50 protein-coding genes (1 of these 50 running past the window's edge) are annotated in these 57,671 nt (G+C 40.9%); 23 read left to right on the forward strand and 27 right to left on the reverse strand.

Going from position 1 to position 57,671, the window contains the following annotated elements; translation table 11 throughout:
* Positions 1–513: 513 nt before the first annotated feature.
* From CSV74_RS11280 to CSV74_RS11305, 6 genes are all read left to right on the forward strand, one after another.
* The gene (locus CSV74_RS11280; protein ID WP_099691721.1) at positions 514–1,221 is read left to right on the forward strand and encodes a phosphoadenylyl-sulfate reductase; all 708 of its coding nucleotides are present in this window, start codon (positions 514–516) and stop codon (positions 1,219–1,221) included.
* Between the two features lie 69 nt (positions 1,222–1,290).
* A complete protein-coding gene (sat, locus tag CSV74_RS11285) occupies positions 1,291–2,433 on the forward strand; it encodes a sulfate adenylyltransferase (RefSeq protein ID WP_099691722.1) in 1,143 nt (380 codons plus the stop codon).
* 11 nt (positions 2,434–2,444) lie between these two features.
* Positions 2,445–3,041 carry an adenylyl-sulfate kinase gene (cysC, locus tag CSV74_RS11290; protein ID WP_029055108.1) on the forward strand — a complete coding sequence of 199 codons (597 nt, stop codon included), beginning with the start codon at positions 2,445–2,447 and terminating at the stop codon, positions 3,039–3,041.
* Between the two features lie 12 nt (positions 3,042–3,053).
* On the forward strand, positions 3,054–3,830 hold the full coding sequence (gene cobA / locus CSV74_RS11295) for a uroporphyrinogen-III C-methyltransferase (protein WP_099691723.1): 777 nt from the start codon (positions 3,054–3,056) through the stop codon (positions 3,828–3,830).
* On the forward strand, positions 3,779–4,588 hold the full coding sequence (locus CSV74_RS11300; protein ID WP_233190895.1) for a sirohydrochlorin chelatase: 810 nt from the start codon (positions 3,779–3,781) through the stop codon (positions 4,586–4,588). Before cobA ends, CSV74_RS11300 begins: the two co-directional genes overlap by 52 nt.
* The gene (locus CSV74_RS11305) at positions 4,569–5,204 is read left to right on the forward strand and encodes a precorrin-2 dehydrogenase/sirohydrochlorin ferrochelatase family protein (protein WP_099691725.1); all 636 of its coding nucleotides are present in this window, start codon (positions 4,569–4,571) and stop codon (positions 5,202–5,204) included. Before CSV74_RS11300 ends, CSV74_RS11305 begins: the two co-directional genes overlap by 20 nt.
* A gap of 68 nt (positions 5,205–5,272) precedes the next feature.
* On the opposite strand, the gene CSV74_RS11310 is transcribed toward CSV74_RS11305, so the two are convergent.
* From CSV74_RS11310 to CSV74_RS11335, 6 genes are all read right to left on the reverse strand, one after another.
* Complete coding sequence (locus CSV74_RS11310; protein ID WP_099691726.1) at positions 5,273–5,617, reverse strand: DUF6568 family protein; 345 nt, start codon at positions 5,615–5,617, stop codon at positions 5,273–5,275.
* Positions 5,618–5,843: 226 nt separating this feature from the next.
* On the reverse strand, positions 5,844–6,545 hold the full coding sequence (locus CSV74_RS11315) for an ABC transporter ATP-binding protein (protein WP_099691727.1): 702 nt from the start codon (positions 6,543–6,545) through the stop codon (positions 5,844–5,846).
* Positions 6,538–7,311, reverse strand: coding sequence for an ABC transporter ATP-binding protein (locus CSV74_RS11320; protein WP_099691728.1), 774 nt, complete (start codon positions 7,309–7,311; stop codon positions 6,538–6,540). The genes CSV74_RS11315 and CSV74_RS11320 overlap by 8 nt, the downstream gene beginning before the upstream one ends.
* Positions 7,283–8,266: a branched-chain amino acid ABC transporter permease gene (locus tag CSV74_RS11325; RefSeq protein ID WP_099691729.1), complete on the reverse strand. Its 984-nt coding sequence runs from the start codon at positions 8,264–8,266 to the stop codon at positions 7,283–7,285. The genes CSV74_RS11320 and CSV74_RS11325 overlap by 29 nt, the downstream gene beginning before the upstream one ends.
* Positions 8,267–8,270: 4 nt before the next feature.
* Entirely contained in the window at positions 8,271–9,155 is an 885-nt protein-coding gene (locus CSV74_RS11330; protein WP_099691730.1) for a branched-chain amino acid ABC transporter permease, read from the reverse strand.
* A 107-nt stretch (positions 9,156–9,262) separates the two neighbouring features.
* The gene (locus CSV74_RS11335; protein WP_099691731.1) at positions 9,263–10,414 is read right to left on the reverse strand and encodes an ABC transporter substrate-binding protein; all 1,152 of its coding nucleotides are present in this window, start codon (positions 10,412–10,414) and stop codon (positions 9,263–9,265) included.
* A 659-nt stretch (positions 10,415–11,073) separates the two neighbouring features.
* Between CSV74_RS11335 and CSV74_RS11340 the strand changes: the two genes are divergently transcribed.
* Positions 11,074–11,310 carry a hypothetical protein gene (locus tag CSV74_RS11340; protein WP_099691732.1) on the forward strand — a complete coding sequence of 79 codons (237 nt, stop codon included), beginning with the start codon at positions 11,074–11,076 and terminating at the stop codon, positions 11,308–11,310.
* A gap of 319 nt (positions 11,311–11,629) precedes the next feature.
* Here CSV74_RS11340 and wrbA read toward each other — a convergent pair whose 3' ends face one another.
* From wrbA to efeO, 6 genes are all read right to left on the reverse strand, one after another.
* Complete coding sequence (wrbA, locus tag CSV74_RS11350; protein WP_099691733.1) at positions 11,630–12,241, reverse strand: NAD(P)H:quinone oxidoreductase; 612 nt, start codon at positions 12,239–12,241, stop codon at positions 11,630–11,632.
* Between the two features lie 264 nt (positions 12,242–12,505).
* A complete protein-coding gene (cysI, locus tag CSV74_RS11355) occupies positions 12,506–14,230 on the reverse strand; it encodes an assimilatory sulfite reductase (NADPH) hemoprotein subunit (protein WP_099691734.1) in 1,725 nt (574 codons plus the stop codon).
* A 24-nt stretch (positions 14,231–14,254) separates the two neighbouring features.
* A complete protein-coding gene (locus tag CSV74_RS11360) occupies positions 14,255–16,069 on the reverse strand; it encodes an assimilatory sulfite reductase (NADPH) flavoprotein subunit (protein WP_199170349.1) in 1,815 nt (604 codons plus the stop codon).
* Between the two features lie 353 nt (positions 16,070–16,422).
* Entirely contained in the window at positions 16,423–18,171 is a 1,749-nt protein-coding gene (locus CSV74_RS11365; protein WP_233190897.1) for an FTR1 family protein, read from the reverse strand.
* On the reverse strand, positions 18,146–19,423 hold the full coding sequence (gene efeB, locus CSV74_RS11370; protein ID WP_099691736.1) for an iron uptake transporter deferrochelatase/peroxidase subunit: 1,278 nt from the start codon (positions 19,421–19,423) through the stop codon (positions 18,146–18,148). The genes CSV74_RS11365 and efeB overlap by 26 nt, the downstream gene beginning before the upstream one ends.
* 4 nt (positions 19,424–19,427) lie before the next feature.
* Positions 19,428–20,276 carry an iron uptake system protein EfeO gene (efeO, locus tag CSV74_RS11375; RefSeq protein WP_099691737.1) on the reverse strand — a complete coding sequence of 283 codons (849 nt, stop codon included), beginning with the start codon at positions 20,274–20,276 and terminating at the stop codon, positions 19,428–19,430.
* A gap of 244 nt (positions 20,277–20,520) precedes the next feature.
* Between efeO and CSV74_RS11380 the strand changes: the two genes are divergently transcribed.
* The 3 genes from CSV74_RS11380 to CSV74_RS11390 all read left to right on the forward strand — a co-directional run bounded on the left by CSV74_RS11380 (position 20,521) and on the right by CSV74_RS11390 (position 25,973).
* Positions 20,521–21,603 carry a DUF2157 domain-containing protein gene (locus CSV74_RS11380; protein ID WP_099691738.1) on the forward strand — a complete coding sequence of 361 codons (1,083 nt, stop codon included), beginning with the start codon at positions 20,521–20,523 and terminating at the stop codon, positions 21,601–21,603.
* Positions 21,593–22,132: a GDYXXLXY domain-containing protein gene (locus CSV74_RS11385; protein ID WP_099691739.1), complete on the forward strand. Its 540-nt coding sequence runs from the start codon at positions 21,593–21,595 to the stop codon at positions 22,130–22,132. Before CSV74_RS11380 ends, CSV74_RS11385 begins: the two co-directional genes overlap by 11 nt.
* Positions 22,133–24,239: 2,107 nt before the next feature.
* Positions 24,240–25,973, forward strand: coding sequence for an AAA family ATPase (locus CSV74_RS11390; protein WP_099691740.1), 1,734 nt, complete (start codon positions 24,240–24,242; stop codon positions 25,971–25,973).
* Positions 25,974–26,047: 74 nt separating this feature from the next.
* On the opposite strand, the gene CSV74_RS11395 is transcribed toward CSV74_RS11390, so the two are convergent.
* Positions 26,048–27,364: a cytochrome P450 gene (locus tag CSV74_RS11395; protein WP_158231791.1), complete on the reverse strand. Its 1,317-nt coding sequence runs from the start codon at positions 27,362–27,364 to the stop codon at positions 26,048–26,050.
* Between the two features lie 96 nt (positions 27,365–27,460).
* Between CSV74_RS11395 and CSV74_RS11400 the strand changes: the two genes are divergently transcribed.
* Positions 27,461–27,616, forward strand: a complete 156-nt coding sequence (locus CSV74_RS11400; RefSeq protein WP_081657962.1) for a DUF1540 domain-containing protein — start codon at positions 27,461–27,463, stop codon at positions 27,614–27,616.
* Positions 27,617–27,702: 86 nt separating this feature from the next.
* On the opposite strand, the gene CSV74_RS11405 is transcribed toward CSV74_RS11400, so the two are convergent.
* A complete protein-coding gene (locus tag CSV74_RS11405) occupies positions 27,703–28,110 on the reverse strand; it encodes a PaaI family thioesterase (RefSeq protein ID WP_029054911.1) in 408 nt (135 codons plus the stop codon).
* 382 nt (positions 28,111–28,492) lie between these two features.
* Between CSV74_RS11405 and speD the strand changes: the two genes are divergently transcribed.
* The 6 genes from speD to nspC are packed head-to-tail and all read left to right on the forward strand — an operon-like array spanning position 28,493 to position 34,846.
* Positions 28,493–29,317, forward strand: coding sequence for an adenosylmethionine decarboxylase (gene speD / locus CSV74_RS11410; protein WP_029054912.1), 825 nt, complete (start codon positions 28,493–28,495; stop codon positions 29,315–29,317).
* Entirely contained in the window at positions 29,298–30,782 is a 1,485-nt protein-coding gene (locus CSV74_RS11415) for an aminotransferase class I/II-fold pyridoxal phosphate-dependent enzyme (RefSeq protein ID WP_369823712.1), read from the forward strand. Before speD ends, CSV74_RS11415 begins: the two co-directional genes overlap by 20 nt.
* Positions 30,782–31,633, forward strand: a complete 852-nt coding sequence (speE, locus tag CSV74_RS11420) for a polyamine aminopropyltransferase (protein ID WP_029054914.1) — start codon at positions 30,782–30,784, stop codon at positions 31,631–31,633. Before CSV74_RS11415 ends, speE begins: the two co-directional genes overlap by 1 nt.
* A complete protein-coding gene (gene speB, locus CSV74_RS11425; protein WP_099691743.1) occupies positions 31,623–32,507 on the forward strand; it encodes an agmatinase in 885 nt (294 codons plus the stop codon). Before speE ends, speB begins: the two co-directional genes overlap by 11 nt.
* Positions 32,500–33,699 (forward strand): saccharopine dehydrogenase family protein, encoded by a 1,200-nt coding sequence (locus CSV74_RS11430; RefSeq protein WP_099691744.1) that lies wholly within the window; start codon positions 32,500–32,502, stop codon positions 33,697–33,699. Before speB ends, CSV74_RS11430 begins: the two co-directional genes overlap by 8 nt.
* A gap of 10 nt (positions 33,700–33,709) precedes the next feature.
* Complete coding sequence (gene nspC, locus CSV74_RS11435) at positions 33,710–34,846, forward strand: carboxynorspermidine decarboxylase (protein ID WP_099691745.1); 1,137 nt, start codon at positions 33,710–33,712, stop codon at positions 34,844–34,846.
* 44 nt (positions 34,847–34,890) lie between these two features.
* On the opposite strand, the gene cax is transcribed toward nspC, so the two are convergent.
* The 7 genes from cax to CSV74_RS11470 all read right to left on the reverse strand — a co-directional run bounded on the left by cax (position 34,891) and on the right by CSV74_RS11470 (position 43,979).
* On the reverse strand, positions 34,891–35,937 hold the full coding sequence (gene cax, locus CSV74_RS11440) for a calcium/proton exchanger (RefSeq protein WP_099691802.1): 1,047 nt from the start codon (positions 35,935–35,937) through the stop codon (positions 34,891–34,893).
* Between the two features lie 233 nt (positions 35,938–36,170).
* Positions 36,171–37,067 (reverse strand): nickel transporter permease, encoded by an 897-nt coding sequence (gene nikC, locus CSV74_RS11445; protein ID WP_029054919.1) that lies wholly within the window; start codon positions 37,065–37,067, stop codon positions 36,171–36,173.
* A gap of 17 nt (positions 37,068–37,084) precedes the next feature.
* Entirely contained in the window at positions 37,085–38,116 is a 1,032-nt protein-coding gene (locus CSV74_RS11450; RefSeq protein ID WP_369823713.1) for an ABC transporter permease, read from the reverse strand.
* Between the two features lie 67 nt (positions 38,117–38,183).
* The gene (locus tag CSV74_RS11455; RefSeq protein WP_099691746.1) at positions 38,184–39,812 is read right to left on the reverse strand and encodes an ABC transporter substrate-binding protein; all 1,629 of its coding nucleotides are present in this window, start codon (positions 39,810–39,812) and stop codon (positions 38,184–38,186) included.
* Positions 39,809–40,828, reverse strand: coding sequence for an ABC transporter ATP-binding protein (locus CSV74_RS11460; protein ID WP_099691747.1), 1,020 nt, complete (start codon positions 40,826–40,828; stop codon positions 39,809–39,811). Before CSV74_RS11460 ends, CSV74_RS11455 begins: the two co-directional genes overlap by 4 nt.
* Positions 40,803–41,828 (reverse strand): ABC transporter ATP-binding protein, encoded by a 1,026-nt coding sequence (locus tag CSV74_RS11465; RefSeq protein ID WP_029054923.1) that lies wholly within the window; start codon positions 41,826–41,828, stop codon positions 40,803–40,805. The genes CSV74_RS11460 and CSV74_RS11465 overlap by 26 nt, the downstream gene beginning before the upstream one ends.
* Positions 41,829–42,035: 207 nt before the next feature.
* Positions 42,036–43,979, reverse strand: coding sequence for an alkaline phosphatase family protein (locus tag CSV74_RS11470; RefSeq protein ID WP_099691748.1), 1,944 nt, complete (start codon positions 43,977–43,979; stop codon positions 42,036–42,038).
* 256 nt (positions 43,980–44,235) lie between these two features.
* On the opposite strand from CSV74_RS11470, the gene CSV74_RS11475 reads away from it, so the two are divergent.
* Complete coding sequence (locus tag CSV74_RS11475) at positions 44,236–44,862, forward strand: superoxide dismutase (RefSeq protein WP_099691749.1); 627 nt, start codon at positions 44,236–44,238, stop codon at positions 44,860–44,862.
* A gap of 146 nt (positions 44,863–45,008) precedes the next feature.
* Here the strand turns inward: CSV74_RS11475 and CSV74_RS11480 are convergent, their stop codons facing one another.
* The 3 genes from CSV74_RS11480 to CSV74_RS11490 all read right to left on the reverse strand — a co-directional run bounded on the left by CSV74_RS11480 (position 45,009) and on the right by CSV74_RS11490 (position 48,054).
* Positions 45,009–45,812: an alpha/beta hydrolase family protein gene (locus CSV74_RS11480; protein ID WP_099691750.1), complete on the reverse strand. Its 804-nt coding sequence runs from the start codon at positions 45,810–45,812 to the stop codon at positions 45,009–45,011.
* Positions 45,813–46,244: 432 nt separating this feature from the next.
* Positions 46,245–47,591, reverse strand: a complete 1,347-nt coding sequence (locus tag CSV74_RS11485) for a sodium-dependent transporter (protein ID WP_099691803.1) — start codon at positions 47,589–47,591, stop codon at positions 46,245–46,247.
* Between the two features lie 178 nt (positions 47,592–47,769).
* Positions 47,770–48,054: a KGG domain-containing protein gene (locus tag CSV74_RS11490; RefSeq protein ID WP_233190899.1), complete on the reverse strand. Its 285-nt coding sequence runs from the start codon at positions 48,052–48,054 to the stop codon at positions 47,770–47,772.
* Between the two features lie 233 nt (positions 48,055–48,287).
* Here CSV74_RS11490 and CSV74_RS16775 point away from each other — a divergent pair, with 233 nt between their 5' ends.
* Positions 48,288–48,446, forward strand: coding sequence for a hypothetical protein (locus CSV74_RS16775; RefSeq protein WP_169535196.1), 159 nt, complete (start codon positions 48,288–48,290; stop codon positions 48,444–48,446).
* A 40-nt stretch (positions 48,447–48,486) separates the two neighbouring features.
* On the opposite strand, the gene CSV74_RS11495 is transcribed toward CSV74_RS16775, so the two are convergent.
* Together CSV74_RS11495 and CSV74_RS11500 are read right to left on the reverse strand one after the other, a co-directional pair.
* The gene (locus CSV74_RS11495) at positions 48,487–49,221 is read right to left on the reverse strand and encodes a hypothetical protein (protein WP_099691751.1); all 735 of its coding nucleotides are present in this window, start codon (positions 49,219–49,221) and stop codon (positions 48,487–48,489) included.
* Positions 49,222–49,225: 4 nt separating this feature from the next.
* Positions 49,226–53,074: an AAA domain-containing protein gene (locus CSV74_RS11500; RefSeq protein WP_099691752.1), complete on the reverse strand. Its 3,849-nt coding sequence runs from the start codon at positions 53,072–53,074 to the stop codon at positions 49,226–49,228.
* 644 nt (positions 53,075–53,718) lie between these two features.
* On the opposite strand from CSV74_RS11500, the gene CSV74_RS11510 reads away from it, so the two are divergent.
* Together CSV74_RS11510 and CSV74_RS11515 are read left to right on the forward strand one after the other, a co-directional pair.
* Positions 53,719–53,907, forward strand: coding sequence for a hypothetical protein (locus CSV74_RS11510; protein WP_099691754.1), 189 nt, complete (start codon positions 53,719–53,721; stop codon positions 53,905–53,907).
* 29 nt (positions 53,908–53,936) lie between these two features.
* Complete coding sequence (locus tag CSV74_RS11515; protein WP_029054929.1) at positions 53,937–54,173, forward strand: hypothetical protein; 237 nt, start codon at positions 53,937–53,939, stop codon at positions 54,171–54,173.
* A 72-nt stretch (positions 54,174–54,245) separates the two neighbouring features.
* Here CSV74_RS11515 and CSV74_RS11520 read toward each other — a convergent pair whose 3' ends face one another.
* Entirely contained in the window at positions 54,246–54,587 is a 342-nt protein-coding gene (locus CSV74_RS11520) for a YunC family protein (RefSeq protein ID WP_099691755.1), read from the reverse strand.
* A 368-nt stretch (positions 54,588–54,955) separates the two neighbouring features.
* Here CSV74_RS11520 and glnA point away from each other — a divergent pair, with 368 nt between their 5' ends.
* Complete coding sequence (glnA, locus tag CSV74_RS11525) at positions 54,956–56,290, forward strand: type I glutamate--ammonia ligase (protein WP_099691756.1); 1,335 nt, start codon at positions 54,956–54,958, stop codon at positions 56,288–56,290.
* A 144-nt stretch (positions 56,291–56,434) separates the two neighbouring features.
* Positions 56,435–57,671 carry the 5' portion of an amidohydrolase gene (locus tag CSV74_RS11530; protein ID WP_099691757.1) on the forward strand. Its footprint extends 338 nt past the window's final position, so 1,237 of the gene's 1,575 nt are visible here — the first part of the coding sequence; the start codon lies at positions 56,435–56,437; its stop codon lies beyond the right edge, outside the window.

Raw genomic sequence — 57,671 nt, forward strand, 5'->3', positions numbered from 1 at the left:
CAGGCACGTGGGGGATTGCCTACAGCCAGGAGCCAGCTGGCGGTGGTGCTGCCAGTTGTCTCATGGCCACGGCCTACCCCGCAGTTGTGCCTGCGCTACTAAGTGGTAGTTATTTTAGTTGTGGTTCTAATAGGAAGATCTGCAACTTTGTGATACTGATTTTCTGCATTTAAAAAAGAAGTATATGAACTGCCATACACACAATTCAATGAAGGCGACTGCTGTGGCTCCTTAGCGAAAGCCATCCACCAGCGCCGTAGTGGGGACAATGAGTATTACACTTACATAGGCAGTCAAACGAGTCACCCTGTACAAAACAGAAAAATAAATGATCTTGCCAAATCACTACCCACTACCGCTTATTACCCACCATGCACCAGACTCTAATCCAGATAAACAAATTACCATGACTTGAACAAATAAAAACTTTAATCCCTACTATTCTAATTTGCATTGACTATTTTTAATTGTCTGTTAAACTGTTAATAATATAACAGTTAGCGGGGGGATGGAATGATCACATTTGAATCGTGGAAAGATTCACCGGTCTTACCAGAGTTTCCAGCAGACTCCGAGACAAAAGGAGCTTCTGAAGTATTGCAATGGGCTTATGACTACTACGGGGAGAAGTTAGTTTACGCTTGTAGCTTTGGTATCGAAGGAATTGTATTGATTGAACTGATTTCACGCGTGAAACCCGATGCCAAGATTGTTTTTTTAGACACCAATTATCATTTTAAAGAGACATATGACACGATAGAAAAAGTGAAGAAGCGTTATCCTCAGCTGCAAATTCATTTGCAACAGCCTGGATTGACTATTGGAGAACAGACAGATCAGTATGGTCTAGATCTCTGGAAAACCAATCCGAACAAATGCTGTGATCTGCGGAAGATTAAACCATTGGAAGAAGCGATTGCCCCATCCACTGCCTGGATATCAGGATTACGTCGGGAACAATCTGAAATGAGAAAGTCTACCGAGTATCTGAATGTAGATAACCGTTTTGAAAAGATTAAAGTGTGTCCGCTTATACATTGGAAATGGAAAGACGTTTGGCGTTTCGCCCACACACATGAATTGGACTATAATATACTTCATGATCAAGGCTACCCGAGTATTGGGTGCGCAAACTGTACAAAACCAGCGTTTACTGAAGAAGATATGCGCTCTGGACGCTGGACTGGTAGCGGCAAGACAGAATGCGGACTGCACACGTAAATTTTTTTAGTCTTAAAACCTAGTATTTCTATATGACTTATTAAAATGAAAAGGATAGGTGTTCAAAAAATGACAACTATACAACCACATGGCGGTAATTTAGTTAATTTATATGATCCCACTCTCTCCATTGAGGGACTGCATAAAACAGTTTCAATTGATGCAACATCAGTAAGTGATTTGGAATTAATCGCAACAGGTGCATACAGCCCGTTAACTGGCTTTTTAACTTCTAAAGATTATCATGCAGTCGTCAATGATATTCGTTTAGCAGACGGTACGATATGGAGTTTGCCGATTACGCTACCCGTTAAAGACAGTTCGGCTTACTCTGTAGGCGATACGGTTTTACTCGATTATCAAGGCGATATCTACGGCACACTTGAAATTACGGATATCTTCGAACCTGATCAACAAATCGAAGCTGAAAAAGTTTATAAGACAGCTGACCGTGCACACCCAGGTGTTGCGAAGTTACTCGATCGCGGCCCTATCTATCTTGGCGGACCGATCAAACTGATCAGAAGAATAGAACAGAAAGATTTCGCTGAATTTTATTTCGATCCTTCTGAAACTCGTCAAGCATTTGAAAATAACGGCTGGAAGACGATCGTCGGATTCCAAACGCGTAATCCTGTGCATCGTGCACATGAGTATATTCAAAAAACAGCACTTGAGATTGTTGATGCACTTTTGCTCAACCCGCTAGTTGGCGAAACAAAGTCTGATGACATTCCCGCCGATGTACGGATGGAGAGTTATCAAGTATTACTGCGTGACTACTACCCTGAAGATCGTGTGCAGTTGGCTGTCTTCCCTGCTGCAATGCGTTATGCAGGACCACGTGAAGCTATCTTTCATGCCCTTGTACGTAAAAATTATGGTTGTACACACTTTATCGTCGGCCGTGATCATGCAGGGGTTGGAGATTATTATGGCACATACGAAGCACAAGAAATCTTCTCGAACTTTACAGCGGAAGAAATCGGCATCACATTACTGTTCTTTGAACATAGTTTCTTCTGTAAAGCCTGCGGCAATATGGCAACACCTAAAACTTGCCCGCACTCTAGTGAGGACCATGTAATCCTTTCGGGAACTAAGGTACGGGAGATGTTGAAAAACGGCATCTTGCCTCCACCGGAATTCAGTCGTAAAGAAGTAGTTGATGTACTGATCAATGGCTTACAAGAAAAAGAACTAGCGAAGTGAGGGGAAACGATATGGCAAAGAACATTGTATGGCATGATCAATTAATTTCAAAAGAAGAACAGCGTATAAAAAATAAACATCATAGCGCAGTACTCTACTTCACTGGTCTATCGGGTTCGGGTAAATCTACGATTGCCAATGCAGCCGCTCGCCGGTTGCACGATCTTGGTGCTAACACCTATGTACTTGATGGCGATAATGTCCGTCATGGCTTAAATAAGGACCTCGGCTTCTCTGATGAAGCACGTAAAGAAAATATTCGTCGCATCGGCGAAGTTTCGAAATTATTCATTGACAGTGGTCAGCTTGTGTTCACCGCATTCATCTCCCCTTTCCAAGAAGACCGGGACAGCGTCAGACGTTTGGTGGAAGAAGATGAATTTGTTGAAGTGTATATCAGTTGCCCTCTTGATGCTTGTGAAGAACGTGATCCAAAGGGGTTATATGAAAAAGCACGCGCTGGTGTCATTCCTGAATTCACCGGAATTTCATCACCTTATGAAGCACCAGTAAAACCTGAACTTACATTAAAAACCGATCAATATACTGTGGAAGAGTGTGTCGAGCAATTAATCGGCTACTTACGTGAAAAAAAATGGATTAATTAAGGAGTGGTTGGAATGGGAAAAGTTTGGCTAGTCGGAGCGGGTCCTGGAGATCCTGATTTATTGACCGTCAAAGCGTTGAAAGCTATACAGCAAGCGGATGTAATTCTTTATGACAGACTGATCAATCAAGAAATGCTAACTTACGCGAAGCCGGATGCGGAATTGATTTTTGTAGGAAAGCTTCCGAAGCACCATTTCCTCCAGCAGGATATGATTAATTCCTTATTGGTTAAACAGGCGAAGCAAGGTAAACAAGTCGTACGTCTGAAAGGCGGCGATCCATTTATATTCGGTCGTGGCGGTGAAGAAGCAGCGTTTGTGGTAAGGCATCACATCCCATTCGAAGTAATTCCGGGCATCACGTCCGGAATAGCAGCTCCTGCCTATGCAGGTATTCCTGTTACTCACCGTGATTATAGTGCATCATTTGCCATCGTCACAGGCCATCGTAAAGAAGGAGCCGAGGAGGCTGAGAAATGGCAGGCTCTCGCGAAAGGAATTGATACACTGGCGATCTACATGGGTGTCAGCAATCTTCCCTATATCCAGAAGCAATTAATCCAACATGGCAAAGATCCAAACACACCCGTCGCATTCATTCATTGGGGGACTACAGAGACGCAGCGCACAGTTACTGCGACACTTTCCACCATGACGGACACGGCACGTCTTGAGGAAGTCCAAAACCCTAGCATGATTGTTATTGGAGAAGTAGTCCGCTTACGTGATGAATTACAATGGTTCGAGGAATCGAGCGAAGAACGTCGTTTGCACGAGACGATGGTATGAGAGCGATTCTATATATTTGCCATGGCAGCCGCGTAAAGAAAGGACAGCAGGCTGCTTTGGCGTTCATTCAGAAGACGATGGAAACCGAAGCGGCCCCTATTCAAGAAGCGTGTTTCCTTGAACTCGCCGATCCGTCTATCGCAGTAGGTGCCGCACGCTGTATAGAACGGGGCGCTACAGAAATTATAGCTATCCCCTTTCTGTTATTGCGCGCGGGTCATGCCAACGTGGACATTCCTACTGAGCTACAGGAAGTCATGATAAATTACCCTAATATTCCTGTTTACTACGGTGATCCAATTGGTGTGGATGAACGAATGGTCGATGTGCTGATCGAACGATTGCATGAAGCGACAGAGTCAATTCCTGAGGATGCATCCATTTTATTGATTGGAAGAGGCAGCAGTGATCCTGCTACGAAAGAAGATTTTGCGGAGATCAAAAGAATCTTCCAAGAGAAAACTATGCTTCAAAATGTTAGCGTCGGTTATCTAGCAGCTTGCGGACCTTTTTATGAAAAGGAAATCGAACGACTGCTAGAACAGCAACCTAAGAATCTATATATTTTGCCGTATTTATTGTTCACTGGTATTTTGATGAAATCAATTGAACGAACACTACAGAAAACTAAAACAACAACCGCTATTCATCTATGCCCCGAATTAGGCTATGATCCAGTGATTCATGCGATTCTAAATGAAAGGGTCGATGAGGCAGCAGAAAGGAAACGTGGTCTTTATGTTCCCCATCATGCTTGAAAACATGGATGAATCAAACATATTCTTGGTCGGTGGCGGGCACGTCGCGTATCACAAAGTACTCAACCTACATCGGTTCGGTATTCATCCTACCATTATTAGTCCTGAATTCCATCCGTCTTTTGCTGAACTTGAACAGCAAGGGACGGTTACACTCATCACGAAAGAAGCCGAATGGGAAGATGTTGCGAACGCTTTTCTTACATTGCTCGTTACAGACAATGAAGCAGTAAATGATCATCTCGCCAAGCAATTAAAGGATGCGGGTAAACTAGTCGTCCACGCTTCCAATCCATCACTAGGTACCGCGCAGATTCCAGCGGTCACGACTCGCGGTAAACTAATTATCAGTGTATCAACAAGTGGCGCTAGTCCTTCATTGGCCAAAAAGATTCGTGACGATATTGCAGAAACTTATGATGAACAATATGAGGATTATCTGGATTTCCTAGCTGATGTTAGACATTATGTGAAGCAGTATGTAGCAGATCGTGCAGAGCGCAGAACATGGCTGAAAGAAGCTATCGAGCCTATTTATCTCCATAACACAGAAGAGCGTCAAACCTTTCTGAACGAACTACAGCAAACCTCTCCTTCAGAACAGCTGGTTAATTAAAAAATGAAATAAAAAAGATCCTTAATTCACTTACGAATTAAGGATCTTTTTATATAGTTTTCAATCGATTACTTGTTCATGTAAGATTTAATTTCTTCTTCAGACATAGAAGAATCACATTTAACGTTTACTGTGTCTCCATTTGTGTAGATGAAACCAGGTACTGTTGGAATGTCGTACTCATTACGGAAAGCAGAAACACCTTTCATGTCAGCGTTTTCAATACTGTTAACGTAATAGATGTGGGCATCCGTTTCTTTGGCTACTTTGTTGAGTTTCTCAACGAAGATTTGGCAGTAAGGACATACGGATTTACCGACATAGATTACAGCCTCGCCGTTCCCTTTTACGAGTTCGTCTGCTCTTGCTGAATCAATTTTATCAAAACTAGCTATATTTTCTTCATAACTCATTTATAATCAATCTCCTTTCTTTGTTATTAGTAGTATACCGCATTGTGTAGCGACTCAAACAAATCTGCTTATGGGTTCACGTCCACATACCTTTTCAAAGAACTTTTTACACTATCTAATCAAAATATTAAAATTTTATTTAAATAAAGGTTTAACTTTAAATTATTTTCCTCTATTTTAATAAAATAAAAAAGGCAGCAAAGTTCTACTACCTTTTCAATCTTGATTAATGACCTAAATAAGCTTTCTTAATCGTATCATCTTGCAATAATTCTTTAGCAGTACCAGAAGCAACTACTTTCCCATTTTCAAGTACATAACCATGATCTGCTACTTTTAAGGCTTGTCGCGCATTTTGTTCAACAAGTAATACAGTCGTACCCGCTTCATTAATCTCTTTAATAATTTTAAATATATCTGCAACGATTATCGGTGCTAGACCCATTGAAGGTTCATCTAGTAAAAGAAGCTTTGGCCTAGACATAATCACTCTGGCAATCGCTAACATTTGTTGTTGTCCACCTGAGAGTGTACCACCGTATTGCTCTTTTCTTTCTCTCAGAATTGGAAAGCGATCCATCACCTTTTCAATATCCGCGCCAACTTCTGAATCACTTCGGTGATATGCACCCATTTCCAAGTTTTCTAAAACAGTCATTGTTGCCAAAATACCTCGACCTTCTGGAACAAGTGCTAAACCATTTCTTAAGAGCTGGTCTGGTCGACGGCCTGTAACGTCTTTCCCTAAATAATGGATTGTACCTTCTTTAGGTTTTAACAGCCCAGCAATGGTATTCATCATCGTCGTCTTGCCAGCACCATTGGCACCTAAAATCGTTACGATTGTCCCTTCTTCTACAGCTATATCTATACTTTTTAACGCTTGAATTTTACCATAAAAGGTACTGATGTTATCTAGTTTAAGCAAGCTCATCTTCCTCCTCAACCCCGAGGTAGGCTTCAATTACTTCTTTATTGTTTTGAATACTGCTCGGTGTACCTTCTGCAATTTTTTTACCAAAGTTCAAAACGATAATTCTACTACAAACACGCATCACTAGTGGCATATCATGTTCGATCAGTAGCACTGTAATATTTAACGTTTGGATTTTTTTAATTAAATTAAATAAATCATTCGTTTCTTTTTCGTTCATCCCAGCTGCTGGTTCATCAAGTAGAATTAACCTTGGTCTACTCGCTAATGCTCTTGCGATTTCTAATCTTCGCTGTGCACCGTATGAAAGGTTTTTTGCAATTGTTTCCTTGTCATTCGCTAAGCCAACAACTTCTAGTATCTCATCTGAAGTCGCCAATACTCTAGCTTCTTCTGCCTTTTGCGCTTTCGTACGAAAAACACTTTGCATCACATTCGTTTTTAGTCGGCAATGATTACCTACCATAACGTTTTCACGCACTGTTAAGTCAGAAAACAGACGGATATTTTGAAAGGTACGACAGATTCCTTTTTCTGTAATTTGATGTGGCTTCAAATTGGAAAGTGGATTACCGACAAACGATATATCACCAGAACTAGGAGGATACATAGCTGTAATCATATTAAACATCGTCGTTTTTCCAGCACCATTAGGCCCAATTAAACCAAGAATTTCGCCTTCTTCCACTGAAAATGAGACATCGGTTAAAGCTTGGATACCACCGAAGTTTTTACTGATCTTCTTTATTTCCAGTACCATGCTTTTTCTCCCCTTTCTTCTTAGGCATCAATCGTTTAAATCGGTTCATCATATTCACATCGATAATTCCTTGTGGACGGAACGCCATCATAAGAACAAGAAGTGCACCATAAATCATAAATCGATACTCGTTGATAAAACGTAAGAATTCTGGCATTGCAGATAAGAAGACAGCTCCGAATATGGATCCCCATATAACTTCGCTTCCTCCAAAAATAGAGAATATCAATATTTCTACTGCTCTGTGATAATCAAAGTCTGATGGGCTGATATACGCCATTAAATGGGCATATAATGCGCCTGCAAATCCTGCTAACATCGCGCCTTGACCGAATGCCAACACTTTGTAATAAGTAATATTAATACCCATTGCTTCTGATGCTTCTTCATCCATTTTAATAGCGGAGAAAGCACGTCCAATTCTAGAATTATTTTGTCTCACGAAGAACCAAATAACAGAAATCGTTATAATGAGTAAGACAAAAAAGACAGCTAAACTTATGAATTGGTTATTTTTCAACCCAAACATATCAGGTTCTATTCCCATACTTTTACTTAAACTAAATATTTCTCTTCCAAGATGCGGAATGCCTGATAAGCCAATTGCACCGTTTGTTAAACCATCCCAGTTAATGAAAAGGACTCGAACGACTTCACCAAACCCAAGTGTTGCAATAGCGAGATAAACACCTTGTAATCTTAAAGCTGGTATACCAATTAATGTCCCAACAATCCCTGTAAAGATCGCAGCTATAACGACACCGAGTACAAGTGGCATATTATAATTAAGCGTTAGAATAGCTGTTGTGTACGCGCCTATACTCATAAAACCTGCGTGACCCAGTGATAATTGTCCCGTTCCAAGCGTTATGTATATACTAACAGCCAGAATAATATTGATTAAAATAAAAGAACTAACTTGTAGATAATACGGGTTTATTAATTCGCCTAACATCTAATCAACCCTTTCTTCCAGTTGTAGCTGTTCCAAAGATTCCTTGTGGTCGTACGATTAAAATAACAATGATTGCGATAAACGCAACAGCATCACGATAACCTGAATCTCCATATGCTACGATAAATGTTTCAGCCATCCCTAAAATCAAGCCACCTACCATGGCCCCCCTTACATTACCTAAACCACCTAAAATAATAATAGCTAATCCTTTAAGTCCGAAAGATAAACCCATTTGGGGGTTAACAGAGTTGAAAGCTATTCCAACTAAAATTCCAGCTATTCCGCCCATTGCCGATGCAATAATAACGGTTTGCGTTATCGTTCTCTTCGTATTTACACCAAGAAGACTTGCTACTGCCAAGTTTTCTGCACTTGCACGTAATGCTTTTCCTGCCTTTGTTTTAGATAACCAAAAAGTAAGTCCAAACATAAGTAAAATAGCAATAACAAAAATAATAATTTGAACGTAATAAACAGTTGTTGATCCTAAAACGAATTTTAATTCCGAAAGTGATGTGCGAAATGGTTGGTTGCCTGAACCAAAAAAGTGATGTGCGACGTTCTCAAGAAAAATAGAAACACCGATTGTACTTATTAAAGGCGCAAGATGTGAGACACTCTCTTTTCCTCGTAATGGTCTTAGCGCAAATGTTTCCAGAAAATAGCCTAAAATTCCTGTCACTACAATGGCTACAACAAACGCAATATATAATGGCCAACCTAATATATTCGTGACGACGACGCCCATAAATGCTCCGAACATAAAGATTTCCCCGTGCCCCATGTTCACTACGTTCAATACACCAAATACGAGCGTGTAACCTAGCGCAACAATGACATAGATACTCCCTAATGTTAAACCATTTATTAATTGTTCAATTAGCAATAGTCCTCCTCCTTCTTCATTTTCGACCTATTTAATCAATCTCATTTTTCTTAAGTCATTTAGGAAAACAATAAGGCTGGGAAACCCCCAGCCCCTTTCCTTAAAAATTATTCAAATACTACGTATTCGTCACCTTCAATAATTAAAACAGTTGGCTCCATAATAATGTCGCCTTCTTCATCAAATGACATATTTCCTAGAACACCTTCAAAATCTTTAATTTCAGCAAGTGCATCACGAATCGCATCACGATCTGCTTCACCAGCATTTTTAATTGCTTCAGCCATTACATAAAAACCATCATATGCTTGTGCTGCGAACTGGTCTGGCTCCATACCGTAAGCCGCTTCATAATCTTCAACAAACTTTTTAACTTTCTCGTCGTCTTTCTTAGCGAACCAAGGAGTTGCAACGATTAAACCATTTGCAGCATCACCAGCAATTTTAATGACTTCCGGTGAGTTAAAACCATTACCGCCAACAAATGGTATGTCAATTCCCATTTTGCGGGCTTGATCAAGAATTACTGCACCTTCATTATAAAGAGCAGAAGCTAAAACTAAATCTGGGTTAAGGCTCTTAATTTTTGTTAATTGGGCTTTATAATCAGATTGTCCTAACTGGAAAGTTTCTGTTGTTAGAACTTCTAAATCTAAATCTTCAGCAACTTGCTTCATCGTGTCATATCCTGCTTTTGTGAATACATCATCATTTCCGTATAAAATAGCAACTTTTTTCGCGCCATATTTATCAATAGCTTTTTGCACAGATGCAGGAATTGCTAATGTCTCAGGAATCGAGTTTCTAAATACATATTCTCCAAGTTGTGGAATACCTTCAGCTGTGTTTGATGTACCTAGAATCGGAACACCGTTTAAATCTGCTTCTGGTCCAACAATTTGCATTTCAGTACTTAAAGTAGGTCCAATAATTGCATCTACATTTTCTGAGTTCATTAATTTTTGCGCAACTGATAATGCTTCTTCTTGTGTACCAGCAGAGTCTTCAATCTTCAACTCGATGTCGACTTCTCCTAGTTCAGTAATTTCTTTGTGTGCAAGATTGATTCCGTTTGTAATCGCTTCACCATAACTAGCACCTGAACCAGTTAAGTATGAAATAACGCCTACTTTTGCTTTTACAACATCATCAGAATCTGCACTTTCAGTATCATCTGTTGATGAGTTTCCACATGCGGCTAACATTACTAATGTGAAAGCCATTAAAACTGTAAACAAGAGTTTACTTCTTTTACTCATTCTACCCAGCCCCCTATTTGATTGAAATTTCAATCACTGAGAATTACACAACTCCCAATAATTTCTTAGTTATACCATTTGGCATTTTCATTTGTCACAACCCTGGTAATCTTATGACTCATCGAATATGAGCTTCTGTTTTTACGTGACAAAATAGTGATATAACTAATATTTTGATTATACCTTATTATTAATAGTATAGGTATAATATTTGCAATGTTTAAAACTGTCAATCACATTATAAATATTCATTTCTTAATTGCAGATAATGTAAAACATTTTATAAACTGGATTTATCCATTTATGATTATCTTCGCAGCGAGTTGTTACGGTACACTCTCTACTATTATTAATCTCGCTATATAAGATGATTTCACTTTTGCAGGGCAGTGACGACTCAGTAATTTACTAGTTTATATGTTTGTTCTTTTCATATTTAATATTGTCCTACTTATTATTGTACGTCGAAAAGCAAACAAAAAGACCTAATTAAATTAGGTCTCTTCAAATTTCTTATGCCACAATCACATAATAGAAAGATGCAGGAAAACTAATCGTTCACGCTTCCAATCCGTCTTTAGGCACTGAGCAAATTCTCGCTGTCACTACCCGTGGTAAACTGATCATCAGTGTATCAACCAAGTGGCTCAAGTCCTTCATTGGTCAAAAAGATCCGTGACGAAATTGCGGAAACCTATGATGAACGATATGAGGAGTATCTGGATTTCCTTGCTGAAGTTAGAAATTATGTGAAGCAATACGTAGCGGATCGTACAGAGCGCAGAGCATGTCTAAAAGAAGCTATCAAGCCTATTTATCTCCATAATACAGAAGAGCGTCAAATGTTTCTGAACGAACTACAGCAAACCTTTCCTTCAAAACAGCTTATTAGTTAAAAAAGATCCCTAATTCATTTGCGAATTAAGGATCTTTTTATATAGTTTTCGATCGATTACTTGTTCATGAATGATTTAATTTCTTCTTCAGACATAGAAGAATCATATTTAACGTTTACTGCGTCTCCATTTGTGTAGATGAAGCCAGGTACTGTTGGAATATCTTTGTTATTAGTAGTATACCGTAATGCTTTAGCACATAAACAAGTAAATGCTTACAAGATGATTTCGGACACTATTTTTAAAGTTAAATTCATTGATCAATCAAGAACACAGAAAAACCCTGCCTATTTAGACAGAGTTTTTCAATGACATTTATTTATTGAATTCCTTTTTTAACCCACTCTGCTACTGTGACTGTACGTTTAGCTTGATGTTTAACAGCCGCTTCTACATCTTCAATCATTTCACCAGACGACCCGACTGTAACGCTAGTTCCATATGGATTTCCACCTGCACCAAAGACTACTGGATCCGAATATCCCGGTGGAACGATAATCGCACCCCAGTGCATCATCGAAGTATATAGTGATAGGATGGTTGCTTCTTGACCGCCATGTGGGTTTTGAGCCGAAGACATTGCACTTACAACCTTATTAATCGTCTTACCTTTTGCCCATATACCACCTTGCGTATCGATAAACTGTTTCATCTGAGAAGCCATATTACCAAAACGTGTTGGCGTACTGAAAATAATAGCATCTGCCCATTCAATATCATCTGATGTTGCTACTGGTATATCTTTCGTTGCATCAGCCGTTGCTTTCCATACATCATTTTTTTCAACTACTGATTGTGGAGCCAGTTCTTGCACTTTTAAAATTTTTACATCAGCACCTGCTTCTTTTGCGCTTGCTTCTGCCCACTTGGCTAATTGAAAATTCGTTCCACCCACACTGTAAAAAATTACCGCTAACTTAACTTCTGACATTCACACATCTCCTTTAGTTTGTTCAATATTGTTTCATTAAATTCATACTAATAGAACCTATTCCTTCTTCCTTTCCCCGTTATTTCTATTACTAATCATCTCCATCCACATAATTTTCATACCTGCCCCTTACTTTACAAATGAGATAGAAATGCAACAATAAACCGATTATCTTTACAAATATCTTAGTGAGTTTTCTAAAAATCCAATACTACAATTCAAAAAGGACAGCTAGATTTTACTCTAGCTGCCCTACTGACCCATTTATACCTTATGGAAATTTGTTCCGTCCGTAGTTTCCGCAACAATTCCAGCGCGGATCACAAAGTCTCCGAAGTGCTCGCCGTCATCGCGTTCTTTCGCATAACGTTTCAATATAGGTCCTAACTCACTTAATATCTCTTCTTCACCAATATTTTCACGGTAAATCTTACTTAAGCGTTGTCCCGTAAAGCCGCCACCTAAGTACATATTATACTTGCCTGGTCCCTTACCGATGAATCCTAGTTCCGCTATCGCCGGACGTGCACATCCATTCGGGCAGCCAGTCATACGCGTCACGATTTCTTCATCGCCAAGTCCAGCTTCGTCTAGCAAGCCTTCAATTTTTGTGATCAGCGAAGGTAAATAACGTTCTGCTTCTGCCATCGCCAAACCGCATGTCGGTAGTGCTACACATGCCATGGAATTTCTACGTAATGCTGACTGCTCAGCTGGAGACTCCAAACCATACTTCGCAATAATTTCTTCTATATTATTCTTATTTGAATCTGCTACGTCACCCAATACTAAGTTTTGATTTGGACTCAAACGGAAATCACCTGTATGAATTTCGGCAATTTCACGAAGTGCGGTCATCAATTTATAGTTTTCTGTATCACGCACACGACCGTTTTCAATGAAGAACGTATAATTCCAACGATCATTTTCAGCTGGTACCCATCCATAGCGATCCCCGTTATGATCAAAGTGATAAGGGCGCGTTTCTTCCAATTCCCAGCCCAGACGGCTATGAAGTTCACTAATCAGCCAATCTAGTCCCCGAGAATCAATCGTATATTTGAAGCGTGCATACTTTCGCACGGAACGATTTCCGTTGTCACGCTGGATCATCATCAAGTGCTTCGCTACATCTACTACTTGATCTGTAGGTACAAATCCAATCAGACGACCTAACTGAGGGTACGTCTGCTCATCACCATGCGCCATTCCCATACCGCCACCTACAGCAACGTTGAAGCCGACTAATTTTTCGTCTTCTACTATCGCAATCAACCCAATGTCTTGAGAAAATACATCAATATCATTCATTGGAGGTACCGCAATTCCAATCTTGAATTTTCTAGGCAAATACGTCGCGCCGTAGATTGGCTCTACCTCTTCCGCTGCCGTATCCACAACCTTTTCCTCATCCAACCAAATTTCATGATAAGCCGTTGTTTGTGGCAGTAAATCCAAACTTAATCTCTTCGACCACTCATATATTTCCGCGTGAACCGATGACTGATTCGGATTGGGGCTGCACATGACGTTTCGGTTAACGTCACCACAAGCCGCAATAGAATCCAGTAGCGCGTCATTCATTTCCTGGATATTCTTTTTCATATTCCACTTCAAAATCCCATGCATTTGGAATGCTTGGCGTGTCGTTAACTTTAATGTGCCGTTACCATATTTATGTGCCAGTTCATCCATAACAAGCCATTGTTTTGGCGTAGCGAAGCCAGCAGGCGTCCGCACCCGGATCATGAACTGATAGGCTGGCTCCAACTTTTGACGCTGACGCTCTACCCGTAAATCTCGATCATCCTGCAAATAACTACCGTGGAATTTCATTAGACGGTTATCATCATCTGGAATTCCTGAGCTGATGGAATCATTCATCGTTTCAATGAGATTTCCACGCAAGTAATCACTTTCAATTTTAATTTCTTCTACATCACTCGGTGCTCCATCTTGTATATGAATCGGTTTTGTTGTTGAAGACATGCTTCCACTCCCCTTCTGAATTACTTAATAGACATCTCTCTGATAGCGTTTTTCTTGAACTAACTGTGTAATGAACGCTTCGGCTTCTTCAAGTGATTTGCCGCCTTCTTGTTGAAGGATTTCCAGCAAAGTCGCGTGGACGTCTTTTGCCATGTTCTGTTCATCACCACATACATAAATCACTGCACCTTCTTCAATCCATTGGTACAGTTCTTGACTTGCTTGTTTCATACGGTGCTGTACATATACTTTTTCATCCGTATCACGTGAAAAGGCTACATCGAGGCGTGTTAACGCACCATCCTTCACGTAATTTTGCCATTCAGTCTGATAATAGAAATCTGTCACATAATGCTGATCTCCAAAGAACAACCAAGACTTTCCTTCTGCTCCTGTTTCACTACGTTCTTCAATGAATGAACGGAATGGTGCGATACCCGTTCCAGGCCCTATCATGATGATCGGCGTTCCGGAATTAGCAGGTAAACGGAAATTATCATTTTTATGGATATAGATTGGTAATGTATCTCCTGGCTCAAGGTTTTCTGCACATTGGATAGAGCAAACGCCTTGTCTGTCGCGACCATGCGCTTCGTAACGAACAACACCAATTGTCAGATGCACTTCTTCAGGATTCGCTTCTAGACTACTTGCAATTGAATATAATCTCGCTGGCAATTTACGAAGAATTCCCACCAGTTGTTGTTCTGAAGCTTCTACTGGTCCGAAGTCCGTTAATGCATCCAGTAAATCTCGTCCATCGACATACGCACGAAGTTCATCCGTATTTTCTTTATTTAGAAGTCGCTTCAACTCTTCTGACTTAGAGTAATTTGATAGTTTTTCAAGTAACGGTCTAGTCACTACAGTAACTTCTAAGTGATTCAGTAAAGCAATGCGTAAAGCACGGCGCTCTCCTTGTGAGTTAATTTCTACTGTTTCTTCTGCATTCCAATCCCCTACTTTAATAATCTCATCGATTAAGTCGGAATTATTCGTTGGGAAAATCCCTACACTATCGCCTGGTTCATATGTCAGCCCAGAGCCTTCTAATGAAATCTCTACGTGACGCGTTTCTTTATTAGAACCACGGCCGTTTAGGTTAATATTTTCAAGTACTTCTGCATTAAATGGATTCGTGCGTGAATACTGAGTAGAAGATGTAGTTTCGACTTCTACACTAGCTGCAGCTGATTGGCCGCCCGTTTGAATTTCCAAGGAAACTTCAACCGCAGCTAGCCACTGTGCTGCTGGTTCATCATAATCCAAATCACAATCTACACGTGGTGCTAACTGAACAGCGCCAAGGTCAGATAGTTTCTGATCGAAGTCAGCGCCAGTCTTACAGAAGAATTCATACGAGCTATCGCCAAGTGCCAATACTGAATAATGGAGATGATCTAGTTTCGGGGCACGTTTTCCATGCAAGAATTCAAAAAATGGTAAGGCCGTGTCAGGTGGATCTCCTTCTCCGTGCGTACTGACGACAAGTAATAGGTTTTCGATTTTCTTCAGGTTATTCGGTTTAAAATCATTCATGGACTGGATGGTTACATCAAAAGATTGTTCTTTTAACTTAGCTGCCGCTTGTTCTGCGATTCCCTGCCCGTTGCCTGTTTGGGAGCCATAAAGTACAGTTATTTCTTTTACTGCCGTCGGAACTTCTATAGCGGGACGCTCTAATACAGCGACGCCACCCGATGGTACTGAAGCTGAGCTGATAGCTGTTAAATAACCACTCAGCCAACTTTGCTGTGTTTCTGTGATGCTCGGTAATAAACGATTGAGCAATTCCACTTGTTCTTCACTAAAAGGACTGTTCGATACTTGTAACGCCATATTCATCACCCTCGCAACCTCTTATTGTATTTTTTATAATCGCTTAATGTTGCAGAAAATCTGACTAGACTGACAACTATTTTTAAGATGATTTCATTGTATTATGATTAATCCTATTAGTCAAGTAGGTATTTAATATAGTAAAGTAAACTTTGTAGAAATAGAGTGGTTGGAATTTTTGTTGGGGTGGGGATTTGCGCTTCGGAGGGGACGCTTTCCCATGGGCGCGACCCTTACCTTTCGTTGCAATTCGCTTGTTAATAAAAAATCATCTAATATTGCTAACACACTTTGATTTTGAACTTAATAATGCAAAAAAGGATGCCCCGAGGTTCTGGGACATCCTTGTCTTGTTAATTCGAAAGTTGTGCTTTGGAACGGTTACCTGCTCTTCGTATCCAGGCAGCCACTAGGATAATGATTAGTAAACCAAGTTGTGCCATGATCGTTTCATTGGTCGGATAAAAACCAATAAAGTCAATAATCTGCAAGCGAGGTTGTACCGTTGTGTTGATCACGTTCGTTAACTGCAATGTATGCAGACTGACGCCAATAATCTTGAATGCTAGCACATAAATCAATATCGTTGCCACTGCAAAGAAGCGGTGGATCGGAACACGATGACTGAGTTTCATGAAGACGACCGCGACGATCGCCAATATGACAACTGCTAGCAATATACCCATCACAAATTTCATAGTGGACATCTTTGGCGCAATCCCTGCATAGAAGACAATCGTTTCCGCACCTTCTCTAAATACAGAAAGGAAGCTGACAGAAGCCATGGCGAGTACGCTTCCTTTTGAAATTGCTTGACCCATTTGTTTAGATATATAACGATTCCAAGATGCGACGTTGGATTTTTGGTGCATCCAAATACCGACACCGATCATCAGTGCAGCCGCCACGAGACCCACATAGCCTTCCATCATTTCACGATCATTGCCTATCGTGACAGATTGTAATACCGTGGACATCATAATCGCAACTACGATACTAAGTGCTAAGCCAGCACCCGCACCAACATATACCCATTTACGCATAGCTTGTTGTTTAGCGTTCGTTAAGAATGATAATAACGCCATAATGATTAACAATGCTTCAAGACCTTCGCGCAATAAAATCAGTGCAGAATCCCAAAAGCTGAAGCTGTCATTTGTTTGCAGTAAGGCAATTTGCTGTTTGAAATTTTGTAACTGACGTTCGGCCTTTTCAAGATCATAGCCGCTATTCGACAATTGACCGATCATCAATGGCAATTCATTTTCAAGCTCTGAATAAAGGGAGGCGTTTTTCGTACGCACTTCCCCTTCCACATTCGGCCAAATTTTAATGAACTGGCGCAATGACTTCTTGGCGTCATCCAGCTCTTCATTTTGTAATGAGTCTGAACTTTTATCTAACAGTGCCGTCAATGTTGTCAAAGAATAGTCTTCGGTTGCTGTCTCTTTCAACGTCCCACTGACGAACTGATCTATCTTGACAGTTACATCATCAAATTGCGTCCTCAACATTTCAAGATCAGGTTCTTCTTCTGCCAACGTGATTCTCATGAATGCCATACTCGTTTCAATTGCGCCATACGCCGAAATACTTTGCTCACGCACCGGACGTTCATTGCGTGTCCAGGTAGAAATAAATTGCTGATTTGCTTGTTCAATTTCTTCTAACGAACCCGACTCGATAGCTTCGTCTAATTCTGTGAGGGCTGGTTCCATCAATTGACCGAATTTCTCGCGTTCAGCTAGTTCATCCACTGGATTTTCCGACTTTTCTAATTCATGTAAGGCTTTAGATAATGAACTTAATAGCGTACCGCGTGTTTCTGAGTCTGCTTGCAATGCTTGTTTTAATGTTTTATCGATCTCTTTTGTGAACTCCGAACTCTCTAGCTTCTGTTGTTGCCAAATCGTTTTGAATTCTTGTAAAGATGCTAACGCTCCTGCATCATTCGCTTTTTTCGTTTGCATAATCGAATCACTGATGGAAATATAGAGATCACTATAATTGGTTTCCGTGTCAGCGAATGCTGGACGGATTGGCATTAATATGACAATTAATATAACCGCAATCCATTTATATAATCGAGAAGAGTGAGTCACCGATAAAGCCTCCCTTTTGAACTCCAGGGAAGCAGGCGAATAACGCGCTGCCACGATGAGTAATATATTCATTTAATTTATCTTCCCGACCAAAACTGTTTTGGATTGCGATAAATTGTTTGGGATCTTTTTGGAACGAGATGAACAATAAACCCGCATCAAATGTACCAGTTGAATCCATAACGCCCGAACTATAGGAGAATGAACGACGGTAAATTTTCTGTTTGGATTTCTTAGCCAAACGCACATGGGAAGCTTCGGAGATCACATACTCACCGTTTGAATCCTTTTCCTCCAAATCTACTTCGTCCATCTCTTTTTCCTTACCTATTGGCGCTCCCGTATCGCGATGACGGCCAAATGTGGCTTCTTGTTCCTGCAGAGCTGTTCTATCCCATGTTTCCAAATGCATCTGAACTCGACGAACAGCCATGTACGTACCATTGGTCATCCAACCTTTTGATTGACCCGCATCGATCCAAGCAACTTCATTCATCTCGGATTCTTTTGATCCATTAGGATTGACTGAACCATCTTTAAACGCAAATAAATTTCTTGGCGTCTCTTTTTTCTTACCTTTCATTGGATAGGAATTAAAGCCTGCCTGTGTCCATTTTAATGATACTTTTCCTGAAGCTGCACGCACTAAGTTTCGAACCGCGTGGAACGCAACTTGTGGATCATCCGCACATGCTTGAATACAAATATCTCCACCTGTATACGCTGGATCTAGCTGATCTTTTGGAAAGTGTGGCAAATCTTTCAGTTCAGCAGGTTTTTTTGATGCTAAACTTAAAGACTCTCTTTCAAATAGTGACGGACCTACACCAAATGTCAGCGTTAAGTTCGAAGCGTCCAACCCGACTGACTCTCCTGTATCTTGTGCTGGGATGAGCATATTGGAAGTCTGACCATCAATCTGTTCGCCATTCATCATGCGTACAGCAATGGGAGTCCACATTTTAAATAAATCCATCAATTCTTGTTGTGAATTCACCAAGACATTCAACGAAGCAAAATATACGTAACTTTGACATTCAGTTGCGATTCCAGATTGGTGCTTTCCATAGAAATTGATCTTATTTTTTGAGCGTGGATTATCTTCTTCCTCTACCATTCCGAATACTTTGAGAACACCGCCAAGGCCCGATGCGCCGATTGCCACACCAGCTGCACCTGCTCCTGTATACTTCAGCATTTGACGACGCGAAATTTTCTTATCATAGAATTTTTCTTCAGTTCGGTCAGTCATAGGATCACTCCGTTACGATGCCCATCATACTTAATGGTTCACCTAGTTGATTTACCGCTTCTGATAGCGATTTTGTATCTTCTTTTGTTAATTCCTCATAGGATATATAGCCGCCATTGCCATCTGCATATTCCGCAAGCAGACTATTAATTGTTTCGAATTTAGTTTCGAGTTCATCGACTAGTTGCTGATCTTTTGCTACCATCTGATCTTTCAAAATTTCATAGATTTTTTCCGCGCCTTCAATATTTGCTTTGAAGTCATATAGATCAGTGTGAGAATAAATTTCTTCTTCACCAGTAATTTTAGAAGTAGAGACTTCATTCAATAAATCGACTGCCCCTGTGATCATCAAATCGGGTGACACTTCAACGGTTTCTACACGTGCACGTAGTTCTTTTGCATCCTTAAGCAATTGATCCGCAATCTCTGCGTACCCTTCAGTTGTATTTTCCACCCATAGACCGTATTCAATTTTATGATAGCCAGACCATTCTTCTTCTCCTTGACCCTCTTCTTGAATATCTGCAAGACGTGCATCGATTCGGGGATCTAAATCTCCAAAGCTTTCTGCAATCGGTTCAGAGCGTTCAAAATACATTCTAGCGATGGGATAAATTTTCTTTGCTTCTTCTATATCTCCCGCTTTAACAGCGATGACGAATTTTTCTGTGTCCAGCACGAATTCATCCATTTGTTCAAGCGCAAACTCTTTATATGCATCTGTTTCAGCAGTTAAGTCTACTTCTTCAGTCGCTGCTGGTGCTTTTTCAGTAGATTCTTCAGTTGTTCCACAGCCTGATAGTAAAATTCCTGTTGTTAAAGCGAAGGCAGTTACGAGTGTTTGTTTCATATTTCTTCCTACTTCCTACTGTTTAGTTTTATGTTATCAATGATAATCATTCTCAAGAGGATGTCAATAGGAAATTAAAGGAGATATATGTATTTTTCTAGGATTTATTGTTTTTTTGATAAATATGCGAGATACTTAATTCTACTAGATAATTTCTGTAGGACTCTTTTCATTCTTCATATTCTGTAACATATAATAACTTGATTCGTCTACTTAGTAACTAGTATGAAGGGAGGGAATCAGTGTGAAGAGAAGTGTCAGTAAACAACAATTCACTTTCTTGCAACAAGAGTTTTCTTTTTTACAACAGCAAGGCAAAATGAAAGAAGCAGATGCTAACGAAATGCTCTCGCTATATGAAGCTAAAGGTAGCACTAATTTCGTGAGAATCTTGCTAGCTTTCGGAGCTATATTAGTCGGGGTCGGGATACTGAGTTTTATCGCAGGCAACTGGGCAGGGCTGACGCCATTCTTTAAGTTTGGATTAATTGTTGCCGGCATGATCTTGGCATACTTTGCAGGATATAAGCTTGAAAGAGATTACGAACGAACATCTCGCAGTATGTACTATATCGGGGCTGCTATTTTTGGTGCGGGGATATTCCTAATTGGCCAAAGCTTTCATTTACAACATACTGTATATACGGACTTCCTATTATGGGGGATCGGCATCTTGCCACTAGCCTACTTTCTAAAAGATCAATTGCTTGCTGTATTCGCTAGTGCATTTTTCACAATCTATAGCTTTAGTGCTTTCACAGCTTATGCAGTAGGAAGCTTCGATCCCTTTTGGTTGTTCCTATTGATTCCTCTACTATTCTGGATGAATGAAATGCGATTCGGAAGAAAGAGTTCGTTGTTCGTCATGAATGTTTTGCTTAGTGTGGCTTTTATCGTCAATATGTTAGAGTTCTTCCATGTGGATGAATGGATTTCTGTATTGATTGTCTTTGTATTAGGTGTGCTTCTTGCACTCGCACCTCTCAAACATTATCGTACAGAGTCTTCTTGGGCGGGTTCCGTACTATTTGGAATCACGGGTATTATGCTGACTTTCCCGTTCATATGGGAGGATTTACGATTCGAAGATTCTGCACCTTACTTCTTCACTGCTGTATTCGTTATCTTGTTGCTTTATCTTCTAAAGAAAGATAGCTTACCAGCTATTTTGATCACATGTGCGTTAATCTACCGCTATTACACGGATATCTCATATAATTTCATGCCAAAATCATTATTTTTCATCATAGGCGGTTTACTGTTAATCGGTTTTGGATTCTGGTTTGAAAAATCACGACGAGAGACGGTGAAACGTCATGAAGAGTAAACGGAATCTATTTCTATTAGCCTTAATCGTCCCAATCATACTTCTATTAGCGATGACTTGGAAGCCTTTATACACAGTGAATACTGGTGAAACTATCACACTGGAAACAGTGCCTGTTGACCCACGCGATATTCTTTATGGTGATTATGTCAGTCTTCAGTTTGCGATTGAAGAATTCTCCAAAGAAGATCTTGACCCTGCGCTCATTAAAGAATTCTCCAAACATGATACTGGAAAGCTGACGGTATATGCTGTATTGCAGCTAGAAGAAGGAGATCTATATGGTTTGAAGACCGTTACACATAAGAAACCAAGCGATGGGTTATTTTTAAAAGGAGATATGTACTACTACGGCGAACATGATATCGATGAAAATCAGATGTATTTCGCAAACTTCCTTCCTGATCGTTTCTATGTAGCTGAAAACACAGGTATGCAGTTGGAAGATCTATCACGTAAAGGTCAGTTGCTCGCTGATATAAAAGTTCGTGGTGGTTTTGCTGTGTTAGAAGATGTACGGCCTAAATAGGTCACTTTATTAAAATTGTGGAAGCTGTTGCTGGAAGTCGTGTGAAACACGTTTTCTAGTAATGGTTTCTTTTTTTGAGTTTGTATTGTTTTGAAGATAGTAAGAAGCCGCCTTTGGGTAAGGTGCATGGTATGGAGTAAGCGGAATTGGTAGTGGTTCGGCAAGATCATTTAATTGTTTGTTTTGTACAGAGCTACTCGTTGGATTGCGGGTAGGCAGTTCATATAGTTGTTTTTAAAGGAATATGTGCTTAAGTGACTACGGATTATGTTTCTGTAAAGCGTACGTAATAAGCGGCGTTGGGTTGTGGTTCTTGCACGTGCATTTCCTGTTTCCTGTTTGATCTGGAGGTTGTGGTTTAGCTGACAATCTAAGTGGCAAGCTCATTGCCCCCACTTCGGCGCTGGTGGATGGCTTTCGTTAGATTGGGTGTAGGGCAGTTCGGGTAGTAGTTTTTAATAGTCGAAGTGCTGTCGTATTACGTTTCTATTTAGCATGCCTAATATGCGGCGTTGGGTTGTGGTTCTCGCAAGTGCTTTTCTTTGTCCTGTTTAATCAGGAGGTTGTGGCTTAGCTGGCAATGTAAGTGGCAAGTTCATTGCCTCCACTACGGCGCTGGTGGATGGCTTTCGCGAGGAGCCACAGACAGGAAAGTTCGCCTGTCTCTATCTCATCGCTACGCCTACCACAGCAGTCGCCTTCGTTGCATTGGGGGTAGGACAGTTCCTATACTTCTTTTTTAAAAAACACAAAATCAGTATTACCGAATCACCGATACTCTTCCTATTAGAATCACAACCAAATTAAATACCACCCAGTAGCGCAGGCACAACTGCGGGGTAGGCCGTGGCCAGGAGACAACTGGCAGCACCACCGCCAGCTGGCTCTTGGCTGGAGGCAATCCCCCACGTGCCTGCGCGAGTCCAGAAAGCAGACACTCCCTACCTCCAATACCCAACAACCAATCGAGCAACGCACCCAAGAAAAAGTCACAAAGACCCGCAGCCGCATAGTCTCTTCCACCAAACGCGTTTGTTAGTCGGGTACTGTACGCTATCTCTTGTTTTGCTTTACCGCTTAACCACAACCAAAATAACTACCACTCAGTAGCGCAGGCACAACTGCGGGGTAGGCCATGGCCAGGAGACAACTGGCGGCACTTTGCCAGCTGGCTCATGGCTGTAGGCAATCCCCCAGTGCCTGCGCGGCTCCAGAAATCGAACACTCACTAATTCCAATACCCAACAACCAGTCGAGCAACACCCCAACAAAAAGTCACAAAGACCCGCAGCCGCATAGTCTCTTCCACCAAACGCGTTTGTTAGTCAGGGTACTCTACGCTATCTCTAGTTTTGCTTTACCGCTTAAAACCACAACCAAAATAACTACCACTCAGTAGCGCAGGCACAACTGCGGGGTAAGCCGTGGCCAGGAGACAACTGGCAGCACCACCGCCAGCTGGCTCCTGGCTGTAGGCAATCCCCCACGTGCCTGTGCGGGTCCAGAAAACGAACACTCAGCAACTTCAATCCCCAACAACCAGTCGAGCAACGCCCCCAACCAAAAGTGCCAGAGACCCGAAGCCGCCTAGTCTCTCTGCCAATGGTGTTTGTAGGTCGGGTAAGCTACGCAATTCATCATTCTAAGAACCACAACCAAAATACATACCACTTAGTAGCGCAGGCACAACTGCGGGGTAAGCCGTGGCCAGGAGACAACTGGCAGCACCACCGCCAGCCGGCTCCTGGCTGTAGGCAATCCCCCACGTGCCTGTGCGGGTCGAGAAAACGAACACGCACTAACTTCAGTCCCCAACAACCAGTCGAGCAACCCCCCAACCAAAAGTGAACAAGACCTGCAGCAGCATAGTCTTTCCACCAACCATGTTTGCAGGTTGGGTAAGGTACGCTATTACTTATTTTATCAGTCCGCTTAGTGCCACTCTACCACCAGTGAACGGACTAGAAATGCAACGTCCATAGCTTCTTCTTTAGGTATTTCCACACACCTTCTTGAATTTGTAACTATTTATTCAATTTATACACTGTTCAAAACTACTGTTTCTACGTATAATTTAGGTAATTCACTAAAGGAGCTGGAGCTGGCCTTGAAGCCTATTTCAAAATTAGCATCAAAGATTTTAGTCGTAGCCCTCTTTGTCACGGCGATCGTTGCAGGTGTCACTTGGAACTATTTACAATCCACTGGAGGAAAAGAAGTATCCTTTGCTCAGATGGAAAAACTGATTGCTGAACAATCAGGTGCTAGTGTCTTACTAAATGAAACGGCCAAAGGAAAGTTATCGATCACTATAGATCACACAACATACAGCACGATGGTGCGTCCACAAAGTACATTAGTGGATGACTTGGTACAGAAATATAATGTGTCTTATCAATATAAAGCAGAAAGTTCGGCGGGTAGTTGGATTTTTGGTGGGCTTATATTTGCGGCTCTTTTGACACTTTTCATTCTTCACAAAAAAGGCAAGCTTAATATTGGTACGTCAGCTATGAAACACCAGGCATCAAAAGCGACTCCGCTTCCTGACATTACAATGGCTGATATCGGCGGAATCCCTCAAGAAATGAAAGAAGAAATCCTACAGACGTTAGAAGTATTCAAAAATCCTGAAGCAGCGAAAGATATGGGCAATGCATTGCCTCAAGGTATTTTACTGTATGGACCTCCGGGGACTGGTAAAACATTATTAGCTCAAGCAATCGCAAAAGAAATAGGAGCTACTTTTTATTCCTCAAGTGGTGCAGCCTTTACAGAATTATTTGTAGGTGTTGGTGCTTCACGCGTTCGTACACTTTTCGAAAATGCCCGTAAGCAACGTCCTACTGTCATCTTTATAGATGAAGTAGACGCATTGGCTGGGAAACGAAAAGAACACGGCGGAGAAGAATCTGAAAAGACGTTAACTGAATTGCTCGTTCAACTTGATGGTGGAAATGATAACGATGGTATATTATTCATTGCCGCAACGAATCGAAAAGATATGCTGGATGATGCATTCTTGCGTCCAGGACGTATTGACTTTACTTTTCATGTTCAATTGCCAGACACAAAAGGACGTCGCGAAATTATCGATATCCATACAAATGGCAGAACGTTGGCACCTAATGTAGTAGCGTCTCTTGATACACTTGCAGACAGTACTTCAGGTTTTTCCGGTGCAGAAATTAGCAGTTTGTTCGAAACAGCTAGCCGCCGCGCCATTCGGGAAGGTCGAAAATTAATCGAGAAGCATGATTTGGATTTTGCAATTGACCGAACAATCCTTGGAAATACAGCGCGCACGTTAAGCGATCAAGAAACGAAGCGTCGCGTAGCCATTCACGAATCCGGGCACGCCATCATCGCTGCTCTAACAAAGCCAGGTTCTGTGAGAAAAGCGACGATCATTCCAAGAGGTCAAGCACTCGGTTATGTAGCCCCTATTCAAAAGGAATTGCATTTATCTACAGCTAGCGAATTGCTTGATCAAGTCAGTATGATCTTAGCGGGTGGTATTGCAGAGCGCCTCTATTTGGGTGAGCACAGTATTGGTGTTGGAGGCGACGTGGAACAGGCCAAAGATATTCTTGAGCGTATGGTGAACACTGGGTTGTTCCAAGAAGGATTTTCTTTGATCTTCAATAAAGCTGATAGAGAAGAAAAAATGCAAATGCTATTTAATCAAGCCGCGAAAAAGACGGAAACACTCATTAAGGAGCACGCGTATCAATTTGAAGAATTGGTCAATGCACTATATAAAGAAGAAACGCTTGAAGGTGACGAAGTGCAGCGCATTGTCGAGTTACCGACTCCTAAAGATGCGGTAGTGTTTATCTGATAACTAGCAAAACAGCGATCATCTTATTGATGGTCGCTGTTTCTTTTTATGACACGGACGATTGTTCGCGTCAGTCATCCGCGCTTTTCTACCTTCATCGGCCAACCATCTTTTATCCGTAATGAAATCAACGGTTCTGGAACGGGCGCTTGCAATCGAACATTATGAAATAAAAACTTCTTATATAGCACCGTCAAAATGAGTGTCGCTTCGAGCATCGCAAATCTTGAACCGATGCAACTGCGGGAGCCGCCACCGAACGGAAAGTAACTAAATGGTGCATACTTATTACCTGTTGCAAACCGTTCAGGGTCAAATGCACTTGGATTCGGGAACACCTCTTCATTTCGATGAACCGCATACGGACAGATCATAAACGTGCTTCCCTCTTTAAAAGATCTTCCGAACATCTCAACAGGTTGGTCAAGTTCCCGATATATCAGCCAGGCAGGAGGATAAAGCCGCAAACCTTCTTCAATAATTTGCTGTGTATACGGTAATTCCCGCATCCAATTAAATGGATTACCTATCAATTCTGCGGTTTCCAATTCATCTATTAGACGTCTCTCTACTTCAGGATGGCTTGCAATTTCAGCAAATAACCAGCCCAATAAGTTTGCTGTCGTTTCATGACCCGCCAGCAACATGGTCATCATCTGATCACGTACTTCTCTGTCCCGCAATCTGTTTCCGTTCTCATCTGTCACCGCCATCATCATACCAAGCAACGAATCCTCAAACCATTCAGGATGGTCTTTCGCAACCATTAACACATCGTCAATCATTGCTTCGAGTGTCTGTATTGCTTCTTTATGTTTCAAGTTGGCTTTAGTCGGAACTGAAGCAGGAATCATCACGGGACTGAATAAAATTTTGACGCTTTGCTCAATCGTTGTCGTGACAGCATCCGCAAGCTCTTTCTCCTCTTCCAAGACGTTTGTTGAGAACATCGTTCGCGTAATGATTGACAGTGTCAAACGCATCATAACAGTATGCATATCCACTTCCTGTTCATGCTCAAGACGTTCACCTAGCTTCTCCGTTTCATCAATGATGGCATGGGCGTAGCGCTCTAGTGCATCTTTATAGAACGCCGGTTGGATATATTTTCTCTGCGTCGCATGCCGCTCACCTTCCGTTGTCAGTAAACCTTCTCCCACAGTTCTCTGCAACACAGTCGTGGTCCGGCCTTTAATAAATGACTGGTCTTGACGAATCAAGATTTCTCGAATAGCTTCCGGACTGTTGACCACAAACGTCGGGGAAATGCCTGTCTTCAATGAAATCACATCGCCAATCGGCTGTACTCGCGTAAAAAAAGCTATAGGGTCACGCATGAATTCCAAGTAATTTTGTAAACGTGGAGTCGCAATATCTTGTACAGTAACCATGAAATCTCCTCCAAGGTTGTCATAATGAACCATTTCCCTTTTCTCCTGTATGTATGCAGTGTTTCTGGATATGCTAGTCAAAAGGAGGTGGGTCAATTGGCAAAAGACGTATTATGTGAAGTAACGAACTGTCATTTTTGGGAAGCAGGTAATCAGTGTGGAGCAGACGAAATCAAAGTGATTTCACGAAAAGGAAGAAAAGCAAAAGACTCAGCCGAAACAGATTGTGGTACGTTCATTCCAAAAGGATAATCCACCTAGCAGCAGCCAGGCTTTTATGCTTGGCTGCTTTTTTATTATAGCTAGACACTTATGTATTGCTTCCCAGTTCATAACAATTATTTCAACTTGAACGTAGCAGTACAATGAGCAACTAATTCATCCTTCTCGTTGAATAACGTTCCTTCAACCAAAGCTGTAGAGCGTGTTCTATTGATGACGGCAGCTTTTGAATAGACAGATTCTTGAACGACCGGCTTTAGAAATTGCGTTGCCATTTGTATCGTCATAACATCATTTGCACCCATTGAACGACAAAGCATTCCCATCGTCGTATCGAGAACGGACATATACATACCGCCGTGAATGGTTCCGCGTACATTATCATAGTCTTGACGATAAGGTAAATATAATTCCACATTACCCGCTTCTAATTTTTGTGTTTGCAGACCTGCAAATTTCCAAAAAGGACTTGTCTCGAAATCTTGTCGAACTTGTGCCAAGTATTCCACTGTCGTATCGTTCATTTCATTACCTCCTGAAAATGTAGTGATTGTTTTATATACCATATCGTAAAGGTAGTCTGACGACAATTCAAAGCAATTTTTCTTACACGATAATATTTCTATTTCTAATTATTTTAATAAATAGTATATATTTTTGAATCTTTTTGCTTTATAATGAAGACAATTTCATAAGTTTTTTAATTTAGGAAGAGTACCTGTGAGCATTATGCCAATCCAATCACCTGTTATGTAATGGAATAGAGATCCTCTCTATTCTTATATCAACAAGCGAAACAGAGTAAAGGTCCCTCTCCAATCTGTCATGTTGGTATTATTTCATGTGGATTGGAGAGGGACTTTTTTATGTGAACATGACTTTAAACACTTTATATAGAAAGGATGGATGTTACGGTTGGAAAATAAGCTGAAGCTCTACGGCTTTAACAACCTCACCAAAACTCTTAGCTTCAACATTTATGATGTGAGCTATGCAAAAAGTAGAAGAGAGCAAAGTGAGTATATCGCCTATATAGATGAGCAATACAATTCGGAACGTTTAACGAAAATTCTCTATGATGTCACCGAAATGATTGGTGCCCATGTATTGAATGTCAGTAAACAAGACTACGACCCGCAAGGTGCTAGTGTAACGTTGATGATTTCAGAGGAGAAATTCCCTGCATCACAAATTGATCCTTCTTGCAATCAAGGTGCGATTCCCATCTTACCCGATAAAGACTCCGTCGTTAGTCATTTGGACAAAAGCCACGTGACCGTCCATACGTATCCCGAGTATCATCCCGATAACTCCATTGCGACGTTTCGTGTAGATATAGATGTGTCGACGTGTGGGGAGATTTCTCCATTAAATGCGCTCGACTATCTCATTGGAAGCTTTGATTCGGATATCATTACCGCAGATTATCGCGTACGTGGATTTACACGATCAGTCGACGGTAAAAAACTCTTTATGGATCATGCGATTACATCAATCCAAGACTTCATTGACGAGAAAACATTGCAAATGTATGACGCAATCGATATAAATGTTTACCAAGCGAATATCTTCCATACGAAATTACTCATTAAAGAGATTGATTTGCAAGATTACCTATTCAACAAAGACGTTTCAGAAATACCGCCGAAAGAACGTCTTCTAATCTCTCATAATCTCCGCAAAGAGATGATTGAAATTTACAGCGGTTCCAATGTCTATGAAAATGAGTGAGGAGAGACTATTGAAGTTATCACAACATCGCGCTCCAATTATGGAAGCCTTGCAGCAATATCAAGAAGCACGTGTCGTTCCTTTTGATGTTCCCGGACACAAACATGGCCGTGGCAATAAAGAACTTGCGGATTTCCTCGGGGAGACTTGCTTGCATCATGACGTGAATTCCATGAAACCTCTCGATAATTTATGTCACCCTGTCTCTGTCATACATGAAGCAGAAGAGTTGGCAGCAGAAGCGTTTGGCGCAAAGCACGCCTTCTTGCTAGTAAATGGGACGACCTCTGCCGTACAAGCTATGGTCATGACCGCTTGTAAAGCTGGAGAGAAGATCATCATGCCACGAAATGTTCATCGCAGCGCCATCAACGCTTTAATCTTAAGTGGAGCTGTTCCTATTTACGTGAATCCTGGAGTGCAAGAAGACCTTGGCATTCCACTCGGCATGGCGGTGGATGAAGTAAGGAAAGCAATCGTGGATCACCCTGATGCTAAAGCGATTCTTATTAATAATCCAACCTATTATGGTATCTGCTCCAATCTTCAAGCCATTACTGAACTAGCACATGCACATGGTATGCTCGTGTTAGTGGATGAAGCACATGGTACACATTTTTATTTTAATGATAAATTGCCTGCTTCCGCGATGTCCGTCGGCGCGGATATGGCCTCTATCAGTATGCATAAATCAGGCGGATCTTTAACGCAAAGCTCATTTTTATTAATTAATAATGAAGTAAGTGAAGGCTATACGCGACAGATTATTAACCTGACGCAGACTACGAGCGGGTCTTATCTATTGATGTCGTCATTGGATATTTCACGTAAAAACCTCGCATTATACGGTCAGGAAATCTTCGATAAAGTGATTAAAATGGCGCAGTATACTCGTGATGAAGTCAACCAGATAGGTGGCTATTATGCTTATTCCAAAGAATTGATCAACGGTGATACAGTCTATGATTTCGATGAGTCCAAACTGTCGATTCACACGCGCCAAATGGGACTCGCAGGGATTGAAGTGTATGATATTTTACGTGATGAATACGATATCCAAATCGAATTCGGAGACGTAGCAAATATCCTCGCCTATATTTCAGTCGGAGATCGCACGCTGGATCTTGAACGACTGGTTGCGGCACTAGCGGAAATCAATCGTCGTTATAAAAAGGATCCTAGTTCTTTATTCGACCATGAATATATTAATCCAGAAATTGTTCAGTCACCCCAACAGGCATTTTACGCTGATAAGGAGATAGTATTGCTAGCTGAATCTGCAGGACGAGTCGCAAGCGAATTCGTCATGTGTTACCCACCTGGCATCCCCATTGTGGCACCGGGGGAACGAATTACAAATGAAATAATTGAATATATCAACTATTGCAAAGACAAAGGGTGTTTCCTAACAGGTACCGAAGATTCGAATGTAAATTATATTAACGTAGTAAAGGAGGATGTTTGATGAACTTATGGTTTACTGAAGATCATTCACCTTATGCCCGCTTTTCCTTTCGCGTTGAAGAACATTTATATACTGCGACGAGTGAATTCCAGAAGATTGATGTCTTTCAAACAACAGAGTTCGGTAGAATTTTGACATTGGATGGCTATGTCATGGTGACGGAGAAAGACGAATTCATTTATCACGATATGATTGTTCACGTACCAATGGCCACCAATCCGTCCATCCAGAAAGTGTTGGTTATTGGTGCAGGTGATGGTGGCACCGTACGCGAATTGACGCGCTATCCCTCAATCAAAAAAATAGACATGGTGGAGATTGATGAGCAGGTTGTGAAAGTATGCCAGGAGTTTTTACCGCAAACGGCAGCGCAACTGACGGATCCGCGCGTTACGCTATATTTTGAAGACGGTCTAAAATTTGTCCGCCAGCAAGAAAATGCCTATGACTTGATTATTGTCGATTCCACCGACCCATTCGGTCCGGGTGAAGGTCTCTTTACGAAAGAGTTTTATGGCAATTGCTATAAAGCTTTGAACGAACAAGGCATTCTTGTGAATCAGCATGAAAGTCCTTTCTACGCCGAAGACGCACGCGGTATGCAGCGAGCACATAAAAGTATTATGGGATTCTTCCCCGTTTCTAAAGTCTATCAAGCACATATTCCAACCTATCCATCAGGACACTGGCTGTTCGGATTGGCTTCTAAGAAATATGACCCAATAGAAGATTTGGATTCTGATGCCTGGAATGCACTTGGTTTACAAACAAAATATTATAATACAAAACTGCATGTCGGCTCGTTCGCCTTGCCGAATTATGTTAAGGAGTTACTGATTCATGCTAAATAAAAATATAGAAACATTTTTAGGTTTCGATGCAGACTACAAGGATTCTTCATTCGTAATTTTTGGTGCTCCTTTTGATTCTACAACCTCTTTTCGTCCTGGCACGCGCTTCGCCAGTAAAGTGATGCGTAGTGAGTCATTTGGTCTCGAGACATACAGTCCTTATCAAGAAGCTGATTTAACGGATTACTCATTATTCGACGGCGGTGATTTGGAACTGAGTTTTGGTAATACAGAACGTGCTCTCGAGCAAATTAAAGAGTTCACTTCACTCGTTTTGAAGGATGAGAAAATTCCTTGCATGATTGGCGGCGAACATTTAGTGACTCTCGGAGCTGTACGTGCTACTGCGGAAAAGTACCCAGATCTGCATGTTATTCAATTCGATGCACATACGGATTTGCGCGAAGATTATTTGGATCAGCGTCTATCCCATGCCACGGTTATACGCAGAATCTGGGACTTGCTCGGCGATAATAAAATCTTTCAATACGGCATTCGTTCAGGTGATCGTCCTGAATTCGAATGGGCGGCTCAGCAGCATGTCTTCATGAATAAATTTAATTTTGATGGTCTTGAAAATACAGTTGAAAAACTACAAGGTAAACCCGTCTATTTGACAATCGATCTGGATGTACTGGATCCTTCCGTATTCCCTGGAACCGGTACACCGGAAGCGGGTGGCGTAAGCTTTGTTGAATTGCTAAATGCGATTTTGACAGTCAGCGATTTGAATATCGTTGCCTGTGATATTAATGAGTTGTCCCCTGTCTATGATCAAAGTGGTGTATCAACCGCAGTTGCTTGTAAAGTGTTGCGTGAATTAACAATTGCTATAAATAAAAATAACGAAATGGGTGGTGTCTTTAATGGGTAAAGCATTAATTATTGGAGCTGGCGGTGTAGCAAGTGTGGTTGTGCATAAGTGTTGTGAGGTACCAGATGTATTTGAAGAAATCTGTATCGCAAGTAGGACGAAATCAAAATGTGATGCATTGAAAGACAAGCTAGATGGTGGACGAACAAAAATCCAAACTGCACAAGTAGATGCAGACAACGTGCCTGAACTCGTCGCGTTAATCAATGAATTCAAACCGGATATCGTCATTAATGTCGCATTGCCTTATCAGGATTTGACGATTATGGATGCATGCCTTGAAACAAAAGTGGACTATCTGGATACGGCAAACTACGAGCCACTTGATACAGCAAAATTTGAATATAAATGGCAGTGGGCTTATAAAGAGAAGTTTGAGCAAGCAGGTATTACTGCCTTGCTCGGCAGCGGTTTCGACCCTGGCGTAACCGGTGTGTTCTCCGCTTACGCATTGAAGCATTACTTCGATGAAATCCATACGATTGATATCGTGGATGCCAACGCAGGCGACCATGGCTATCCCTTTGCAACTAACTTTAACCCGGAAATCAACATCCGTGAAATCACTGCAAACGGACGCTACTACGAAAATGGAGAGTTCATCGAAACAGAACCTCTTGAAGTGAAACGTGTCTATGATTTACCTGAAATCGGACCAAAAGATGTCTACTTGCTATACCATGAGGAACTTGAATCATTAGCGAAAAATATTACTGGTGTAAATAAAATTCGTTTCTGGATGACGTTTTCCGAAAAGTATTTGATGCACTTACGTGTACTTGAAAATGTGGGTATGACGTCCATCGAACCGATTGAATTCGAAGGTCAACAAATCGTTCCACTACAATTTTTAAAAGCTGTACTACCGGACCCCGCTTCTCTCGGACCGCGTACGAAAGGAAAAACGAATATCGGTTGTATCTATCAAGGTACGAAGGACGGCGAGCCAAAAACGTATTACGTTTACAATATTTGTGATCACCAAGAGTGCTATCGTGAAGTAGGATCACAAGCTATTTCCTATACAACAGGTGTACCAGCTATGATCGGTGCGATGATGATGTTAACAGGCAAGTGGAAAAAGCCAGGTGTCTTCAATATTGAAGAATTCGATCCAGATCCATTCATGGATGCGTTGAATGAGTATGGTTTACCTTGGCACGAAGACTTCAATCCAACTTTGATAGACTGAGGTGAATAGTATGAACTTTGATGTACAAGCAGTTCCATCGCCTAGTTATGTCGTTGATGAAAAATTGCTAATTGCTAACTTAGAAAAACTGAAATACGTTATCGATCAAACAGGATGCAAGATCTTACTTGCCCAAAAAGGATTTTCGATGTTTGAAGTCTATCCGTTGATCGGACAGTATTTGCATGGTGTTACTTCAAGTGGTTTACTTGAAGCGCGCCTTGGCTTTGAAGAGATGGGGAAAGAAGTACACACGTATGCACCTGCTTTTCACGAAGATGAGTTTGAGGAGATCCTTCGCTACTCTGATCATTTGGTATTCAATTCATTTGCGCAGTGGAAGCAGTTCAAGAGCCGAGTTCAGGAGCAGGAAAAGTCCATTGAGTGCGGAATCCGGATAAACCCTGAGTACTCGGAGATTGAAGTCGACATGTATAACCCTTGTTTCGCCTATTCACGATTCGGTGTTACGTTGGAAAATTTCGAAGCTGATGAACTAGAGGGTATTCATGGCTTACATTTCCATACGATGTGTGAGCAAAACTCTGATACGTTGTGGAGGACGATCCAAATCATCGATGAAGAGTTCGGACCCTATTTACAGAAGATGAAATGGATCAACTTTGGCGGCGGTCATCATATTACACGTCCTGATTATGATCTCAAAACCTTGATCCGATCCATTCGATTCATGCAGCATAAATATCAACTTGATGTGTACCTGGAGCCAGGCGAGGCAGTCGCACTTAATACAGGATTCCTCGTTGCCACTGTGCTCGATACAATGCATAACGGCATGCCAATTGCCATTCTCGATACCTCAGCTTCCTGCCATATGCCGGACGTTCTGGAGATGCCTTATCGTCCTGAGATTGTCGGAGCAGGTATATCAGGTGAAAAAGCCCATACTTATCGGTTAGGCGGGCCAACTTGTCTTGCGGGTGATGTTATTGGTGATTATTCATTCGACCAGCCATTAAAACCTGGCAACCGCCTAGTGTTTTGCGACATGGCGCATTATTCGATGGTAAAGAATAATACTTTTAACGGAGTCAATCTGCCGTCTATCGTCCTCCATACTGCGAATAATGAAATCAACGTCGTAAAACAATTTGGTTATAAAGATTTCAAGCAACGCCTATCATGATAAAAAACCGATTCGCTAATTTGAGCGAATCGGTTTTTTAAAACTTATAATAAGAAGAATCCAATACCCATAATTAAATAGGCTGAGAACAGCACAAGCCCTTCAAACCAGTTTGACTCCCCGTCATTACATATATTGACGACTAGTAATGTGGCAGTAATCATCGCGATCAACTCTGGCCAAGTGAATACAAGTGGCATTGCGGTAGGCATCATTAACGAAATAAGTACAAGCACCGGTGCTACAAACATCGCTATTTGTAATGTGGATCCAATCGCAATCTCCACCGATACATCCATTTTGTTCTTCATCGCCATCGTAATTGCAGATGAATGCTCCGCCGCGTTACCAACGATTGCGACGATGATGACACCAATAAACAGCTCTGACCAGCCAAACTTCTCACCTAATGTACCAAACGTATGCACTAACTTCTCAGAAACAAAAGCGACCGCTACTGTTGAAATCATTAGTACTAATATGGCTTTCTTTTTACTCCACTCTGGTACTTCATCCGTCTCATGAACTTCAGAACCGAATACGCCTCGGTGTGTGAATAATTTAAATACTAGACCTGCTAAGTAAATTAGGATGAGTATGATCGAAATACCGACACTCAGATTCAGTCCAGTTCTAGTATCCATCGTCATCGAGAAGACTTCCGGAATCACAAATGCCACGACAATCGCAAAAATTAATAATGCGGAATTAAATCGCGCGTCGAAAATATTGAAATTCTGTCTTTTATGCTTCAGGCCACCTGCGAAAAACGATAAGCCCAGTACCAATAATAAGTTACCTAAAACAGAACCTGTTAACGAAGCCAGTACGATTGCAATTAATCCGGCTTTTAACGTAAATATGGAAATAATAAGTTCTACCGCATTACCGAATGTTGCATTTAGTAAACCACCAATTCGTGGTCCACTGACAATCGCTAAACTCTCTGTGGCTCTTCCGATGAATCCGGCAAGCGCAATAATACTGTAACAACATATTGCAAACATCCATAAATCTGACCAGTTCAAGAATGACGCTATAAATACTAAAGGCACGCCTGTAAACGCCATGATAGCAAATACTTTCTTCAGTGTCTCCACCTCTTTTCATAATCAATTTGTTATAATCCTTCCCTAATTCCAGTGCAAATAAACTAGTTAATAATTGGTTGATCATCAGAATGTAGACGAATGAATGAATGAATCAATCTGCCTGTAAGTAAATTATCACCTATTACTAATCAAAAAAAGATAGAGAGGAGTCTGTAAATAAGACTCTTCTCTATCAACAATAATACTAGGATTATTTATACAAAGTGAATAGCTTAACTCTTCATTTTCGGATCTAATGCATCACGTAATCCGTCACCCATTAAGTTAAAGCCTAATACAGTCAGCATAATGGCAAGTCCAGGGAAAATCATTGTCCACGGAGCATTTTGCAAGTAATCCTTGGAATCAGCTAACATCTTTCCCCACTCAGGGTATGGAGCTTCTGCCCCTAATCCTAAAAATCCGAGTGCTGCTGCTTCGAGAATAGCTGTAGCAATCGCCAATGTACCTTGTACAATGACAGGCGCCATTGAGTTAGGTAAAATATGCGAAAACAGAATCCTGAAGTCTTTCATACCAATTGCCTTTGCCGCTGTAATATATTCATCCTCTTTTATACTCAACACTTTAGATCGGATCAATCGTCCAAAGTTTGGTACGTTAATGATTGCAATAGCAATCAACGCGTTACGTAAACTTGGTCCCAATACAGATACAATCGCAATTGCCAATAAAATAGATGGAAAAGCAAGCATAATATCGAATATCCTTGAGATAATGGTATCGATCCACCGACCATAATAACCTGCAATGATACCAAGGAAACTTCCCACTACAATTGAACCAACTACCGAGAAGAATCCAACAGATAACGAAATACGCGCACCATGAATAATGCGTGAGAAAATATCACGGCCGAAGTCATCCGTTCCAAACCAATACTCCGAAGAAGGAGGTTGCAGTCGATCTGTCATTAATTGTTCGTTGATGCCTTCTTTTGTGACAAGAGGACCGAATAGCGCAAGCAGGATAAAGAATATCACAATGACTGCGCCTACGACCGCCACTTTACTTTTACGAAAACCTACCCAAGCTTCCCGCCAAGGTCCTGTTGTCTTTTCTAATTCTGCTTCTACTACTCCGTCTACTTTAGGCGTAAATTCTGACATGAACTGTTCCTCCTTCCTCAATCATACTTAATCCTCGGATCGATCAATCCATATAGTAAATCGACGATCAGATTAATCATGACGAAGATAAATGCCACGATGAGAATGCCTGATTGAATAACAGGATAGTCTCTAAAGTTAATTGCATCATAGATGTAGCGTCCAATTCCAGGCCAAGCAAAGATTGTTTCCGTTAGAATCGCTCCACCAAGTAGTAAGCCAATCTGCAGACCAATAATTGTCAACACAGGAATAATCGCATTTTTCAACGCGTGCTTATATACTACCCAGAACATTTTCTGACCCTTTGCTCGTGCTGTACGAATATAGTCCGAACGCATCACTTCCAGCATACTCGAACGCGTCATTCGGGCGATAATGGCCATCGGAATGGTGGCAAGCGCTAGTCCAGGTAAGATCAAATGTTTAATTACTACCCATAATTGATCAAACCTCCCCTGGATGAGCGTATCAATTATGTATAAGTTGGTGATGGCGGATACAGGATCACGGACATTTTCACGTCCCGTTGTTGGTAACCATTGCAATTCAATTGCGAATGCCCACTGCCCCATTAATCCTAACCAGAAAATAGGCATGGAGACACCGACCAGCGCCAATACCATTGCTGAATAATCAAACCATGAGTTTTGGAACCAGGCAGAAATAATACCCGCATTAATTCCTACAACGACCGCGATAATCATCGCAAATAATGCCAATTCCAATGTAGCTGCTAAATAAGGCCAAATTTCGTCCGCCACAGGAAGTCGCGTACGCATGGATTCACCTAAATCACCTTTTAAAATACCACCAAGATAACTGAAGTATTGTGTATACCATGGTTGATCAAGACCTAGCTTGATCGTCAAGGCTTCCACCGCTTCTTTTGTTGCTTGTTGTCCTAAAATTACTTGCGCTGGATTACCAGGAATTGCACGAATCAACATGAAAACTAAAAATGTCATACCAAGCAGGACAGGAATTAGCTGTAAAAGCCTCTTAATCGTATAGTTGAACAACTCTTTCACCCCTCCGGCTCTTATCATTAATTAATCAAAGAAAGGGAGAATGCTCGCTTCTCCCTCTTCTTCCATCATGTAATTAACCTATTACTTATTTGAATTCTACATTCGACAACAAATCAGAACCAGTAGGATGTGGAACGAAACCAGTTAGTTCTTTCGCTCCGCCTAACAATGGAATGGAATGTGCAAGTGGTACCCAAGGTGCTTCTTCGTGAAGAATTTCCTGAGCTTGCTTATACAACTCAATACGCTTGTCTTCGTCTACTTCCGTTTGTGCTTCCAGGAATAGCTTATGTGTTTCATCGTTCTTAAAGTACGTGTAGTTATTGCTTCCGATATTGTCTTCATCTAACAATACGTATAGGAAGTTGTCTGCGTCACCGTTATCGCCAGTCCAACCTAGCATGAATGCATCTGCTTCTCCCTTGCTTGCTTTATCGAGGTAAGTTGCCCACTCATAAGAAACGATTTTCGCTTTAATACCCACATCAGCCAAGTTACTTTGAATCGCTTCCGCTACTTTCGTACCGTCTGGCATATATGGACGTGGAACCGGCATTGCCCAAAGTTCCATTTCAAATCCGTCTTCGAGACCTGCTTCTTTCAATAGTTCTTTCGCTTTTTCAGGATCGTATGCATACGCTTCTACCTCATCGTTATAACCTGAAATCGATGAAGGCATAGCATTTTTCGCCACTTCCGCGCGCCCTTCAAAGAATGAATCGATGATTGACTGTTTATCGATAGCATAATTCATTGCTTGACGTACTTCTTTTTTATCAAACGGCTCACGAGTGACCGTTAAACCAAGGTATCCGACGTTCATAGAAGGACGTTCGAACAATTGCAATGCATCGTTATCTTCAATCTTTGCTCCATCAGCTGGATTGATTCCATCCGCCAAATCAATTTCTCCAGAAAGTAAAGCGTTCAAACGAGCAGAGTTATCAGGAATTGCTTGGAAAATGACGCGATCCAATTTTGGTAATCCCTCTTGCCAGTACTCTTCGTTCTTTTCAATCGTAATTGTTTCATTTGGCTTCCACTCTACAAACTTGAATGGACCTGTTCCTACTGGGTTACGCTCATACTCATCATCGCCCTTTTCAAAAGCTTCAGGACTAGAAATAGCGAACATACTCATCGCAAGATTTTTCAAGAATGGCGCTTGTGGACGCTTCAATGTGATAATCACTGTGGATTCTCCATCTGCTTTAACAGATTCAATTACGTGATCTTCATCGTCTTTAAATCCACCGAACATAGAGTTATAGTATGGGAAAGTATCTGCATCTCCATTAGCCCAACGCTCGAAGTTCTTTACAACAGCTTCTGCATTAAAATCAGTGCCATCATGGAATTTCACACCTTCTTCCAATTGGAATGTATACGTCAATCCGTCTTCACTTGTGTCATACTCTTTAGCAAGTCCAGGTTGAACCGTCGTATCCTGCTCCCCAAAATTTAATAATGTTTCGAATAAATTCACTGTTACTTTAAATGTTTCCCCTTCTGTTACACGGGATGGGTCAAGAGATGTTGAATCTCCACCTCGTCCGAATACTAATGTCTTGTTTTCACTGCCGCCTTTATCCGCAGCGTCTTTGTCCTTGTCACCACTGCCTTCTTTATCATCGCCGCCTGAACAAGCTGCCAGTGCAGTCGATAAGACAAGAAGCATGATCAACGCAAACGACCACAGTTTCCCTTTTCTCATACAGATCCCTCCAATTGTTTTTTTCTTTCTATATCATCGTTGCCTTCCACAGTATAAAGATGGCAAGCAACAGAATGACCAGTTTTCTCCTCTGCTAATACAGGGGTTATTTTCGTGCAGACATCCATTTTGAAAGGACAGCGAGTGTGGAATGCACAACCGCTTGGCGGGTTCGCCGGACTTGGCATATCCCCTTCAATAATGATTTGTTCCTTTTTATAATTGGGATCTGGTACAGGTACCGCAGACAATAACGCCTGTGTGTAAGGATGCAATGGATTTGCGTAAAGCTCTTCACTTTCTGTAATCTCCACAATTTTCCCCAAGTACATTACTGCTACGCGATCACTGATATGGCGAACAACACCGAGATCATGTGCAATGAAGATATACGTCAAGTGGAATTCTTTTTGTAAATCCTGCATTAAGTTCAATACTTGCGCCTGAATAGATACGTCAAGCGCAGACACTGGCTCATCTGCAATAATCAACTTGGGGTTCGTCATCAATGCACGGGCTATACCAATTCGCTGACGCTGCCCCCCACTGAATTGGTGAGGATAACGTTTTGCGTGATATTCACTCAAACCGACAATCTTTAGAAACTCTACGACTTTTTTGCGACGATCCTTTGCACTGCCACCACCATGAACAATCAATGGCTCTTCTAAAATCTTGCCGATTGTATGACGAGGATTCAATGAAGCATAGGGATCTTGGAAGACCATTTGGATATCTCGACGAACTGATCGGATTTCAGTAGCAGAGAGCTTCGTCAAATCTTTCCCCTGGAATTCCACGACGCCCTCTGTAGGTTCTAGCAATTGCATAATTGTCCGTCCTGTCGTCGATTTCCCGCAACCACTTTCTCCTACGATTCCAAGCGTCTCTCCTTCATTTACATGAAAGGTAATATCATCGATCGCTTTGACATGACCGACTGTTTTACCAATCAGCCCTTTGCGAATCGGAAAGTATTTTTTCAACCCTTCAACTTCTAGTAGTGGTTTGTTCATTTGCACTCGTCACTCCTTGTTGTTCGTCATATAAGAAGCATCTAGTTTGATGGTTTTCGGAGTTTCGGTACAATTCTGGTGTTTCTACCCTGCATCTCGAGAAAGCGCTTTCACATCTCGCGGCGAATCTACAGCCCTGTTCAATAGAGCCGGGTTTTGGTACATTACCTGGAATCGAATAGAGACGATCTTTTTTATTCCGCATATCAGGAACGGACTGAATCAATCCTCGTGTGTAAGGATGACAAGGATTTTCAAATATTACTTTGGTTGGTGCTTCTTCAATAACTTGGCCTGAATACATAACCACAACGCGTTCACAAGTTTCAGCCACTACTCCTAAATCATGTGTAATGAGTAAAATCGCTGTATTCATACGCTCATTCAACTCACGCATCAACTTGAGGATTTGTGCTTGAATAGTTACATCAAGTGCCGTTGTAGGTTCATCTGCAATGAGTACTTTCGGATCGCATACAAGCGCCATTGCAATCATGACACGCTGTCGCATACCACCGGATAACTGGTGAGGATATTCTTTCATAATTTCTTCAGAGCGAGGTAGTCCTACTAATTTCAACATTTCAGTTGCTCGTTCCTTAATTTGCTTTTTTGACCATTTTTTCTGATGAAGAGAAATGGCTTCAGACATCTGATTGCCTATTGTGAAGAGCGGGTTCAATGAAGTCATAGGCTCCTGAAAAATCATCGCGACATCATTCCCACGAATCTCTCTCATTTCCTTCTCCGTTTTCTTCAGGAGATCTTGACCTTCAAACAGGATTTCACCGCCAGTGATTTTTCCAGGCGGACTTGGCACTAACTGCATGATAGACAAAGAGGTTACACTCTTTCCGCAGCCTGACTCTCCAACAATCCCCAAGACTTCGCCTTCTCTCACATAAAAGTCCACATGATCTACTGCTGGAATTTCTCCTGAATCCGTGAAAAAGGTCGTTTGCAAATCTTTTACTTCAAGTAATTTCTTTCTTTCGTTCATTTGCTCACCTTTTTCTTTTTCTGAAATAACTAATTAATCATTATTATACTTTTATTCTGATTAAACGCAAGACGCTTTTTTAATAAAGTAATATATTAAGAGAATTTTGTTGAAAACAAAAGAAGTGCAATAGGTAATGTCTTACCTACGCACTTCTTAACTAACTATAGTTGTCTGAATATTATATTTACTATTCGAGCTGTATAATTATCTTTCTGACCAAATGACTTCTCCTTCTACAAAGTCTGGAACTCGTAAGCCTAATAACTCATATACACTCGGGGCAATATCTGTCATCGTTATTCTTTCGCTCATTTCGCCCGGTGGAATCATAGGGCCGGATCCATATAAAATCGGCCGTAATGTTGAACGCTCAGGATTTCCACCATGACTCCCCAATTCCTGCGTTGGTTCAACAGCAATTTTTGCATCTTTCCCCATTATAAACCCTGGAGCAGCGGATAAAAACACGTCCCCGCTATTATTATTATTTAAAGCAGCATACCCCTCTTGATCCTCTGTCCAAATAGTCTCGTACGGATACACTTCGGACTGCTTCTCGCTAGATAAGACAGACAAGCTTGGATACATATAGACTTTATTAAATTTCTCATTTTTACTAGTAAGCCAACGTAAAATAGGATGTGCTACTTTTTCAGGATTTTGGGAAAGTGCAGTAAAAACGGTCTTATCTTTAAAAATTGATACGATTTCCTTCTTCACTTGTTCATATTCTTCTTCTTTCACGATTCCTTTTTTCTCTCTGCCCTTCAAATTTACATAAACATGGGCAATCGTTCCACTCGCTTCTGCATAAGCTTTCGTTTTAGATGCATCTATATTTCCTTCTTGATCTTTTACAAGTAGTCCTGCCTTTTCCAATTCTTTATTCGGAGACAGCCTTGTATGAATTGGTTCCAATCCATGATCCGAAACAATTAATACGTGATCTTCGGGATTCTGATTGTTTTTAATTCGACCGATTGCACGATCTGCTTGGCCAAAAGCCCAGCTCACATATTCTTCTTTTTCCAATACATTTGCTAATTGATATCCAGGTTGAGCAGGTTCTCTTAATAAAAATTCATGTAGTTCATTGTCTACTACAGAATAATAGTAAAATAATAGGTCAGGCCGATAGTTCTCTTTAATATGAAAACTAACATCCGTCACCCAGTTTGTGAATCGTTCGCCCACTTGCTCATATTCTTCTCTTGTAATATCTCCATTTTTAAACGCCTCTATTTCATCAGCTGCTGGGTAAAATCCAAATTCAGATTGAATTTCTTCTGCAAATTTTCCGGGTCCTCTATATAGCCCGCCCATAACAGTACCTTGAAACAACTGAAGCTCTTCGTTGTTCTCAGGATTTCTCTTTAGTTTCACATAAAACCCTGCACTATCAAAATTATGTAAGTTCAGCGCGACGGCAATCCAATTATTGGGTGATACTTCTTCTCCCATATCTTTTCTATCCATAGACATATAATATTTCGATTCTTTTTCATCTGTTCTTAGAATATATAATTGTTTAGCAGGTGATTTTTTTATATCCAATGAAATAACTGCCTCTTCTACTTTTACTGATCCTGCATTTATTTGTTCAACGCGTTCATCATCTACTACTGAAAACTTTAAGTTATGAAGTTTCGAATCTGCCAAGGTCCCGCCCGAATAGACAGCGTAAGTAGCAGCAGATGCGTTATCAGGATTGGAGTCCGGAAAGGAGACGGTCGCTGTGATCTTCCCTTGATTTCTTGCCTCTTTCCATATAGGCGTAGCACCTAACGTCTGTGCAAAGCCACTCTGATCATCTTTCACTTTCTCTCCTAATGAATGAAAATGATTACTGACAATACCTGTCTTTGAAGGTCCAGCACCCGTAGACATTGCTGCATGTGATGGTGCAGTCAATGATGGTGTAATTGTAACAAAATCTGTGGCGTAGGCTGCCTGTTGCTGAAACTTCTCTAAATTTGGCATGATTCCTTTGCCTATGTAACGTTGTGCATCCTCATACCCCAAGCCGTCAAATGACACGACGCTAATTGTGCCTGTTGTTTCAGTAGCTTTACTAGATGAATGGTTAGTAGTGATGGTCATACTACATAAAATACTAATCATTATGAACATACTTATAGGCTTGAACATATTGACATCCCTCGCTTTATAGAACTATTCCCTTCATGAAAACAAGGTAAACTTGCTAACTAGAAAGTCGTGAAAAGTTTCTTAATCACTACGACTTCCAGGAAAATCATTCCTAGTCCTTTAGTTTTATTTATTATTTTTTTCCACAAAACCCTTGCGTTTTTTTCATTTCTTTATTAATGTTGCCTTAAGGAAACATTATTTCCTTAAGGAAACTTTTTTAAAAGTTTCTCATCGTTTCTTTGGAGGTGAAAATTTGAAGCCATTTGTTCTTCCTGATTTGCCTTATGCAGTAGACGGTCTTGAACCGTATATAGATGCACGGACATTGGAAATCCACCATGGCAAACATCATCAGACGTACGTCAATAACTTGAATGCGGCATTGGATAACCATGAAGAGTTACAATCTCAATCTCTTGAAACCATATTGACTGATCTCAGTCAGGTACCTGAGGAGATTCGCACTGCCGTCCAAAACAACGGCGGTGGACATTACTGTCACAGCTTATTCTGGGAATCCATGACGCCAAAAAGTAAAGGGGAACCATCCGCAGACATTAAAAGAGAAATCGAAAAGTATTTTAATACATTCGATAATTTCCAAGATGTCTTGTCAAAAGCGGCAGTCAGTCGCTTTGGTAGTGGGTACGGTTGGTTAGTACTTTCTGACGGCGAGTTAGAAGTCATGAGCACGCCAAACCAGGATACACCATTGAAAGACGGAAAAACTCCATTACTAGTCATTGATGTATGGGAACACGCTTACTATTTGTCATACCAGAACCGCCGCCCCGAATTTGTACAAAATTGGTGGCACACTGTGGACTGGGACATTGTGAATGAGCGTTTCATTCAAGCTGCTAAAACAGCAGCAACTTAATTTTTCTTTTTTCCTTATCTCCAGTTTTACCCTACATTCCAAAATTAGGGCTGCCGATCCGCGGAAACGGGTCAGGCAGCCCGCCTTTTTATTTTCACTAAAAAATCTCCCGCCACGTGTATACTGTGCGGAAGATTTTCACGAATTTATGTTTGAGACACTAACTTTTCTACTAGACTACCTTCGAGCCAAGCTAAACTCTTGTCGAATAGTTCATCTTCGAATGAATGACTGGAAAACGTATGATCTGCTTTGTCGATATACTGCTCAAACACTTGCCTAGTATCTACGCGTTTATTTAGTGAGTTTGCGTATCGTACCGCATGTTCTTTCGGAATTTGCTCGTCTTCCTTTGCATGAATAATATGCGCTGACCCTGTAAATGAGCGAACCGCTTCAATAGGCTGATGCTTTTTTAAATCTTTCAGGAACGTTTGACTGATCATAAAACCATGGTAATCATGACTGCCTTTTCTAGCAATTTCATGAACCGCTTTCGGTCCAAGAATCCCAGTAATATCTTCGTATGGCGTACCTACCGGCGACCAGAGAATTAATTGTTTAATACGGGTATCGCTTGCCGCCGTAAGTGATGCAATAGCTCCACCCATACTATGCCCAACCATCGTAATGCGTCGTTGATCTATTCCTCGAATGGAGCATAAATAAGCTACGACATCCTGCACTTCCTTCAATTGATTCGTTACTGTTACACCAGCATAATCTCCATCACTTTCACCACAACCGCTAAAATCAAAGCGGAATACCCCATATCCACGCTCAGTAAAATAACGTGCAGCTTTAACAAACAGACGGTGTTCTCCTACTTTACTGCCTACGAATCCATGAATAAATATTAGTAATGGTATTGCTTCTTTTCTATATTCAGGCAGATGAAGCGCACCCGATAAATTATGTTCCCCAGAACGAATTGTGATCATTTTTTGCATTTCTTCCCCACTCCAGTCAAAATATATTATTCCAACATGTTTAATAGGTATTATACAATTTAGATAGGTCTAAGTCAAATCAATCCATTGGTACCCCTTATTCTTACATAGAAAAAAGACTCCCATATAAAAGAGTCTTAAAAAGATGAAAGGTGCTTATTTAGTTATTAAGGTTTCCGTTCCCATATGAAGAGTATTTATCGTTTGAGACTGCATTGAGGGTAAAAAGTGAAATAGTAACCCCTTTTACAGTTGGTTAAGTTTTGACTCAAAAAATAAACTACATAGGATTTTGTCCTTCACTCACTAAATCTAGAAACGTTACTAATTGATCTTAGTTACAGGCGGCGACTCCGGGGATCAGCTCACCGCGGGCTCTCCTGTCCGCCTAGAACACAGATCAACAGTGCTATTCCCCTCTGTATATCTGCCTTACTTCACTATCCCGAGCGTATTCAAGAACACCACAATAATAGTCAGTGGCACTACCCATTTCATTAAAAAGTGCCAGAGCGGATAGAAGCCTATGGATTGCGTATTATACTGTGTAAATTCATCACGCACCAACACCTGGTCCATCTTGCGGACAATGAACAACGCAATTAGCAAACATCCTGCTGGAAGCAAAATATTACTGACTAGATAATCTGTCGCATCAAAAACACTCTTATTGAATATCAGCAATCCCGACAATGTACTAGAAGACAATGCAGAAGGAATTGCGGCAATGAATACAACTGCACCAATCAACCAAGTCACAGACTTTCGCGTCCGCTTGCCACTCGCTGTCATCGCTGCGACAATGATCTCATACAAACTAAACGAAGACGTCAATGTCGCAAACAAGAACAATATCAAGAATAACGCCAGGAATACTTGCCCGAGCGGGAGTTGTGAAAAGACTGCTGGTAACACCATAAATAGTAATTCAGGTCCCGCAGCCGGTTCTTGCCCGAACGCGAAGACCGCTGGGAAAATAGCTAAACCTGCTAGTAATGAAACAAATAAATTCATCCCCACTACGGAACTTGCAGATGAAGTCAAACTAACGTCTTTCTTCAGGTATGAACTGTACGTTACCATACAAGAAAATCCGACAGCCAATGAAAAGAAAGACTGTCCAAGTGCATACAACACTGATTCTCTTGTAATACTTGAGAAATCAGGCTTCAAGAAGAAGGACACACCTTCCATTGCACCAGGCAACGTCAATGATCGAACGACTAAAATAATAAAAAACACAAATAATAAAGGCATCATATATTTATTCGCTTTTTCAATACCGTTTTGCACACCAGAAGATACGACTAATATGTTAATAATCGTAAATAGAAACAGACCGATCAACGTCGTCATTGGCGAACCGACAATTGAACCAAATTGTTCCGAATAGGAAGCACCTTCACTAATGATTTTGCCACCAATAGACAATCCGCTATATACGAATACCCAACCACCCACTACACTATAGAAGGATAGCAAAAGAAAACATCCTGCTACACCGAGCTTGCCAATCCATGGCCATGCACTAGCCGGCGCCAACTTCTTGTAAGCACTGATTGCTTCTCTACCCGAACCACGACCAATAATAAATTCAGAAACCAACATTGGCAATCCAATCAAAATTGTAAATACGACGAATAGTAGGAAAAACGCACCACCGCCACTCATTCCTGTAACATACGGGAATTTCCAGATTGCTCCAAGGCCTATTGCTGCACCTGCTGAAGACATAATAAACCCAAGCTTCGAAGACCATTGTTCTTTACGTTGTTCCATTTTCTCACCCATTTCCTTTTACTTCTGCTTATTACAGTTATACTGTACTGCACCATTAGAAACAATAGCATATTTGTATACTTTATAGTTAAGCACGACAAAAAAGACGTACCAGAGTAAAAATACTCCATTCGGTTACGTCTTTTTCTTCTCGACAATATATGCTTAAGTTTGCTGTCTAGTTCGTACTCTTATTCTGTTGCGCTCTAGCTTCTCCGCCCTTACGTCCGATATTCTCATAAAATTGTTTATCGTGCTTCTCGGAAGTAGCTTTTCCGCCTTTACGTCCAATTTCTTTATAAAATTCACTACTATGCTTTTGAGCTGTGGCTTCCCCACCTTTGCGACCAATCTGTTCATAGAACTCTTTATCGTGCTTTTTAGCGGTTGCTTGACCGCCTTTACGCCCCGCTTCTTCCAGAGACATTTTCTTCTCTTGTTCTGTAGTACGTTGGTTAGCCATATACATTCCTCCTCCTCGTGTTCGATTTACCAAGCTTAATGAATATATTCCCAATCCACTACATGCTAAACACAAGGCGAGTTAAATAACCTTAACTCGATTGAAAGACTTACGGAATAGAATTCACTTCCCATTTACCTGTATTAGCCAAATGCTTTATCTATATTCATGTATAACTTCTCATTTTTGAACCAACTTACTTATGAAGGTACTTACAGAAGGGAGAATGACCAATGGGAAGAGATGAACATAGTAAAGGAAGTAATTCAGCTGGCTCATTACCACAAACGCCAAAGAATCAAACGATTGCCGCACGCGATATGCATGAAGAGATCGCGAAAGAATTTGCTGAATTGCGTAAAGCTCCCAAACAAAAAAAGCGTAAGTCATAAGTGAAAAAAGACCAGGGAAAATTCCCTTGGTCTTTTTCAATCATTTTCGAGTAGGCGCTTGTTCATCTATGAGTTTCTCTAGACGCTCGTCCCATTCTTCTGTTAATGTATTCCACACTCTAGTGAAATAGTTGTTTTCCGCACGATTGTAAACATAGAACTCCACACAAGGAATAAGTTGATTATCAAGCGTTCGGGGGGTCTCTATTTTATCCACAACCTTCTGTAGTGGACCTTCTGCAGCTTCTGCTCCAGTAGCAAGTAGTGTTGCCCGCAATTGTTCATCATCTAATCGTTGCGCGCTTCTGGTGAATTTCCTTGCTAATCTAAACTCTTTAACTTTTGCTGTGAAGATTTTTTCAGGTTGTTCACATAAAATCGAATCATGGCAAGCACTGTAATAAAACTTTTTTTCTGCTTTTTCAGGTGGATGTTCGTAAACACCCGATTGTAATTGCCTTACTCCAATGCTAGTCAATTCAAAACTTTCTTTACGTAACTCGATCATTTGTGCCGCTTCCATCTTATTAAACAAATCCTCTATAAACAGTGGTTCAACAGCTAGAAATTCTGCAATTATTTTTGATTCAGATACATCTAGCTTTTGAACTGTAAGTAAAATCATTTTCATTAGTATATCCATTGTCGTGCGCTTAATAGTTGTGAAGGGTATATTAATGAGTTCGACCGGCAATCCCCAGCTGTCTGATTGTTGTATTTGGATATCCGGCTGTTGTTCGAGTTCTCGTTGCAACCTTTTCCGAAGCGAATCCATCTACTCAACCTCCTTGGATTTGCTCTATTTTGCGCAATCCACCTTGATGTTCTACTACTTCCCGCAATTGTTTATACATATCTCTCGTAGAGGCATTCTTTGTCTTGATTGTGAACATTTCAGAACTTCCAACGATAATAAGCAGTTCTCTTGCACGTGATAACGCTACATTCAGTCGTCGATAGTCTTTCGCGAATCCAATGTCACCATTTTTCTCACCATGATTCCTAACGAAGCTCAAAATGATAATATCCATTTCCATACCTTGAAACTTATCTACCGAACCTGTTCGGCAATGCAATTGTTGCGGGCGAATTTCCTGCTGAATTAATCGATCGATCCGCTTTACCTGTTCGCCGTAAAAACTAATTACGCCGACACTTTTCTTTTCGTCTGGCATCATTAGGCCATCTTTTTTAGCTTTTTCGGTCGCTTGTTCAATATCTTGCAAAGTATCTTGAATGATGGTTAGTTCCGCTTCATTGAAACGACTTGTCCCACCTTTGACCTGATTTTCGAAAAATGATGGGGTATTGGGTGTATCTAGCCATAGTAAGTGATCTTTTCTAGTGATTTTTCTACTTTCGAGCAGATGATCCCGTAATTCGTCTGAATTAAGAAGCCCACATTGTAATTGATAGTCCCCATCTTTATAAAACGGTGCGATCGTTTCCATAATTTTTTCATGCATACGGTACTGAATACTGAGCATCGTTTTGTTTTGCTTGGGCAACGTACGGAATAACCGTTCAAATAATGATTCATTGAGCAGTTTTTTCATTTCACGTTGCACTTCAGGATCTTTTTGTTGATCTACCAGTTCGTCCATCGTTTCTTGTCCTACGAGTGGCGGTAACTGATGATGGTCGCCCACTAGAATAATCTTTTTACCTTTTAGCATGGGCAATAGTAATTCTGGCGGTGTTGCTTTTGATACTTCATCGATTATGACGACATCGAAGACAGGATATTCCTTCATAAACTTTTTGGAAGCTGATGCGACACATGTCGTGCCAATTACATTCGCATGATCGATATAAAGCTTACGGATTTCATCCAGGTCATAATCGTTGGCGTCACGCAGTAATTCTTCCCATTGCGCTTGCAGTTCTTGTAGGATTGGAAGCTGTTGCTGTTCTTTTACTACTTCAGCCAGTTGGGGTTCAGCTTGAGCAAGCACTATTTCTACTTTTTCTAATTGCTCCTTTATATCCGGTTTCAATTGAACGGCAAGCTCTTCTATTTCCTGCTGTCGTTGATGTTGTTCTTCCTGTAATTGCAATGTTTTTTGCTCTACTGCTAGAACTTCTACTTTTTCTTGTTCAAGCAGCTGTTTTGCTTGAGAACACTTTAGTTCTGAAGTAGTGATGGACGCTGTTAATTGCGTTACGTTTTTTATTTGTTGTCGGCACGCAATGATCTTAGTTTCTAGCTGCTTAATTTCCTGTGTGAGCTGATTTTCCTCCCACTGCTTTTCAGGCGGCTCGTTCGTTTGTAGCCATGCTTTAATTTGGTTCTCCAATTCTATTTGCTTAGATTGCAGACGTTGCTTCTGCTCTTCTTTTCGTTGTAAAGTGGCTTGTGTTTCTTGAAGTTCCTGTTGTAGGAATCTCAGGATTTCATGTTTCACTTCTGCAAATACTTCCTTTACAGAGTGGACTTTCTGTTGCTGAAGATCCATTCCTTTTGCACGAACGATCTCTTCCTTACCATAAAACAATGATATACCTTGTGCAATCTTTTGTAGAACTTCCGTTTTGGCGGATGAAATCTCTTTGTTTTGTAGCACTTTTTTTGTTGTAGGGTTAATAAGAAACTTCCCCAGCCGATCAATCATTTCATGCATTTCTTGAATGGTTGTAAAGTTTTCGGTTGAGCGCTTCGTAATAGTTTCTACCGGGTAACGATGCGTCTGCAAAAGAGAATGTGTTTTATTGATAGCCGTCTGAAAACGGTCATGAAGCTCTTTCCACTCTTGAAATTCATAGGAATACTCTCCACTTTCAATCGACTTGATGATTCGTTGTAAGTCGTTATTCCGCAACGTGATATGAATGGGTAATTCAATCTGGTTTTTAGCAAGCGTCATTTGGATATCTTTCATTTTTGTCTGAGACATCACATCACGATGTGTGGATTGTAGCATTTGTTCATGATCAGGAAGTGTTTTGTATTCTTCCATGATCTCTTGTTGCGCTTCGGTATTGCTCTGCAGCTCTGCAAGCCAATTGATATATACTTGTGTCTCTCTTAAAAGTTGCTGCTCTTTTAACAGTTCTTCTATTCGGGCTGACAATTCTTCTTTATTCGGCTCTGAATTCAACTGTTTACGTAGTTCTGCAATTTCTTTTACGCGCTGTTCAAGGTCTATTTCAGTTTGCTCAATTCCCTGTTGCTTTTGCGAAAGCCGGCGTACAGATTGGTCAAGCAGGGATTTCCGAGAAAAATATTCAGACTTTAGTTTTTTCAATTTTTCTCGCACTACATTTTGTATTTGCAGTTGCCCAGTTAATGCAATTTTCAATTTTGTGTTCTGTTGAATTTGCTCGGATAATTGATCTGCACGTTTTTGTAATTCGATATCTTTTGTTCGATAAACAGCACGTGTCGCTTGCACGGTTTCTATTGTTTCATTTCTCCAGTGCAACGCCACATTTTCCTCCATGAAGCGCTTGCCCTCTTCTTCAATACTTTCTGAGCGTCCATAGCGTAAAATACGTGTCGCTGGATCTGTCAGTAATCGACCGAGTGCGTTATCCACTGCTAGGTTTGATTGGGATGCGACAAGTGTCCGCAAGCCAGCTTTGACGTTCTGATAGCAAATCTCAGAAATGACCGTTGTTTTCCCTGTCCCAGGCGGACCTTGTACTACAAACAAATCATGTGCTTTCATCGCTCCCGAGACTGCTTCTTGCTGAAATTCATTCAAATTATTATGGAACTCTAGTTGCGGCTGTTTATTAGTAATTTGCACAACAGGTCGTTCTTCAAATAAAACCTTTTCCAAATTCGCATTGGCAGCTAGACCATCTTGTAAGTCTTTGAAACCTTTACGTAACCGACGAATCTGACTTAATTCAGCAAAGTTCGTCAACACAAGACTTTTATTACGTGTTGGTAACCATTGTTCGGATCGTGCTTTCTTTTGAAACCGTTGATTTAGTTCTACGACGATAATCTTTTGACCTTTCTGAGCATCGACGATTTGACCAATTTCAGTAGAAAGTTCATTCATTTTCACACTAAATCCACGGAGTTGCTTCCAGTTTTTCGTTTGTAAATCTTTACATTGTAGACGTACCTTTGTAAAATCACTGGTGAAACTGGCTTGGCTAAATGTACAGGAGATATCCGCTACATCCGCATTTTTCTCCGCAATTTGTAGATAGCCTTCCCAACTTTCAATTCTCTTTTTGACATATTCTGAACGCTCTTCCGCGATCGGCAATTGACGTAACTTCGTATAAAATTCGATTGGCAGTGCTACTCCCGCACGATGTAACCTAAACTTTATTGCTGTATGCAGCCGCCGATTTGTCTGGACAGGTTCTCTTGCGCCTCTAACATGAAAGCCCGTTGCTAGTAGACCGTCCGGTTTCAATACGCATTCCATAACTGCCACACGTTGCTGAACTTCTTTAGCAAATTTTTTATTTGTGTGTGGGTCAAAAAACAACGCATAGGATTGGTTCCCCATACGATTCTCCGGTTTCTTTTCAATATGTATATCAAAAGCAGACTCTGAAGAAACGAAAGCCTCTTCACTTAAAAACCACTGTTCTAAACCTTTTCGTGCATTTTTTGTTATTTCAAGACTGCAAAGTATCATTTCTTTACTTTTCAGCACATTCATATTCGTACATTCTTTTCAATATAGGGCTTTACTTCAGCAAGATCATGCATCATGCTTCTCCCTGTTATTCCCTTGTTCAAAGCTCTCACCTCAGTCCTCTATTATAGATCATAAGTGCATATACCGCGAGTAAGAAAAATCTTAGAAAAACTTTTAAAATTAATTTTAAAAAAGATGTTTAAGAATGATTTGCATGGGTATACTATTACTACAAGGCAAACTGAATGGAGCTAGTCAGAGAAGTAAGCTGCTAGATCTGGAAGAGATGCACAGCCTTGGCGGAAAATTTTTCTTTACTGGCAAGTGGTACACTCGGTTTGGGAATCTGCTTTTAAGATTCCAACAGAAAGACAGGTTTACCAGGTAATATGAAAGAAGTTTTTTGTGTAAGTGCACGTGAAATACCTGCTTCAAAGAAGTTAAGCAGTGTAAGATGCAAGACGCATACGACGAGGGTACAATATCGTCAGTATGAAGTAATCGCAACATAAAATTTTCCGCATAGTAAGAGAAGAACAGTCAGTGATTGGAAGTTTTCGATCGCTGACTGTTTTTTGTTTCGGTTCTCTACAAAATGAATTGTTTAGTAAGAATGAGATCTGGGAAAACACTATATAAGAGACGATAATGAGGAGGAGCACTTTATGAAAAAGAGAATGGCTTTGACTGCGATTGGTTTAGGTGCCGCCTATTTAATGCGTAACAAAGATGCACGGGACAAATTGTCTCGCCAATTCGATGAGTTCAATGACACACCTATGCGAGGAGATCGTAAAGATCACAACCAGAAACCCCAACCGAATAAAGGATTACTAGGTAGATTTTTAGGTTAAAACATTCAATTACAAAGGAGCAGATCTGTATGAGGGAAGAGAAGAACGTATTTACAGAAGAAGACCGCAAAAAGGCAAAGGGTGGTTATATGGACAACCCTGAAAATTTAAAGACTGATAAAGAAAGTATTTATGATATGCATGAAGATATGCAGACTGTAGATGCTATTCCATTAGAAGATGTTCGTATGGAAGAGGAAGAAGAGAGAAATCATCGCGAGACAAAAGATCGTTCATCAAGCGAGGAAAAATACGATAATAAATAACCGTGTTCTGTACCTGCAAAATTTTACTTGTATATAACAAAAACGACGCCCTACTTACACGGGCGTCGTTTTTTAAGTCATTCTCAATAATGCTTCCGAACCGATCATACCTGCAGAAATACCGTATTGTTCAGCTTCAAGTGTCACGGATTCTAAAGGCGCTGCGAGCAATTGCTCAATCGTTTTTACACCAACAGCACGACCCGCGACAATTTTGCGGTCTGCTAGCACACTATTTAATAATCCTACATCGAGTGCACCACACATAATATACCCTTTGTCATTCGAAACTGTAAGCAAAGTCGTTTTCGGTAGCTTTACCGTGACTGCTTGAAATGACTTTCCATCTATAGATATACTTTGGTGTTCAATCAAGACACCCACCCCTTTCTTTATCAGCTTATGATAAAACATTCAAAACGTGAGAAATTTTAAAACACTACATACTCTTCATTGCTTACTGCATCAAATACTCTAAATAACTTTGGTCACCGAAGTAGGCTTTTGCATCTTGAATCATTTCAGATAGCCTAATAGTGACTGCTTCAATTTTCTAATCATTGTTAATGGTTTGTATTACTTGGTGTTATATTAGTTAAATAGATATATATTACAGCTTTTTATTTAGTGTATCTATGTTTTCCAGAAAGTAAAAAGCAACTTAAGTCTTATAATTCTTTCAAAAAATAGAAAAAGTTCTTGTAATCTGCTTTCCTGGGCTATATTATAGAAAAATGTTGCGAAGATGATTCGTACCAAACAATCATAAGGAGTGTGGTCTGATGGAAAACGTTACAAGAGAAGATATTTATCAATTCGTGGAAGAAAATAATGTCAATTTTATCCGTCTTCAGTTTACCGATATTTTTGGCATGATTAAGAATGTAGAGATTCCGATCAGCCAGCTCGAAAAGGCGCTGGACAATAAAATGATGTTTGACGGATCTTCTATCGAAGGTTTTGTACGGATTGAAGAATCAGATATGTATTTAGTACCTGACTTGGATACATGGATGGTATTTCCATGGCCTTCAGGTACAGGAAGAGTAGCACGCTTAATCTGCGACGTCTACTTGGCGAATGGCGAACCTTTCTCTGGAGACCCCCGGGGAAATTTAAAACGAATCGTTAAAGAAATGAAAGAGCTTGGATTCACTGATTTTAACTTAGGACCTGAACCGGAATTCTTTCTTTTTAAACTAGATGCCAATAAACAACCGACAATGGAGCTGAATGACCATGGTGACTATTTTGATTTGGCTCCAATAGATCTTGGCGAAAATTGTCGTCGAGATATTGTCTTGGAACTTGAAGAATTAGGATTTGAAGTGGAAGCTTCCCATCACGAAGCAGCGCCTGGACAACATGAAATTGATTTTAAATATGCTGATGTATTAACGGCTTGCGATCATATTCAAACCTTTAAACTAGTCGTTAAGACGATAGCACGCAATCACGGCTTACATGCCACATTCATGCCTAAGCCATTATACGGAGTGAGCGGTTCGGGCATGCATTGCAATGTTTCTCTATTTAAAGATGGCGAGAACGTCTTTTTTGACAAAGATGGCGAACGTCAGTTAAGTGAAACTGCTTATCACTTCATGGCTGGTGTGCTGGAACATGTTCGTGGTTTCACCGCTATCACGAACCCTACTGTCAATTCTTATAAACGTTTGGTGCCTGGCTACGAAGCACCTTGTTATGTCGCTTGGTCCTCACAGAACCGTAGTCCATTGATCCGCATACCTGCATCACGTGGAATGAGTACACGTGTTGAGGTACGTTCTGTCGATTCTTCTGCCAATCCTTATTTAGCAATGGCCGTTATACTAAAAGCTGGTCTTGATGGTATTAAGCGCAAGCTGACTCCTCCAGCCCCAGTTGATCGCAATATCTATGAGATGAAGGCAGATGAGCTTGCGGAAAATAACATTGGATTATTACCGACAGATCTTGACCATGCGCTCATCGCCTTATCAGAAGACTCGATTATACAAGACGCACTGGGTTCACATATTTATGCAAACTTTAGTGAAGCAAAACATCAAGAATGGGAAAGCTACCGGATTACGGTGCATCCATGGGAACTTGAACGATATATGAAGATGTATTAATAGGACTTCACAATAATAGGATGTACAATAAAGTAAACGGCTGTAAATACAGCCGTTTTTTTTGATAGAGAAAATTATATAGAATCCATTCTATTGTCTAATTGTCTCACTCGATTTATTATAGGAAAATCAGGAGGTTTCGCTATGATTAAGATTTGGTTTAACGCACTCTTTTATACAATGCAAAATGAAGGACATACAATAGATGCTCTACTGACAAAAGACGGAAAAATAGTAGCGATTGGGTCATATGATGAGCTAAAAGCTCAAGCCGACGAACAAATAGACTTGCAGGGTGCTTTTGTTTATCCTGGGTTTATCGATAACCATATGCACATAATTGGACAAGGTGAAAAGTTACTACGCCTTGATTTATCAAACACTACTTCTTCAGAGAACATGATGGATTTACTCCTGAATGCGTATAGTGATTTGCCAGAGGATGAGTGGTTTATTGGAGAAGGTTGGGATGAGAATAATTTTCCTGACAAGAAAATCTTCACACGCTATGAGTTGGATGCTGTAACGGATTCACCTATGCTATTAAAGCGCACTTGCTGGCATGCAGCGATTGTGAATTCAAAGGCGCTCGAACTCGCTGGTATCACAAAAGATACACCTGATCCCGATGATGGTGTCATTGAGCGCGATCATACTGGAGAGCCAACGGGGTTATTGAAGGAAGGTGCTATGCAGCGAGTGCTAGAACTTTTACCAAATCCAACAGTGGCTTATGTAACGAAAGCATTGGAGACTTCAGTTGACCACCTATTATCTGTCGGTTTGACAGGTGTTGTGACGGATGACTTAGGTTACTACGGACACTACCAGACGCCATTGAAAGCCTTCAATAACGTGCTAGGCGGTGATCGTAAATTCCGTGCTCACTTACTGCGTCATTTTAGCGTGTTTTCCGAATTGATGGAAGATCATGCTCTCTATAATACACCGTGGGTAGAACCTGGTGAGATGAAGTTCTTCATTGATGGTGCTTTTGGCGGTAGTACTGCGCTGTTAAGTGAGCCTTATTCTGATGAACCCGATAATGTAGGAACTACTGTATTGACTGATGAAGAGCTCGAGAACCACGTCAAAATAGCAAGACACTATGGAGAAGCTGTTGCCATACATGTGATTGGAGATTTGGCAGTTGAAAAAGCACTAGATGTCATTGAAAAGCATCCTGCTCCAGACGGTAAGAAAGATCGGTTTATACATGTCATTTTATTACGGGAAGATTTAGTGAAGCGAATGCAAAAGCTTCCGATTGTTTTAGATATACAGCCTGCTTTCGTACCCTCCGATTTCCCTTGGGTCGGAGACAGACTCGGTAAGGACCGGCTTGACTGGGCATATGCATGGAAGAAGCTTCTAACTAAAG

Source organism: Sporosarcina sp. P19 (assembly GCF_002743165.1).
In the GTDB taxonomy this organism is placed as follows: Bacteria; Bacillota; Bacilli; order Bacillales_A; family Planococcaceae; genus Sporosarcina; species Sporosarcina ureae.

What these genes read in the sequence shown, in the direction of transcription:
- CSV74_RS11280 (WP_099691721.1), top strand. Translation starts at nt 514, where the DNA reads ATGATCACATTTGAATCGTGGAAAGATTCACCGGTCTTACCAGAGTTT.
- sat (WP_099691722.1), top strand. Translation starts at nt 1,291, where the DNA reads ATGACAACTATACAACCACATGGCGGTAATTTAGTTAATTTATATGAT.
- cysC (WP_029055108.1), top strand. Translation starts at nt 2,445, where the DNA reads ATGGCAAAGAACATTGTATGGCATGATCAATTAATTTCAAAAGAAGAA.
- cobA (WP_099691723.1), top strand. Translation starts at nt 3,054, where the DNA reads ATGGGAAAAGTTTGGCTAGTCGGAGCGGGTCCTGGAGATCCTGATTTA.
- CSV74_RS11300 (WP_233190895.1), top strand. Translation starts at nt 3,779, where the DNA reads ATGGTTCGAGGAATCGAGCGAAGAACGTCGTTTGCACGAGACGATGGT.
- CSV74_RS11305 (WP_099691725.1), top strand. Translation starts at nt 4,569, where the DNA reads ATGTTCCCCATCATGCTTGAAAACATGGATGAATCAAACATATTCTTG.
- CSV74_RS11310 (WP_099691726.1), bottom strand. Translation starts at nt 5,617, where the DNA reads ATGAGTTATGAAGAAAATATAGCTAGTTTTGATAAAATTGATTCAGCA.
- CSV74_RS11320 (WP_099691728.1), bottom strand. Translation starts at nt 7,311, where the DNA reads ATGGTACTGGAAATAAAGAAGATCAGTAAAAACTTCGGTGGTATCCAA.
- CSV74_RS11325 (WP_099691729.1), bottom strand. Translation starts at nt 8,266, where the DNA reads ATGTTAGGCGAATTAATAAACCCGTATTATCTACAAGTTAGTTCTTTT.
- CSV74_RS11335 (WP_099691731.1), bottom strand. Translation starts at nt 10,414, where the DNA reads ATGAGTAAAAGAAGTAAACTCTTGTTTACAGTTTTAATGGCTTTCACA.
- wrbA (WP_099691733.1), bottom strand. Translation starts at nt 12,241, where the DNA reads ATGTCAGAAGTTAAGTTAGCGGTAATTTTTTACAGTGTGGGTGGAACG.
- cysI (WP_099691734.1), bottom strand. Translation starts at nt 14,230, where the DNA reads ATGTCTTCAACAACAAAACCGATTCATATACAAGATGGAGCACCGAGT.
- CSV74_RS11360 (WP_199170349.1), bottom strand. Translation starts at nt 16,069, where the DNA reads ATGGCGTTACAAGTATCGAACAGTCCTTTTAGTGAAGAACAAGTGGAA.
- efeB (WP_099691736.1), bottom strand. Translation starts at nt 19,423, where the DNA reads ATGACTGACCGAACTGAAGAAAAATTCTATGATAAGAAAATTTCGCGT.
- efeO (WP_099691737.1), bottom strand. Translation starts at nt 20,276, where the DNA reads ATGAAACAAACACTCGTAACTGCCTTCGCTTTAACAACAGGAATTTTA.
- CSV74_RS11385 (WP_099691739.1), top strand. Translation starts at nt 21,593, where the DNA reads ATGAAGAGTAAACGGAATCTATTTCTATTAGCCTTAATCGTCCCAATC.
- CSV74_RS11395 (WP_158231791.1), bottom strand. Translation starts at nt 27,364, where the DNA reads ATGGTTACTGTACAAGATATTGCGACTCCACGTTTACAAAATTACTTG.
- CSV74_RS11405 (WP_029054911.1), bottom strand. Translation starts at nt 28,110, where the DNA reads ATGAACGATACGACAGTGGAATACTTGGCACAAGTTCGACAAGATTTC.
- speD (WP_029054912.1), top strand. Translation starts at nt 28,493, where the DNA reads ATGTTACGGTTGGAAAATAAGCTGAAGCTCTACGGCTTTAACAACCTC.
- CSV74_RS11415 (WP_369823712.1), top strand. Translation starts at nt 29,298, where the DNA reads ATGTCTATGAAAATGAGTGAGGAGAGACTATTGAAGTTATCACAACAT.
- speE (WP_029054914.1), top strand. Translation starts at nt 30,782, where the DNA reads ATGAACTTATGGTTTACTGAAGATCATTCACCTTATGCCCGCTTTTCC.
- speB (WP_099691743.1), top strand. Translation starts at nt 31,623, where the DNA reads ATGCTAAATAAAAATATAGAAACATTTTTAGGTTTCGATGCAGACTAC.
- CSV74_RS11430 (WP_099691744.1), top strand. Translation starts at nt 32,500, where the DNA reads ATGGGTAAAGCATTAATTATTGGAGCTGGCGGTGTAGCAAGTGTGGTT.
- nspC (WP_099691745.1), top strand. Translation starts at nt 33,710, where the DNA reads ATGAACTTTGATGTACAAGCAGTTCCATCGCCTAGTTATGTCGTTGAT.
- nikC (WP_029054919.1), bottom strand. Translation starts at nt 37,067, where the DNA reads ATGTCAGAATTTACGCCTAAAGTAGACGGAGTAGTAGAAGCAGAATTA.
- CSV74_RS11450 (WP_369823713.1), bottom strand. Translation starts at nt 38,116, where the DNA reads ATGATAAGAGCCGGAGGGGTGAAAGAGTTGTTCAACTATACGATTAAG.
- CSV74_RS11455 (WP_099691746.1), bottom strand. Translation starts at nt 39,812, where the DNA reads ATGAGAAAAGGGAAACTGTGGTCGTTTGCGTTGATCATGCTTCTTGTC.
- CSV74_RS11460 (WP_099691747.1), bottom strand. Translation starts at nt 40,828, where the DNA reads ATGAACAAACCACTACTAGAAGTTGAAGGGTTGAAAAAATACTTTCCG.
- CSV74_RS11465 (WP_029054923.1), bottom strand. Translation starts at nt 41,828, where the DNA reads ATGAACGAAAGAAAGAAATTACTTGAAGTAAAAGATTTGCAAACGACC.
- CSV74_RS11470 (WP_099691748.1), bottom strand. Translation starts at nt 43,979, where the DNA reads ATGTTCAAGCCTATAAGTATGTTCATAATGATTAGTATTTTATGTAGT.
- CSV74_RS11480 (WP_099691750.1), bottom strand. Translation starts at nt 45,812, where the DNA reads ATGCAAAAAATGATCACAATTCGTTCTGGGGAACATAATTTATCGGGT.
- CSV74_RS11485 (WP_099691803.1), bottom strand. Translation starts at nt 47,591, where the DNA reads ATGGAACAACGTAAAGAACAATGGTCTTCGAAGCTTGGGTTTATTATG.
- CSV74_RS11490 (WP_233190899.1), bottom strand. Translation starts at nt 48,054, where the DNA reads ATGGCTAACCAACGTACTACAGAACAAGAGAAGAAAATGTCTCTGGAA.
- CSV74_RS16775 (WP_169535196.1), top strand. Translation starts at nt 48,288, where the DNA reads ATGGGAAGAGATGAACATAGTAAAGGAAGTAATTCAGCTGGCTCATTA.
- CSV74_RS11495 (WP_099691751.1), bottom strand. Translation starts at nt 49,221, where the DNA reads ATGGATTCGCTTCGGAAAAGGTTGCAACGAGAACTCGAACAACAGCCG.
- CSV74_RS11500 (WP_099691752.1), bottom strand. Translation starts at nt 53,074, where the DNA reads ATGAATGTGCTGAAAAGTAAAGAAATGATACTTTGCAGTCTTGAAATA.
- CSV74_RS11510 (WP_099691754.1), top strand. Translation starts at nt 53,719, where the DNA reads ATGAAAAAGAGAATGGCTTTGACTGCGATTGGTTTAGGTGCCGCCTAT.
- CSV74_RS11515 (WP_029054929.1), top strand. Translation starts at nt 53,937, where the DNA reads ATGAGGGAAGAGAAGAACGTATTTACAGAAGAAGACCGCAAAAAGGCA.
- CSV74_RS11520 (WP_099691755.1), bottom strand. Translation starts at nt 54,587, where the DNA reads ATGTTTTATCATAAGCTGATAAAGAAAGGGGTGGGTGTCTTGATTGAA.
- glnA (WP_099691756.1), top strand. Translation starts at nt 54,956, where the DNA reads ATGGAAAACGTTACAAGAGAAGATATTTATCAATTCGTGGAAGAAAAT.